The sequence below is a fragment of the Aeromonas sp. 603079 genome (genome assembly GCF_049172135.1).
Taxonomy (GTDB): Bacteria; Pseudomonadota; Gammaproteobacteria; order Enterobacterales; family Aeromonadaceae; genus Aeromonas; species Aeromonas veronii.
Genome location: NZ_JAAKPX010000023.1, coordinates 1 through 55,869, shown reverse-complemented (window position 1 = coordinate 55,869; position 55,869 = coordinate 1). Strand labels below are relative to the sequence as shown.

Annotated in this window: 54 protein-coding genes, 4 tRNA genes and 1 riboswitch; of the genes, 37 read left to right on the top strand and 21 right to left on the bottom strand. The window is 57.5% G+C overall.

Annotated elements, in window-relative coordinates:
- Positions 1–17 precede the first annotated feature (17 nt).
- Entirely contained in the window at positions 18–956 is a 939-nt protein-coding gene (locus G5287_RS16735; RefSeq protein WP_216978986.1) for a LysR family transcriptional regulator, read from the bottom strand.
- Between the two features lie 833 nt (positions 957–1,789).
- On the opposite strand from G5287_RS16735, the gene G5287_RS16730 reads away from it, so the two are divergent.
- The 5 genes from G5287_RS16730 to G5287_RS16710 all read left to right on the top strand — a co-directional run bounded on the left by G5287_RS16730 (position 1,790) and on the right by G5287_RS16710 (position 7,753).
- Positions 1,790–3,742 carry a putative bifunctional diguanylate cyclase/phosphodiesterase gene (locus tag G5287_RS16730; RefSeq protein ID WP_216978985.1) on the top strand — a complete coding sequence of 651 codons (1,953 nt, stop codon included), beginning with the start codon at positions 1,790–1,792 and terminating at the stop codon, positions 3,740–3,742.
- 143 nt (positions 3,743–3,885) lie between these two features.
- Positions 3,886–5,451, top strand: a complete 1,566-nt coding sequence (locus G5287_RS16725; protein ID WP_216978984.1) for an AbgT family transporter — start codon at positions 3,886–3,888, stop codon at positions 5,449–5,451.
- Between the two features lie 71 nt (positions 5,452–5,522).
- A complete protein-coding gene (nfsA, locus tag G5287_RS16720; protein WP_216978983.1) occupies positions 5,523–6,248 on the top strand; it encodes an oxygen-insensitive NADPH nitroreductase in 726 nt (241 codons plus the stop codon).
- A gap of 192 nt (positions 6,249–6,440) precedes the next feature.
- On the top strand, positions 6,441–7,205 hold the full coding sequence (locus G5287_RS16715) for a DNA repair protein (RefSeq protein ID WP_216953387.1): 765 nt from the start codon (positions 6,441–6,443) through the stop codon (positions 7,203–7,205).
- Positions 7,199–7,753 carry a VOC family protein gene (locus G5287_RS16710; RefSeq protein ID WP_031227877.1) on the top strand — a complete coding sequence of 185 codons (555 nt, stop codon included), beginning with the start codon at positions 7,199–7,201 and terminating at the stop codon, positions 7,751–7,753. Before G5287_RS16715 ends, G5287_RS16710 begins: the two co-directional genes overlap by 7 nt.
- Positions 7,754–7,898: 145 nt before the next feature.
- On the opposite strand, the gene G5287_RS16705 is transcribed toward G5287_RS16710, so the two are convergent.
- The gene (locus G5287_RS16705; RefSeq protein WP_021231402.1) at positions 7,899–9,122 is read right to left on the bottom strand and encodes an MFS transporter; all 1,224 of its coding nucleotides are present in this window, start codon (positions 9,120–9,122) and stop codon (positions 7,899–7,901) included.
- Positions 9,123–9,217: 95 nt separating this feature from the next.
- On the opposite strand from G5287_RS16705, the gene G5287_RS16700 reads away from it, so the two are divergent.
- Positions 9,218–10,093, top strand: coding sequence for a LysR family transcriptional regulator (locus G5287_RS16700; protein WP_216978982.1), 876 nt, complete (start codon positions 9,218–9,220; stop codon positions 10,091–10,093).
- Positions 10,094–10,156: 63 nt separating this feature from the next.
- Entirely contained in the window at positions 10,157–11,113 is a 957-nt protein-coding gene (locus G5287_RS16695; RefSeq protein ID WP_421231577.1) for a LysR substrate-binding domain-containing protein, read from the top strand.
- 81 nt (positions 11,114–11,194) lie between these two features.
- Here G5287_RS16695 and ribA read toward each other — a convergent pair whose 3' ends face one another.
- Complete coding sequence (ribA, locus tag G5287_RS16690) at positions 11,195–11,788, bottom strand: GTP cyclohydrolase II (protein WP_005337152.1); 594 nt, start codon at positions 11,786–11,788, stop codon at positions 11,195–11,197.
- A gap of 247 nt (positions 11,789–12,035) precedes the next feature.
- Here ribA and cmk point away from each other — a divergent pair, with 247 nt between their 5' ends.
- The 6 genes from cmk to pyrF all read left to right on the top strand — a co-directional run bounded on the left by cmk (position 12,036) and on the right by pyrF (position 17,209).
- A complete protein-coding gene (gene cmk, locus G5287_RS16685) occupies positions 12,036–12,728 on the top strand; it encodes a (d)CMP kinase (RefSeq protein WP_019444698.1) in 693 nt (230 codons plus the stop codon).
- Positions 12,729–12,822: 94 nt separating this feature from the next.
- Positions 12,823–14,493: a 30S ribosomal protein S1 gene (gene rpsA, locus G5287_RS16680; protein ID WP_005337148.1), complete on the top strand. Its 1,671-nt coding sequence runs from the start codon at positions 12,823–12,825 to the stop codon at positions 14,491–14,493.
- Positions 14,494–14,585: 92 nt separating this feature from the next.
- A complete protein-coding gene (gene ihfB, locus G5287_RS16675; RefSeq protein ID WP_005299934.1) occupies positions 14,586–14,870 on the top strand; it encodes an integration host factor subunit beta in 285 nt (94 codons plus the stop codon).
- 158 nt (positions 14,871–15,028) lie between these two features.
- Positions 15,029–15,313, top strand: coding sequence for a LapA family protein (locus tag G5287_RS16670; RefSeq protein ID WP_005337143.1), 285 nt, complete (start codon positions 15,029–15,031; stop codon positions 15,311–15,313).
- 9 nt (positions 15,314–15,322) lie between these two features.
- Positions 15,323–16,489 carry a lipopolysaccharide assembly protein LapB gene (gene lapB / locus G5287_RS16665; protein WP_047438342.1) on the top strand — a complete coding sequence of 389 codons (1,167 nt, stop codon included), beginning with the start codon at positions 15,323–15,325 and terminating at the stop codon, positions 16,487–16,489.
- Positions 16,490–16,507: 18 nt separating this feature from the next.
- The gene (pyrF, locus tag G5287_RS16660) at positions 16,508–17,209 is read left to right on the top strand and encodes an orotidine-5'-phosphate decarboxylase (RefSeq protein WP_042083286.1); all 702 of its coding nucleotides are present in this window, start codon (positions 16,508–16,510) and stop codon (positions 17,207–17,209) included.
- Here pyrF and rrtA read toward each other — a convergent pair.
- A complete protein-coding gene (rrtA, locus tag G5287_RS16655) occupies positions 17,184–17,777 on the bottom strand; it encodes a rhombosortase (protein ID WP_074042643.1) in 594 nt (197 codons plus the stop codon). The genes pyrF and rrtA overlap by 26 nt on opposite strands.
- Here rrtA and G5287_RS16650 point away from each other — a divergent pair.
- The 5 genes from G5287_RS16650 to G5287_RS16630 all read left to right on the top strand — a co-directional run bounded on the left by G5287_RS16650 (position 17,776) and on the right by G5287_RS16630 (position 20,664).
- Positions 17,776–18,399 carry a tRNA-uridine aminocarboxypropyltransferase gene (locus tag G5287_RS16650; RefSeq protein ID WP_421231576.1) on the top strand — a complete coding sequence of 208 codons (624 nt, stop codon included), beginning with the start codon at positions 17,776–17,778 and terminating at the stop codon, positions 18,397–18,399. The genes rrtA and G5287_RS16650 overlap by 2 nt on opposite strands.
- 20 nt (positions 18,400–18,419) lie before the next feature.
- Entirely contained in the window at positions 18,420–19,127 is a 708-nt protein-coding gene (queC, locus tag G5287_RS16645) for a 7-cyano-7-deazaguanine synthase QueC (protein ID WP_421231575.1), read from the top strand.
- Between the two features lie 61 nt (positions 19,128–19,188).
- The gene (queE, locus tag G5287_RS16640) at positions 19,189–19,860 is read left to right on the top strand and encodes a 7-carboxy-7-deazaguanine synthase QueE (protein ID WP_421231574.1); all 672 of its coding nucleotides are present in this window, start codon (positions 19,189–19,191) and stop codon (positions 19,858–19,860) included.
- A gap of 1 nt (position 19,861) precedes the next feature.
- Positions 19,862–20,092, top strand: a complete 231-nt coding sequence (locus G5287_RS16635) for a DUF3820 family protein (RefSeq protein WP_005337126.1) — start codon at positions 19,862–19,864, stop codon at positions 20,090–20,092.
- Positions 20,089–20,664 (top strand): cob(I)yrinic acid a,c-diamide adenosyltransferase, encoded by a 576-nt coding sequence (locus G5287_RS16630; RefSeq protein WP_100646101.1) that lies wholly within the window; start codon positions 20,089–20,091, stop codon positions 20,662–20,664. The genes G5287_RS16635 and G5287_RS16630 overlap by 4 nt, the downstream gene beginning before the upstream one ends.
- Positions 20,665–20,733: 69 nt before the next feature.
- On the opposite strand, the gene G5287_RS16625 is transcribed toward G5287_RS16630, so the two are convergent.
- Positions 20,734–21,138 carry an H-NS family nucleoid-associated regulatory protein gene (locus G5287_RS16625; RefSeq protein WP_075115902.1) on the bottom strand — a complete coding sequence of 135 codons (405 nt, stop codon included), beginning with the start codon at positions 21,136–21,138 and terminating at the stop codon, positions 20,734–20,736.
- 302 nt (positions 21,139–21,440) lie between these two features.
- A riboswitch (Lysine riboswitch) is annotated at positions 21,441–21,612 on the top strand.
- 88 nt (positions 21,613–21,700) lie between these two features.
- Here G5287_RS16625 and G5287_RS16620 point away from each other — a divergent pair.
- Positions 21,701–23,281, top strand: a complete 1,581-nt coding sequence (locus G5287_RS16620) for a Na+/H+ antiporter NhaC family protein (RefSeq protein ID WP_005351177.1) — start codon at positions 21,701–21,703, stop codon at positions 23,279–23,281.
- 91 nt (positions 23,282–23,372) lie between these two features.
- Complete coding sequence (locus G5287_RS16615; protein ID WP_005351181.1) at positions 23,373–23,954, top strand: thymidine kinase; 582 nt, start codon at positions 23,373–23,375, stop codon at positions 23,952–23,954.
- Positions 23,955–24,032: 78 nt separating this feature from the next.
- On the opposite strand, the gene G5287_RS16610 is transcribed toward G5287_RS16615, so the two are convergent.
- Entirely contained in the window at positions 24,033–25,370 is a 1,338-nt protein-coding gene (locus tag G5287_RS16610) for a flavohemoglobin expression-modulating QEGLA motif protein (RefSeq protein ID WP_216953395.1), read from the bottom strand.
- Between the two features lie 158 nt (positions 25,371–25,528).
- Here G5287_RS16610 and G5287_RS16605 point away from each other — a divergent pair, with 158 nt between their 5' ends.
- Positions 25,529–25,984 carry a YbjN domain-containing protein gene (locus G5287_RS16605; RefSeq protein ID WP_421231573.1) on the top strand — a complete coding sequence of 152 codons (456 nt, stop codon included), beginning with the start codon at positions 25,529–25,531 and terminating at the stop codon, positions 25,982–25,984.
- A 134-nt stretch (positions 25,985–26,118) separates the two neighbouring features.
- Positions 26,119–26,206 (top strand) — tRNA-Ser (locus G5287_RS16600).
- A gap of 294 nt (positions 26,207–26,500) precedes the next feature.
- Here G5287_RS16600 and G5287_RS16595 read toward each other — a convergent pair.
- The 8 genes from G5287_RS16595 to G5287_RS16560 all read right to left on the bottom strand — a co-directional run bounded on the left by G5287_RS16595 (position 26,501) and on the right by G5287_RS16560 (position 32,868).
- Entirely contained in the window at positions 26,501–27,223 is a 723-nt protein-coding gene (locus tag G5287_RS16595; RefSeq protein ID WP_421231572.1) for an AcvB/VirJ family lysyl-phosphatidylglycerol hydrolase, read from the bottom strand.
- An 11-nt stretch (positions 27,224–27,234) separates the two neighbouring features.
- Entirely contained in the window at positions 27,235–29,784 is a 2,550-nt protein-coding gene (mprF, locus tag G5287_RS16590; RefSeq protein WP_421231571.1) for a bifunctional lysylphosphatidylglycerol flippase/synthetase MprF, read from the bottom strand.
- A gap of 153 nt (positions 29,785–29,937) precedes the next feature.
- Complete coding sequence (locus G5287_RS16585; protein WP_042055686.1) at positions 29,938–30,120, bottom strand: hypothetical protein; 183 nt, start codon at positions 30,118–30,120, stop codon at positions 29,938–29,940.
- Between the two features lie 54 nt (positions 30,121–30,174).
- The gene (gene rstB / locus G5287_RS16580) at positions 30,175–31,500 is read right to left on the bottom strand and encodes a two-component system sensor histidine kinase RstB (RefSeq protein WP_421231570.1); all 1,326 of its coding nucleotides are present in this window, start codon (positions 31,498–31,500) and stop codon (positions 30,175–30,177) included.
- A 21-nt stretch (positions 31,501–31,521) separates the two neighbouring features.
- Positions 31,522–32,232 carry a two-component system response regulator RstA gene (gene rstA / locus G5287_RS16575; RefSeq protein WP_236371530.1) on the bottom strand — a complete coding sequence of 237 codons (711 nt, stop codon included), beginning with the start codon at positions 32,230–32,232 and terminating at the stop codon, positions 31,522–31,524.
- Positions 32,233–32,549: 317 nt separating this feature from the next.
- A tRNA-His gene (locus tag G5287_RS16570) sits at positions 32,550–32,625 on the bottom strand.
- 52 nt (positions 32,626–32,677) lie between these two features.
- Positions 32,678–32,754: transfer RNA gene (locus G5287_RS16565), tRNA-Arg, on the bottom strand.
- A gap of 37 nt (positions 32,755–32,791) precedes the next feature.
- Positions 32,792–32,868 (bottom strand) — tRNA-Pro (locus G5287_RS16560).
- 213 nt (positions 32,869–33,081) lie between these two features.
- On the opposite strand from G5287_RS16560, the gene folD reads away from it, so the two are divergent.
- Positions 33,082–33,936, top strand: a complete 855-nt coding sequence (gene folD / locus G5287_RS16555) for a bifunctional methylenetetrahydrofolate dehydrogenase/methenyltetrahydrofolate cyclohydrolase FolD (RefSeq protein ID WP_005337113.1) — start codon at positions 33,082–33,084, stop codon at positions 33,934–33,936.
- A 117-nt stretch (positions 33,937–34,053) separates the two neighbouring features.
- On the opposite strand, the gene cspD is transcribed toward folD, so the two are convergent.
- Positions 34,054–34,272 carry a cold shock-like protein CspD gene (cspD, locus tag G5287_RS16550; RefSeq protein ID WP_005300025.1) on the bottom strand — a complete coding sequence of 73 codons (219 nt, stop codon included), beginning with the start codon at positions 34,270–34,272 and terminating at the stop codon, positions 34,054–34,056.
- A 229-nt stretch (positions 34,273–34,501) separates the two neighbouring features.
- Between cspD and clpS the strand changes: the two genes are divergently transcribed.
- Both clpS and clpA read left to right on the top strand, forming a co-directional pair.
- Positions 34,502–34,819 carry an ATP-dependent Clp protease adapter ClpS gene (clpS, locus tag G5287_RS16545; RefSeq protein ID WP_005337111.1) on the top strand — a complete coding sequence of 106 codons (318 nt, stop codon included), beginning with the start codon at positions 34,502–34,504 and terminating at the stop codon, positions 34,817–34,819.
- A 59-nt stretch (positions 34,820–34,878) separates the two neighbouring features.
- Positions 34,879–37,134: an ATP-dependent Clp protease ATP-binding subunit ClpA gene (gene clpA / locus G5287_RS16540; protein ID WP_100653551.1), complete on the top strand. Its 2,256-nt coding sequence runs from the start codon at positions 34,879–34,881 to the stop codon at positions 37,132–37,134.
- A 68-nt stretch (positions 37,135–37,202) separates the two neighbouring features.
- Here clpA and infA read toward each other — a convergent pair whose 3' ends face one another.
- The 3 genes from infA to aat all read right to left on the bottom strand — a co-directional run bounded on the left by infA (position 37,203) and on the right by aat (position 38,910).
- Positions 37,203–37,421 carry a translation initiation factor IF-1 gene (gene infA / locus G5287_RS16535; RefSeq protein WP_005300033.1) on the bottom strand — a complete coding sequence of 73 codons (219 nt, stop codon included), beginning with the start codon at positions 37,419–37,421 and terminating at the stop codon, positions 37,203–37,205.
- Positions 37,422–37,489: 68 nt separating this feature from the next.
- Complete coding sequence (locus tag G5287_RS16530; protein WP_227342588.1) at positions 37,490–38,206, bottom strand: arginyltransferase; 717 nt, start codon at positions 38,204–38,206, stop codon at positions 37,490–37,492.
- On the bottom strand, positions 38,203–38,910 hold the full coding sequence (aat, locus tag G5287_RS16525; RefSeq protein WP_042080501.1) for a leucyl/phenylalanyl-tRNA--protein transferase: 708 nt from the start codon (positions 38,908–38,910) through the stop codon (positions 38,203–38,205). The genes G5287_RS16530 and aat overlap by 4 nt, the downstream gene beginning before the upstream one ends.
- Before the next feature lie 19 nt (positions 38,911–38,929).
- On the opposite strand from aat, the gene G5287_RS16520 reads away from it, so the two are divergent.
- Entirely contained in the window at positions 38,930–39,400 is a 471-nt protein-coding gene (locus G5287_RS16520; protein WP_227342589.1) for a glycine zipper 2TM domain-containing protein, read from the top strand.
- A 108-nt stretch (positions 39,401–39,508) separates the two neighbouring features.
- Here G5287_RS16520 and G5287_RS16515 read toward each other — a convergent pair whose 3' ends face one another.
- The 3 genes from G5287_RS16515 to ald form a co-directional block, all read right to left on the bottom strand.
- Entirely contained in the window at positions 39,509–40,756 is a 1,248-nt protein-coding gene (locus G5287_RS16515) for a diguanylate cyclase (protein ID WP_193860409.1), read from the bottom strand.
- Between the two features lie 62 nt (positions 40,757–40,818).
- A complete protein-coding gene (gene trxB / locus G5287_RS16510) occupies positions 40,819–41,769 on the bottom strand; it encodes a thioredoxin-disulfide reductase (RefSeq protein ID WP_019445530.1) in 951 nt (316 codons plus the stop codon).
- 185 nt (positions 41,770–41,954) lie between these two features.
- On the bottom strand, positions 41,955–43,070 hold the full coding sequence (gene ald, locus G5287_RS16505) for an alanine dehydrogenase (RefSeq protein ID WP_005337098.1): 1,116 nt from the start codon (positions 43,068–43,070) through the stop codon (positions 41,955–41,957).
- A 150-nt stretch (positions 43,071–43,220) separates the two neighbouring features.
- On the opposite strand from ald, the gene lrp reads away from it, so the two are divergent.
- The 11 genes from lrp (at position 43,221) to G5287_RS16450 (ending at position 55,739) form a co-directional block, all read left to right on the top strand.
- Positions 43,221–43,712 (top strand): leucine-responsive transcriptional regulator Lrp, encoded by a 492-nt coding sequence (gene lrp / locus G5287_RS16500; protein ID WP_005300047.1) that lies wholly within the window; start codon positions 43,221–43,223, stop codon positions 43,710–43,712.
- Positions 43,713–43,914: 202 nt separating this feature from the next.
- The gene (locus G5287_RS16495) at positions 43,915–46,425 is read left to right on the top strand and encodes a DNA translocase FtsK (protein ID WP_321537288.1); all 2,511 of its coding nucleotides are present in this window, start codon (positions 43,915–43,917) and stop codon (positions 46,423–46,425) included.
- A gap of 80 nt (positions 46,426–46,505) precedes the next feature.
- Entirely contained in the window at positions 46,506–47,114 is a 609-nt protein-coding gene (gene lolA / locus G5287_RS16490; protein ID WP_041202312.1) for an outer membrane lipoprotein chaperone LolA, read from the top strand.
- A 76-nt stretch (positions 47,115–47,190) separates the two neighbouring features.
- Complete coding sequence (locus G5287_RS16485) at positions 47,191–48,528, top strand: replication-associated recombination protein A (RefSeq protein ID WP_421231569.1); 1,338 nt, start codon at positions 47,191–47,193, stop codon at positions 48,526–48,528.
- Between the two features lie 287 nt (positions 48,529–48,815).
- Positions 48,816–50,111 carry a serine--tRNA ligase gene (serS, locus tag G5287_RS16480; RefSeq protein WP_216978961.1) on the top strand — a complete coding sequence of 432 codons (1,296 nt, stop codon included), beginning with the start codon at positions 48,816–48,818 and terminating at the stop codon, positions 50,109–50,111.
- A 187-nt stretch (positions 50,112–50,298) separates the two neighbouring features.
- Entirely contained in the window at positions 50,299–50,787 is a 489-nt protein-coding gene (locus G5287_RS16475) for a CvpA family protein (RefSeq protein ID WP_033115174.1), read from the top strand.
- A gap of 21 nt (positions 50,788–50,808) precedes the next feature.
- Positions 50,809–52,329, top strand: coding sequence for an amidophosphoribosyltransferase (gene purF, locus G5287_RS16470; protein ID WP_005351229.1), 1,521 nt, complete (start codon positions 50,809–50,811; stop codon positions 52,327–52,329).
- Between the two features lie 205 nt (positions 52,330–52,534).
- Positions 52,535–53,293, top strand: coding sequence for a tRNA isopentenyl-2-thiomethyl-A-37 hydroxylase MiaE (gene miaE, locus G5287_RS16465; protein ID WP_227342596.1), 759 nt, complete (start codon positions 52,535–52,537; stop codon positions 53,291–53,293).
- A gap of 303 nt (positions 53,294–53,596) precedes the next feature.
- Entirely contained in the window at positions 53,597–54,241 is a 645-nt protein-coding gene (gene adk, locus G5287_RS16460; RefSeq protein ID WP_421231568.1) for an adenylate kinase, read from the top strand.
- A 96-nt stretch (positions 54,242–54,337) separates the two neighbouring features.
- Complete coding sequence (gene hemH, locus G5287_RS16455) at positions 54,338–55,312, top strand: ferrochelatase (protein WP_076494673.1); 975 nt, start codon at positions 54,338–54,340, stop codon at positions 55,310–55,312.
- Positions 55,313–55,346: 34 nt separating this feature from the next.
- A complete protein-coding gene (locus G5287_RS16450; protein WP_421172590.1) occupies positions 55,347–55,739 on the top strand; it encodes an MAPEG family protein in 393 nt (130 codons plus the stop codon).
- Positions 55,740–55,869 lie beyond the last annotated feature (130 nt).

Below are 55,869 nucleotides of genomic sequence, written 5' to 3'. Positions count from 1 at the left end.
GTGTGGCCCGCTAACAGTCAGATGCAATGTGGGAGGTTGTCACCCTGTGAAAATTGGTTATCCCATTGCCGGTTACGATAGCGTGCGGAGTATTTCTCAACAAATTCAGCGAACATCTTAACACGCAACGGGGCGAATTGGTGCTGGCAACACAACATGTAGAAGGGGCGATTGCCGGTCTGCCAGTCGGTCAGTACCGGTACCAGCTGCTCGTCATGGAGGAAGCTGCTCAGATAGTGCAGCGGGGCGTTGACTATCCCCAGATGACGCCGGGCTGCGCGCACGGCGGCCTGAGTCTGGTTGACGGTCAGTTTGGCGCTGCGTTTGATGCAGATGTTTTGGCCATCCTTGTCGGTCAGTTGCCAGTGCTGGTGTGGCCAGCAGTAGATGAGATCATGTTCTTCCAGCTGGCTGGGGTGGGAGGGGGTTCCCTTCTTGGTCAGATAGAGTGGCGAGGCAAACAGGCCGTACTCGATATGACCGAGACAGATCGCATTGGGCAGCGACTGGGGCAGCTCACCGTTGAAGAACACCAGATCCCGATCATTGTCGAACAGGTGCTGGTGATCATTGGTCTGGGTGATATCGAACTGTACCTCGGGATAGTGCAGCCCGAATTCGGCCAGCATATCGATGAGGATGGTGTTGGAGAGCGCGATCGGCGCGGCTATCCGGATAAGCCCGGTGATGTCTGCTTCTTTACCCCGGATCTCGCTGGTGGCCTGCTCGATTTGTGCAAGCGGTGTGCAGAGACGCTCGTAGTATCTGAGCCCTTCATCGGTAAGACGGAGTTTACGGGTAGAGCGATGTAGCAGGGAGCAACCCAGTTGCTCTTCCAGCTGGGAAATGCGTCGACTGATGGTGCCTGTTGGCATGCCCAGTGCGGCTGCAGCATGGGAGAATCCTCCCTCTTGCACCACCTTGACGAACAGGTAGAACTCTTCGATGTGCTTCATAAACGCTGTTCTGGGTGTAACAAGGGGGCAACCATAAAAAGAGCCTTATCGCTTGGCAAGGGTAATTCAGCGTTTAATTGATCTGGATTCGATTTCTACTGATACCAGTTTAAATTTTCAATTGTTCTCGAATGAGGATTATTTTCTGCGCCACAGTCATTGTTGCGAGATGTCACCCGTTAGCTCAAGAGAGAGAGGCGACATGGTATGACTACAATACGACCCATCCTCAGGAAAAAAGAGGATCGCGCTGGTCAAGAGCAGTTCTTTTTTTCGGCGATGTGAATGTGATGACAGTCGCATATTCATCATGCCGGTCTGGTGAAGGTAGATATTCGGTTTTGAGGTATTTAAGTTCCTTGTTAAGTCGCTATTTGGGGCCGGTTTTGCTCTTTTTTGTCTGTTTATTCAACGCGCTGGTTAATAAATGAAAGTTTTACGAGGGAAATGCCGGCACTTTTTTTAGTTGACTTTTTTGTCAGTAAATAAGTGTTTGTTGTGAATCGTAAAAATGTTTTTTGAAGTATCCAGAGTGCAATTCTTAGTGCTTGTTTTTGCTGGGAAAAAAAGTTAAAAACGAACGAGGGATTTGTTCTGATTGACAGGAGTATTGGCTGAGTCCTTTTTTCTGTGGCTGGATTGGCTCTCCTGTTGTTGATTTCTGAAATCAGTTATCTGCTTTTGGCCATCGCGAGAAATAGTGGCCGAGAGGTGTTGTCACCTTGCATTCTGCATACGGCGGTTTGCCCATTTGTTTTCCGGTTCACCAGTGACCATCCAGCATGAATGATTTTGACCAGATGAATACGCTTGACGAACGGTTACTGAAGACAATGGATGTTCTGCATACCCCTATCTGGGTATATGACATCGAACATCACCATATTTTCTGGGCAAACCGCGCAGCACTTCCTCTCTGGGAGGCCACCTCCCTTGACGAGCTCTGTTCCAGGGATTTTTCGGCTGATATGGCCACAGCCATAGCGCTGTTGTTGCAACGCTACCTCGGTGATTTTCAGCAGGGGCGAAGTTACAACGAGTGGTGGACTATCTCCCCAAAGGGGGTCAAGAAGCAGATCTATCTACGCCTCTCCGGCATTCAGCTGGCTGGCCGTCTGATGATGATGACCGAGGCGGTGCTCGACTCCGATACCCTCTATCAGGAGTCCTCGCTGGCAACCGGTGATACCCTGGCCTGCCTGTTCGATAGCAATGGCGCGTTCGAAAGCGGCAACTATCACTTCGAGATGTGTTTCGGTCACCGGATCGCCACGCTCTCCCAGGTTTTTTCCGGTAGTGACGACAGTTTTTACCAGAAGCTCTCCCGACTCGATGAAGTAGTGACCGAAGGGGAGTGCCGAACCCTCAAGGGGATGCGCTGGTTCCAGTATCAGTTCCGCTATATCCAGCAAGGAGCACGGATCCTGCTCACCATGCGCGATATTACCGATCGCAAACTCGAGGAGCTGGAGCATCGCCACCTCGCCTGGCATGACTCCCTGACCGGCCTGCTCAACCGTTATGGCTTGATGAAATCTCTCGAGGCCTATTGCGGGCTGGGGGAGCGTTTCGCGCTGGTATTCATGGATCTGGACAACTTCAAGCTGGTCAACGACAACTACGGCCATAAGGCGGGAGACCGCTTGCTGGAGCGGGTTGCCGGTCGCCTCAAACAGATTTGCCCCCGCGATGTTGAGCTGGCCCGTCTTGGCGGGGACGAGTTTACCGCGTTGGTTCCCTTGGGAAACCAGAGTGAACGAGCCCAGGATGTGGCCGATCAGATGCTCTCCCAGATGACCAAGCCGCTGCAACTGAGCGGTCTGCCGGAGGTAACCATCGGCGGCAGTATCGGCATTGCCATCTATCCCGATGATGCGGACGATGGTGATAACCTCATCACCCGCGCCGATATGGCCATGTATCAGGCCAAGCAGATGGGGCGGCTGCGCTGGCAGCGTTTTACCCCCAGCATGCAGCAGACCCTGCAGCGCAAGCTCAATCTTAAGCAGTTTCTGGCCAAGGCTATCGGTCGTCAGGAGCTGAGCCTCTGTTACCAGCCACAGGTCGATGTCGCCAAACGGCGTCTGATCGGTTACGAGGCGCTGCTGCGTTGGTATAACCCGGTGCTTGGCCATGTCTCGCCAGTGGAATTTATCCCATTGGCCGAAGAGATGGGGCTGATCCGCGAGATCGGCAGCTGGGTGCTCTCTACCGCACTTGCCCAGATGGCCAGTTGGAAGAAGCGCCTCCATCACCGGGTGCCAGTCTCCGTCAACCTCTCCGGTTTCCAGCTCTCGTCGGCACTGCCCGGGCAAGTGCGCCAGCAGCTGGCTCTGCACGGAGTGGATGCTTCCCTGTTGACGCTGGAACTGACCGAAACCGTGCTTATGCTGGATATGAAGGGGTGCCTCGATATTCTCGATGACTTGAGTGAACTGGGGATCAAGATTGCCATCGACGATTTTGGTACCGGCTACTCATCCCTTGCCTATCTCAATCGCCTGCCCATCGATACGATCAAGCTGGATCGCTCTTTCGTGGTCGGCCTCAACCTGCCGGTGATCCGGGCGACCGCCGCCATGGCCACCAATCTGGGGTTGGGGATCATGGCGGAAGGGGTGGAGGAGCCTCACGAACTGGCCGCACTGCAGACCCAGGGGTGCCATGTGTTCCAGGGATATCTGTTCAGCAAGCCGCTGACGGTGGCACAAGTCGAGGCAAGCGGTTTCGTGGTGGAGTGTCAGGTTGGGCGTTATCCACTGTTAGATGCCGTGATGGCAGAGTAACAAGTGTGCGTTAGGCCACAACTTGGAATTTTATTCCGCAATATTTAATCAAAATTAATCATTCTTTTGCGATCGGTCATGAGACGGATTGGCTGGAATTGCTAGCATGCGACCTCGTTTCTAGGGAAAGGAGTATCGCAATAATGAGTCATGCTGCTGTCAATGACCGTCCGGCCAGCCCTCCCAAAGGTTGGCTGAACCGTTTCCTCAATGGCGTCGAGAAAGCCGGGAACAAATTACCCGACCCCGCCATGCTGTTCCTCTACGCCTTGCTGATCGTCTGGGTCGGCTCCTGGGTGTTGTCACAATTCCAGTTTGATCTGGTCAACCCCCGTACCGGGGAGGCGGTAGTGGTCAACAACCTGCTGACCGGTGCCGGTCTGGCCGAGTTTCTCTCCACCATGGTGACCACTTTCACCGGCTTTGCCCCGCTGGGCATCGTGCTGGTGGCCATGCTGGGGGTCGGGGTGGCCGAGCAGTCCGGTTTTATCAATACCGGTCTGAAAAAGTTGCTCAAAGTGACGCCTGCCCGTTTTCTCACTCCCATGCTGATCCTGGTAGCGATCGTCAGCCACACCGCTGCAGATGCGGGCTATGTGCTGGTGATCCCCATCGGTGGCATCATCTTCCACGCTGCCGGACGCCATCCGCTGGCGGGGATCGCCGCCGCCTTTGCCGGTGTCTCCGGCGGTTTTGCCGCCAACTTCCTGCCCTCCGGCGGGGATGCGTTGCTGCAGGGCTTTACCCAGTCCGCCGCTCAGTTGCTCGATCCTGACTACATGGTCAACACCCTTTGCAACATCATCTTTACCGGAGCCTCTTCGCTGCTGATCATCTGCGTCGGCTGGTTCATTACCGAAAAGGTGGTGGAGCCGCGCCTCAAGCATGTGGCGCTTAACGAGGATCTGGAGAGTGCCGACGAGATGGGGCGCTACAGCGCGCAAGAGAGCCGAGCCTTCAACTGGGCCGGGTTTGCCATGCTGGCGGCTATCGTGCTGCTGGCGCTGGCGCTCTCCCCGAACGATTCCCCGCTGCGTGCTGCCGATGGCTCCCTGACCACCTTCGCTGCCCCCGTGATGAAGTCCATAGTGCCGCTCATCTTCCTGCTCTTTATCCTGCCCGGGATTGTCTACGGCTTTGTCGCAGGCAGCTTCAAGAGCGGCAAGGATGTGATCGATGCCATGTCGGCCACCATGAACAAGATGGGCTCCTACATGGTGATGGCTTTCTTCTGCGCGCTCTTCATCAAGGCGTTTGGTGACTCCAATCTGGGCACCCTGCTGGCCCTTTCCGGTGCCGAAGTGCTCCATGCGCTGGCGCTGCCCGGTGAGGTGACTATCGTCGGGATGATCCTGCTCACAGCCAGCGTCAATCTGGTAGTCGGCTCGGCCTCCGCCAAGTGGGCGCTGATCAGCCCGATCCTGGTACCCATGTTGATGGCGGTGGGGATCTCCCCCGAGCTGACCCAGGCGGCCTATCGGGTCGGGGATTCTGCTTCCAATATCATCACCCCGCTGATGGTCTTCTTCCCGCTGGTGGTGGTCTATTGCCAGCAGTATGTGAAGAGCACCGGGATTGGCACTCTGGTCTCCATGATGCTGCCCTACTCGCTGGCCTTCCTGGTGAGCTGGACGATTTTCCTGCTGCTCTACTGGGCGCTCGGCTTCCCGCTCGGGTTGCAAGCCCCTTACGTCTATCCGGCCCCTTAAGCTGGGTGTGCGAGGGAGCCTTGGGCTCCCTCGTTTTTTTCGCTATGGTGTTACCTCATTTTGGAGGTGCCATGAATCAGACCATCGATCTTATCCTTTCCCATCGCTCCATTCGTCAGTTCACTGCCGAGCCGATCGCCCCGCAGCAGCTGGATGTCATTCTCGCCGCCGCCCAGTCCGCCTCGACCTCGAGCTTTTTGCAGGTGACCAGTATTGTGCGAGTCAGTGAACCCGAGGCGCGTCAGCAGCTGGCCATGCTGGCGGGCAATCAACCCTATGTGGTGCAGGCGGCCGAGTTTCTGGTGTTCTGCGCCGATTACCATCGTCACAGCCAGATCGTGCCCGAGGCCCAGACCGGTTATGCGGAGCAGTTGTTGATCGGTGCCATTGACGGCGCCCTGATGGCGCAAAATGCCCTGCTGGCGGCGCAGTCGTTGGGACTGGGCGGGGTCTATATCGGCGGCATTCGCAACCATCCTGCCGAGGTGAGCGAGCTACTGGGCTTGCCCCATCAGGTGATCCCGCTGTTTGGCCTCTGCCTTGGCCACCCTGCTCAGCAGCCGGAGCAGAAACCCCGCCTGCCCAGGGGATTGGTGGTGCATCAGGAGCGCTACCAGCACGAGCTGGATCGCGACCTGCTGGCCCGGTACGATCAGCAGATCGCGGACTACTATCAGGCCCGCAGCAGCAACAACAAACAGCAGACCTGGAGTAGCCAGATCCGCGCCATTCTGGGCAAGGAGTCCCGCCCTTTCATGCTGGGATTCCTGCAATCGCAGGGCTTTAACCTCAAGTAATGGCGCTGATGGGCGATACTATGGGAGTGATGACCACCATGGTCATTTTCCCGTGATCCTGAAATCTTTCCCTGAGACCGGGTATACAGCTTGGCGACAAATCGTGGGCAAGGGGGGATCTACAGGCTACCTTAAGTAGATAAGCTGTTGTAGGATCACGCAATTGGATTGGGACAGGGGTTTGGACATCCTATGATTTTAACTTTGGTATTGCTGTCTATCGGCGCGCTCCTGTTTTTGGTTATCGCCTATAACGTGGTACAGCAATATAAGCAGAAGGCGGAGGCTGAAAAGCGTCACGCCGTTGCCAGACACAAGACGGTAGCCGACGAGACCGAAGAGGTACTGCTGAACGTCAATCTGGTGCCTTTCTCCAAAAACATGGTGTTGCTGTTGCAGCACCGGATCCTTGATGCCTATCGCGCCATCGCCCAGGTGATGCCCAACAACCAGATCAAGCAGCGCATCGCCGATGTGCAGATCCAGATCAAGAACGTGCAGGAAAATTACAGTGCGCAGGATGAGGGGCACTTCAAAACCCCCGAGTCTGATCGTCAGGCGATCCAGATGTTGCAGCTGGTAAAAAAGCTACGTGCCGTACTGCGTGTCGAGCACAACAAGGGCAAAATTGATCCGCAGGGGTTTGCTCAGGAAGATCGTCGTCTCGAGCTGATGCAGCTCAAAATCAACATCTCGAATCTGGTCAAGCGGGCGATGGATGCCCGCATTCAGGGCCAATATGGTACTTGCCGCCAGCTCTATACCAAGGGGTTGTCGGCAATGGCCAGCATTGGCGACAAGGATCCCTATCTGTTGGCTCGTGAAGAGGATATGCGTCAGGGGCTCAAGGAGCTTGAAGAGCTGCAGCAGCAAAACAGCGCGCAGGATCTGCAAAACATCAAGGACAAGGAAGCCGACGAGCTCGATGTCCTGTTTCAACCCAAGAAGAAATGGTAAGCATGTCCCACCCACTCGATTCCACACTGGGGCCAATGGCCCCATTTGTTTCTCAGCTGTTGACCGAACTGGCCGCTGCTGGCGTCACATTTTCCCAGCCAACGGTCGATCACCTCTGTTATCGGGCGGCGACCTTGCAGGAGTACCGCGCGCTGTGTGCTGTATTGGCTGAAGCGGGCTCCTTGCTGGTGGAGGGGATGATCGGCGGTCGCCCGATTGCCACTTATCAGTTGCATCAGCCACTGCTGGCTGGTGAGGTGCAGGTACCCTGTATCGAGCTGGCGGCGCCGAAACCGGGGCGCATCCATCAGGCAGGACTGGAACATATCGAGCTGGTGGTTACTTCACTGCAGGATCTGGTAGCGCGCTATCCCGAGCAGCCATTCAAAACCGGCAATATGCAGGATACCCGCAACCCCGATATCGGCCTGATGTTGCCCTCCGGTCAGATCAAGTTTCACTTACGCTCGCTGGCTGAGGTGATCGCCGAAGAGGTGGCGACCGGTGCTGTGGTCGCGGTGCCTGCGGATTATTTCGATCAGGAGTGATCCTGCGCTCTATGCGGTGCGAGCCTGACAGGCTCTTGAATAACGCAGCAAAAGGGGTCACCGGTGTGACCCCTTTTGCTATCTGGCGGTGCTGGGTTGCGAGAGCGCTATCTGCTCGTGGGTGACCCTGTTTGCGCTGAGCCTGTTACCCGTGTCGGTGGGGTTGCTGGGCGGGCAGTGGCGATTGGCTTCGCTGCTTGAGACGGCCGAGCCAGAGGCTCAAGCCGGCCGTCAAGATGAGGACCAGTTCAATACCCATGACCAGACCGCCCAGCTCGCCCTGCTCCCAGAAGGGGTGTAGGTAAAGTCCCCCCAGACTGGCTCCCAGATAGTAGGCTACCAGATAGAGAGAGGAGGCGAGGGCGCGGTTGTGTTCGACATGATGACCAACCCAGGCACTAGCGCAGGCGTGTGCCAGGAAAAAGCCGAAGCTGGAGATCAGCAAGCCACTCAGGATCCCGAGCAGGCTAGCTTGCAGTAGCCATAGACTGCCGAGGGCCATCAGGGCGATCCCGACCAGCAGCATGCGTTGTGCCCCCCAGCGGTTGGCAAAGCGGCCGCTCAGTGAGGAGGCCACCGTCCCCGAGAGATAGGTGAGAAACAGCATGCCGAGCCACTGGGTGGGCAAGGAGAATGGGGGCTTTGCCAGCAGGAAGGTGAGATAACTGAACTGGTTCAGAAACACCATAAAGTTGAGTCCCCCGATAAGGTAAGCCCCTACCAGCAAGGGATTGGTCAGGTGCTGCTGCAAGGCGCGAGCAAATTGGCCGCGAACGGGGGCGCTCGCCACAAAGCGGGTCTGATGGGGCAGCAGCCAGAAGACCAGCGGCAGCAGTGACAGGCTGATCACACCGATCCCCAGAAAGGTATGTTGCCAGTCGCCAAACCAGCCCGCCAGCAGGCCGCCGACCACCCGACCGGCAATGCCACCGAGGGAGTTGGCGGCAATATAGACCCCCACCGCCGAGAGCAGCGCCCGTTTACTGAACTCTTCCCCCATATAGGCAATCGCAGTGGCTGGTAACCCGGCCAGCAGCGCACCCTGCAGGATGCGTAGCAACAGCAGTGAACCAAACTGCTCAACCAGGGGGATCAACAGTGAGAGCAGGATCGCCAGGGTGAGTGTACCCAGCATGACCTGCCGACGGCCATGGCGATCCGCCAGTCTGGCGCAGATCAGCAAGGAGGCGGCAAGGCCTGCTGTGCATCCTGCCAAGGTCCAGCTGGCCGAGAGGGAGTTGACCGAGAAGACCTCGGCAATCAGGGGTAACAGGGGGTGGGTCTGGTAGAGGTTCAGAAACACCAGAAAAGAGCCCAGGCTGAGGGCCAGGGTTGCACGTATCCACTCGCGACTTCCGACTTCAATCATTGCGTATTGTCCTGACTGCTTTTGGTCAGGGTAGAGTCCTTGCAGTTATAAATATAATATATTTAAGTTATCCATCTCATAAGATGAATTGATACATGGATCTGAAACAGCTCACCTATCTGCTGGCGGTCAGGGATGCCAGCTCATTTACCAAGGCAGCCAACAGTCTGCATGTGGCACAGCCGGCCATCAGCATGGCCATTGCCAAACTGGAGCAGCAGCTCGAGCTGCGGCTGTTTGATCGACAGGACCGGGCGGTACGGCTCACCCCTGAGGGAGAGGTGCTCTGTCGCCATGCCGAGCGTCTGTTGCTGCAGATGCATCAGGCCGAGGCCGAGATGGCAGAGCTCAAGGGGTTGGAGCGGGGGGAGGTACGGATCGGGATCCCCTATATGATGGGCTCCTACTATTTCCCCCCTCGTCTGATGGCCTTCAAGCACCGCTACCCCGGCCTCAAGATCCGGGTCGAAGAGGCCGGTACCCGCGAGCTGCTCAGCCGGATGGTGGATGGCTCCCTCGATCTGGCCATTCTCATCACCAGTGATCTGCCGCCCGCCATCGAGGGGGCACATCTGTTGAGTGAAGAGATGTTGATGGTGGTGGGGGATGATCACCCCTTGCGCGGCGAACCGGCCGTCACCCTCTCACAGTTTTTCGCTCAGGAGCTGGCGTTGTTTCGCCGCGGTTTCTACCACCGCGAGCATATGGAGGCGCTGGCCCAGAGCCTCGGCGTCGAGCCCGATATCGCCTTCGAGAGCAATCTGATCCCTTTGCTCAAGGCGGTGGTGCGGCAAGGTTTTGCGGTAACCACCTTCTTGCGAATGGTGCTGGAAGAGGAGCCGGATCTGAGTGGCGTGCCCTTCGACCCGCCCATCTACCTCGACCTCTGTGTGGCGTGGCGGCGTGGCGATCCGCTCTCCATGGCCAATCGTGCCTTGCGTGATTTTCTACTCAAGGAGCGCCCGGCCTGATGGCGGCGGGTCATTGCTGAAAGTTTGTTACTATTAACGGTGGGTTCGCTTGAGGGCTACACCATGAAATTGCAGCAATTGCGCTATATCGTCGAGGTGGCGAACCACAGGCTGAATCTGTCGGCCACCGCCGAGAGCCTCTTTACCTCCCAGCCCGGGATCAGCAAACAAGTGCGGATGCTGGAGGATGAGCTGGGGATCCAGATCTTCGAGCGCAGCGGCAAACACTTGACCCAGATCACCCCCATAGGTCGGGATGTGATCAAAGTAGCCGCCGAGGTGCTCGACAAGGTCGCCACCATCAAAGTGATGGCCAGGCAGCATGTGCATCCGGAGCAGGGAACCCTCACCATTGCCGCTACTCATCTGCAGGCCCGTTATATTCTGCCTGCCATCCTCAAGGGTTTCATGGCCCGCTTTCCCAAAGTGGCCGTAACGGTGATGCAGGGGAGTGCGGCGCAGTGCCGAGCAGCCGTGCATGATGGCGCTGCCGATCTGCTGCTGGCGGATGAACAGGAGGATGGGAGCGATCTGCTTGTGCTCCCCTCTTTTCAGTGGCAACGGGGCTTGGTGCTGCCCAAGGAGCATCCATTGGCCAGAGCAACATCGCTGACCCCGGCCGAGCTGGTGGAATTTGCATTGGTGACCGATGGAAGGGCTCTCTCCACAACTCATGGCTCTGATTGCGCTCATGCCGAGAGCCGGATCGCCTGCTGTGCGAGCGACAGCGATGTGCTCAAGACCTATGTCAGACAAGGGATGGGCATCGGAGTGATGGCAACTTTTGCCTGGGAGCCCCAGCGCGATGGTGATCTGCTGCTCAAACAGGTGCCTTGGCTACCTAGTGGCGTTGCCGCTATCGGGTTGCGCAGAGGGGCGTTTTTGTGCGGCTATCTGTATGACCTGATTGGACGTCTCGCGCCGCAATTGACCCGGGAGCGGGTTGAACAATACTGTGCTGCCCGCACTGGCGAAGAGCTTGAAGCTATGCTGGCCAATTTGACCGTGCCACTTAGATAGCTTGGGTTGATGTGTGGTCATCCCAAGAAAAACGCCTCCCAATGGGAGGCGTTTGACAATCTGACATTCGTCAATTCAGGCTCACTTCTTCAGCATATGATCCAGCTTGTTGGCCTTGGTCGACAGATAGAACTCGTTGTGGGGATTGCGCCCTTCCTGCAACGGTACCCGTTCGGCCACCGGAATACCGAAGGATTCCATCGCTTTCATCTTGCGCGGGTTGTTGGTCATCAGTTTGAGAGACTTGACCTCAAGCTGCTTGAGCATATCGGCGCAGATGGTGTAGTCGCGCATATCGGCGGCGAAACCAAGGGCCACGTTGGCTTCCACGGTATCGGCTCCCTGATCCTGCAGGTGATAGGCGCGGATCTTGTTGAGCAAGCCGATGCCTCGGCCCTCTTGACGCACATACAGCAACACGCCACGACCGGCTTTGGCGATATTCTCCATGGCCGCCTGCAACTGGAAACCGCAGTCACAACGCAGGCTGAACAGGGCGTCGCCGGTCAGGCACTCTGAGTGGATCCGGCCCAGCACGGGCTCTTCACCGGTAATGTCGCCCATCACCAGTGCGGCATGATCTTTGCCTGTGCCGGTTTCCTGAAAACCTACCAGCGTGAAGGTGCCCCAAGGGGTGGGCAATTTGGATTTGGCCACGAGGGTAACGCTGCTCATAGGTTGCTCCTTACTACTAACGGCTCAAAAAAGGGGGCCAGTTTAGCGCGCCTTGTCAGGAACGACCATAAGAACAAGTCCCTGCATTGCTTAATGAAATCTCCAAATGAGATACAAGCACAGTCGCCTGCCGGGGTTTTGGCCCTTTGTGCGGATTGATGACTGCCAGGCTCACCACATTCGGGTATAATCGGCGCCCATTAACCCACCCTTCGGGATGGGAGCAACACAGAGCAGGAGAGAAGTTATGCCTCAGATGGCCCCCGTAATGACAATTGATGGCCCCAGTGGTGCAGGTAAAGGCACCTTGTGTCAGCTGCTTGCTGAGAAGCTGGGTTGGCACTTGCTGGACTCGGGCGCCATCTATCGGGTGTTGTCCCTGGCCGCCCTGCATCACGATGTAGAGCTGGACAGTGAAGCCTCACTGGTGCCGCTGGCCGCCAATCTGGATGTGCAATTTCAGGTTGAGGGCGATCTGGTCAAGGTGATCCTGGAAGGGGAAGATGTCTCCCGTACCATCCGCACCGAAGAAGTGGGTAATGCTGCCAGTAAAATCGCCGCCTTCCCCCGTGTGCGCGAAGCCTTGCTGCGCCGTCAGCGGGCATTTCGTCAGGCCCCGGGTCTGATTGCGGACGGTCGTGACATGGGCACAGTTGTTTTCCCCGAGGCCGAGGTGAAGATTTTCCTCGACGCCAGTGCCGAAGAACGGGCCCAGCGTCGCTATAAGCAGTTGCAAGATAAGGGCTTTGATGTTAACTTTGAGCGTCTTTTAACCGAGATTCGGGAACGTGACGATCGCGACAGAAATCGCGCTACTGCACCCCTGAAACCGGCAGAAGATGCTCTGGTGGTAGACTCTACCGCTATGACCATAGATGAAGTGCTGGCAACAGTACTCGCCTATGCAGAGCAACAACTTGGTGATGCCAGCGCAAGCTGACATCCGGTCGTCTGCACCAAGGATGGCGCAGATTATTTAAAACAGCCCCGCTTGTGCCGGATTGCAAGTGGATGTTTCATTTGTGACATAAACAATGATCGAATCTTTTGCTCAACTCTTTGAAGAGTCCCTGAACGCCGTTGAAACCCGTCAAGGTTCCATCGTCAAGGGTACTGTCGTTGCTATCGAGAACGGTTTTGTACTGGTTGACGCCGGTCTGAAATCCGAGTCCGCTATCCCGGCTGAAGAATTCAAGAACGCCATGGGCGAGCTGGAAATCAACGTCGGCGACACCGTTGATGTGGCTCTGGACTCTATCGAAGATGGTTTCGGCGAAACCAAGCTGTCCCGCGAAAAAGCCAAGCGCCACGAAGCCTGGCTGCAGCTTGAGAAGGCTTACGAAGAGCAAGCTACCGTTATCGGTATCATCAACGGCAAGGTCAAGGGTGGTTTCACCGTTGAACTGAACGGCATCCGTGCCTTCCTGCCGGGTTCTCTGGTTGACGTGCGTCCGATCCGTGACACCGCTCACCTGGAAAACAAAGAACTCGAGTTCAAAGTCATCAAGCTGGACCAGAAGCGCAACAACGTTGTTGTTTCCCGTCGTGCCGTGATCGAGACCGAGAACACCTCCGAGCGCGAAAGCCTGCTGGCTAACCTGCAAGAAGGTCAAGAAGTTAAGGGTATCGTCAAGAACCTGACCGACTACGGTGCATTCGTAGATCTGGGCGGTGTTGACGGCCTGCTGCACATCACCGACATGGCGTGGAAGCGCGTTAAGCATCCTTCCGAAATCGTCAACGTTGGCGACGAGATCGCTGTCAAGGTTCTGAAGTTCGACCGCGAGCGTACCCGCGTATCCCTGGGTCTGAAGCAGCTGGGCGAAGATCCCTGGGTTGCTATCGCCAAGCGTTACCCGGAGACCACCCGTCTGTCTGGCCGCGTGACCAACCTGACCGACTACGGCTGCTTCGTTGAAATCGAAGAAGGCGTTGAAGGCCTGGTACACGTATCCGAGATGGATTGGACCAACAAGAACATCCACCCGTCCAAAGTTGTTAACGTTGGCGACGTGGTTGACGTGATGGTTCTGGACATCGACGAAGAGCGTCGTCGTATCTCCCTGGGTCTGAAGCAGTGCAAATCCAACCCGTGGCAGCTGTTTGCCGAAACTCACGCCAAAGGCGACCGTGTTTCCGGCAAGATCAAGTCCATCACTGACTTCGGTATCTTCATCGGTCTGGATGGCGGCATCGACGGCCTGGTTCACCTGTCTGACATCTCCTGGAACAACCAGGGCGAAGAAGCCGTGCGTGAATTCAAGAAAGGCGACGAGATCGAAGCCGTTGTTCTGCAAGTGGATCCGGAGCGTGAGCGCATCTCCCTGGGTGTCAAGCAGATCGAAGAAGACCCGTTCAACAAGTACCTGGCTGACAACAAGAAAGGTGCTATCGTGAAGGGTAAGGTTACCGAGGTTGATGCCAAAGGTGCCGTTATCGAACTGGCTGATGGCGTAGAAGGCTACCTGCGTGCCTCCGACGCTGCTCGTGACCGTGTAGAAGACGCCACTCTGGTGCTGTCTGTTGGTGACGAAGTTGAAGCTAAATTCATGGGCGTTGATCGTAAGAACCGCACCGTAAGCCTGTCTGTCCGTGCTAAGGACGAGGCTGATGAGCGTGTTGCTATCGATAACCTGAACCAACAAGAAGAAGTTGTGTTCAGCAATGCTATGATGGAAGCGTTCAAAGCCGCCAAGGGTGAGTAATCCTTGATGCAAGAAAAGGGCGGCATTGCGCCGCCCTTTTTTATCCTGGCAAAATGAATATTGCATGTGATCGGGGAAGGAGATTTAACGTTATGACCAAATCAGATCTCATCGAACAACTGGCAGCCAGCCGCATGCATATGCCGGCCAAGGATGTCGAAGCCGCCATCAAGGAGATCCTTGAGCAGATGGCGTCGACCTTGCAAAACGGCGACCGGATTGAAATCCGCGGATTTGGCAGTTTTTCACTGCACTATCGTGCGCCCCGTGTGGGCCGCAACCCCAAGACTGGGGACAAGGTTGAACTGACCGGGAAATATGTCCCGCACTTCAAACCAGGCAAAGAGTTGCGCGAGCGCGTCAACATCATTGAATAATGCAGAAATCGGCATACCTCGGGTATGCCTTTTTTCTTTTTGGCACCGATTCCTGTGCCAATCGTCTTGTTTCTTAAACTCTTTTCCCATTCACTCTAGAGTCTGCCTGCGATTTTAAGGATAATCAGCCTCTCATTAGATACTGACAGGGAGCTCTTATGAAGCGTATTTTGGCCCTCATTCCGCTGGTGCTGGTGTTTGTTCTGACCCTGGCGCTGGGCTCACAAAATGGCCAGCTGGTTCAGTTCAATTACCTGATCGCTCAGGGTGAGTTTTCGCTTGCCATGCTGTTGGGCTTCTTCTTCGCTGGCGGTTTTTTGCTGGGCTGGCTGGTATTCGGCCTGCTGTTCCTGCGCTTGAAAATGCAAAACCGCACCCTCAACCGCACCATGCGTCGTCAATCCCGCGAGTTGGAGCTGGCCCGGTCACCGGGTAAGGAATAATGTTCCTCAATGCTTGAACTGCTTTTCCTGCTGTTACCCATCGCCGCCGGTTATGGCTGGTACATGGGTCGCAGGAGTGTTCGCCAGGACACCCAAAAACAGAGTAACCAGTTTTCCCGCCAGTATGTGGCGGGCCTCAACTATTTGCTGTCCGATGAATCCGACAAGGCGGTGGATCTCTTTATCCAGCTGCTTGAGGTGGACAGTGAAACCATCGAAACACACCTCTCCCTCGGCAACCTGTTTCGCCAGCGTGGGGAGGTCGATCGTGCCATCAAGATCCACCAGAACCTGGTAACCCGCCAACTGACCCGGGAGCAGCGTCAGCTTGCCCTGCAGGAGCTTGCGCGCGACTTTTTGGCTGCTGGTCTGCTGGACCGAGCGGAAGCGCTCTGGAATGAGCTGTGTGATGACAGCGACTATGAAGAGACGGCGCTGGCACAGCTGTTGATCATCCATCAGCAGTTGCGGGACTGGGATAAGGCCATCGATGTCGCGGTTCGTCTGCAAAAATTCCAGGGCAAGAAGCTGGCCGACCCCATCTCCCATTTCTATTGCGAGCAAGCCGAGACCGCGCTGCGTGAGGGCAATAAAGGGGAGGGGCTGGCCAAGCTCAAACGGGCGCTCAGTATCAATCCGGCATGTGCCCGGGCCAGTTTGCGCCTCGCTGAGCTCGCCATGGCAGAGGGGGAGTATGAGCAGGCCAGCAAGGAGCTGCTGCGGGTGTTCGAGCAGGATATCGACTTTGCCTCCGAGGCAATGCCCAAATTGCTCGAGTGCTATCAGCAGTTGGGGCGTACGCCTGCGTTGATCCCGCTGCTTGAGAAGGCAGTGGAAGATCACGCCGGTGTCAGCGTGACCCTGGCCCTTGCCAAGCTGGTTGAAGAGCGTGATGGCCTGAGCCAGGCCCGTTCGCTGGTGTTGCGTCAGCTGCGTCGTCATCCGTCGATGAAAGGTTTTTACCAGCTGGTGGGTTTTCAGCTGGCCAGTGCGGAAGAGGGGCCTGCCAAGGAGAGCCTCGAACTGCTGCAACAGCTGGTCGGCGAGCAGATCAAAATCAAGTCAACCCACAAGTGTCGGCAGTGCGGCTTTGCCACTCACTCGCTGTTCTGGCAGTGCCCGTCTTGTCGCCAGTGGGGTTCCATCAAGCCGATCCGTGGTCTGGACGGTGAATAACAAGCAATAGGATGTGAGATGCAAGATCCCAAAGTACTGGTAGCGCTGGATTATCAGCACGAGGCAGATGCCTTAGCGTTCGTTGAACGTATCTCTCCGGCCCAGTGCCGTCTCAAGGTAGGCAAGGAGATGTTTACCCTGTTTGGCCCGCAGTTTGTACGCCAGCTGGTGGCCAAGGGATTCGATGTCTTTCTGGATCTGAAATTTCACGATATTCCCAATACCGTTGCCAAAGCCGTGGCAGCCAGTGCCGAGCTCGGTGTCTGGATGGTCAACGTGCATGCCAGTGGTGGTGAGCGGATGATGCGTGCCGCCAAAGAGGCGCTGCTGCCTTATGGCGACAAGGCGCCATTGTTGATCGGGGTGACCGTACTGACCAGCATGGAGCAGTCCGACATGATCCCTCTTGGTCTGGATGTGAGCCCTGCCGAGCAGGTGATCCGGCTGGCTACCTTGACCAAGACATCCGGCTTGGATGGGGTTGTCTGCTCTGCCAACGAGGCCCATGAGCTTAAAGCCTTGCTGGGCGAAGATTTCAAGCTGGTGACCCCGGGTATTCGCCCGACCGGTTCAGCGGCCGGGGATCAGCGCCGGGTGATGACACCGAAAGCGGCGGTCGAGGCGGGGTCCGATTATCTGGTTATCGGTCGCCCCATTACGCAGGCTGCCGATCCGGCCGCCATGCTGGCCAGCATCAATGCCGAGCTGGCTGGTGCGTAACAGGCTCACTCAGTGATACGCGGTGCAGGCCGAGCAACAGGCCTGCACCGGCCCCGATAAGATGAGAGCCGATGTGTACCCTGGCATTGATCAGGGTGGATATCGGGCTCTCTCCTGCGTTGTAGAAGTCCATCGCCAGCTTGAGTCCCATCCCTGCCAACAGTAGCCAGCCCGATGTGCGGCGTCCGTGGCGAATATCCTGCATTGCCCCCCAGACAAACAGGCCATGCAGCGAGCCGGATAGCCCCATGTACCATTGGGTCTGCGGGCACCACCACCAGATCCCCAAGCCCACTGCCAACCAGAGCAGCAACATCAGCAGCGGCAGGCGAGCCCCACCCAGATAGTCGCGAAACAGGCTATAGAGGATGGCGAGGCCGCCCAGATTGAGCAGCAGGTGCCACAGATTGGTATGAGCCAGATTGCCTGTTATGATCCGCCACCCTTCGCCCCCGGCGATCAAGGGCCGATCGAAGGAGAGCTGAAGATTGGGAACGGTAAAGAAGAGTAGCAAGCTGGTGAGAGAGAGCGTGATAACCCAGAGCAATCCAGATTTGTCTGACAACATGAAACAGTCCAACGACAAGAACAGTCGATACTGTACACGTTGCACCCGAGCCCTCAAAGCCTGCCTGTGCAATTATATTGTGCCGGTTGACAATCACACGCCCCTCTACATCTTGCAGCACCCCAACGAGGTGGCACATCCCAAGGGGACTGCCGCGCTGCTGGCGGCCTCTTTGCAACAGTGCGAGATCCATGTGGGGGAGGACTTTTCCCGCGATGAGTGGCTCAATGTGCTGCTGGCTGACCAATCCCGTCGTTATTATTTGCTCTGGCCGGATGAGGATGCCATTTCGCTGACCGATCTTCGCCAACAGTGGGAGAGTGAATCCTCTGGCTCTGCATCCGTCGCCTTTATCTTGCTTGACGGCACCTGGCGCAAAGCCTATCGCATGTTGCAGAGCAACCCGGCACTGGCCCGCTTGCCCCGCATCGGCATTGGTGCCATTGCCGGTCAATATGCCATTCGAAAGAAACCCTTTCCCGATGCCCTCTCTACCATAGAGGCGGGCTATCACCTCTTGTCCCGGTGGGAGGGGAGGCCGGAGCACTATGCGCCCTTGCTGACCCTGTTTAACCGGTTGAATACCCAGTGGCAGGACTTTGCCGAAGGCCGCCGCTCGTGACAATTCAAGGAGTTATCAAGATGAAAAAAGTAGTCGTGGTTTTCAGTGGCGGTCAGGACAGCACCACCTGTCTGGTACAGGCATTGGCCCGGTATGATGAAGTGCACGCCATCACCTTCGACTATGGCCAGCGCCATCGGGAAGAGATCGACACCGCGCGTCGTCTGGGCAGTGCTCTGGGGATCGCCGCCCACAAGGTGATGGATGTGACGCTGCTCAATGAGCTGGCGGTCTCTGCCCTGACCCGTGACGACATCCCGGTCAGCTGCGAGCTGCAGGATAATGGCCTACCCAACACCTTCGTGCCGGGTCGCAATATCCTGTTCCTGACCCTGGCTTCCATCTATGCCTATCAGGTGGGCGCCGAAGCGGTGATCACCGGTGTCTGCGAGACCGACTTCTCCGGCTATCCCGATTGCCGTGACGAGTTTGTCAAGGCCCTCAATCAGGCGGTGTCGCTGGGGCTGGATCGCGGCATCCGTTTTGAAACTCCCTTGATGTGGCTCGACAAGGCCGAAACCTGGGCACTGGCGGATCACTATGGTCACCTCGACACGGTGCGCCAGCAGACCCTGACCTGCTACAACGGCATTGCCGGTGACGGTTGCGGCACGTGTCCTGCGTGTGAACTGCGCAGTCGCGGTCTGAACAACTATCTGGCCGACAAGGCGGGTATCATGGCCAGACTGTTTGAGAAAACCGGGCTGGGCGAGAAAAGCGCAGAGTGAGCCTGCGTCTTGCCGTGGCTTGGGGTATAATCCGCGACTTTTGCAACAAGCCGTGATCGAGATGCACTACCCAATCAACGAGATTTTCCAGACCATCCAGGGGGAGGGCATCTTTACCGGCCTGCCCGCCATCTTTGTTCGCCTGCAGGGTTGCCCGGTGGGCTGCTCCTGGTGCGATACCCGTCATACCTGGGTTGTTGATCCGGCTCGTGAAGTGGGTAAGGCGGCGGTACTGGATGGTTCCAACGAATCCGATTGCTGGAGCCAACTCAGCACCGCGCAGATTATCAAGAGCTTTGGCGATCTGGGTTATCAGGCACGCCATGTGGTGATCACCGGTGGCGAGCCCTGCCTCTACGATCTGCACGAACTCTCGTCAGCATTACTGGCGGCGGGTTATCAGGTGCAAATTGAAACCAGTGGCACCAGCGAGATCAATACTCATGAGCAGACCTGGGTAACAGTCTCCCCCAAGATCGGTATGAAAGGGGGGCTGCCTGTGCTGGTCTCGGCGCTGGAGCGGGCCAACGAGATCAAGCATCCGGTGGCCACCGAGCACCATATTGAAGAGCTGGATGTGCTGCTGGCGACCGCAACTCTGCGCCCGGACGTGGTCATTGCCTTGCAGCCGATCAGCCAGAAACCACGGGCCACCCAATTGGCGATGGATACCTGTATCGCGCGTAACTGGCGACTCTCAATCCAGACTCATAAATATCTGGATATTGATTAATATGGATTGGCTATCCGACGAACAGGTACTGCTGACTCTGACTAACAAGATGCCTTACGGTAAATATCAGGGGCGGCGTATCATCGATATTCCCGAGCCCTATCTGGTGTGGATGGCGCGCAGCGGTTTTCCGGCGGGTAAATTGGGCCAGACGCTGGCGTTGGCTTACGAAATCAAACTCAATGGACTCGAGTCCATGATTATTCCCATTATTAACAGGATGTCGGTATGAGAATATATACGAGGCAGGGCGACAAGGGCATGACCCGGCTGGCCGATGGTATCCCATTGCCCAAGGATCATTTGCGGGTCGAGACCTACGGTTATATCGATGAGCTCAACTCCCATATTGGCTTGCTGATTTGTGACGTGCCATCGCAAGAGGTCGGCTTATTGGCTGATTTACAGCTGTTGCAACAGGAGTTGTTTGATCTGGGGGGCGAGTTGGCATTCTCCAGCGACGCCCAGAATGAATCAATTTGGCAAGTTAATGCTGCCTGGACCACTCGCCTTGAACAGCAGATAGATCGTTATAGCGAGCCATTGCCACCGCTGCGCCAATTTATATTGCCGGGTGGTTCCCGTGCCGCGGCGCAAGCGCATGTGGTGCGTACTCTGGTGCGTCATTGCGAGCGCTTGCTGCTGACCTTGAGCCGGGAAGAGCGGGTCAATCCCGAGGTGCTGCCCTATCTGAACCGGATGAGTGACTGGTTCTTTACCGTTGCCCGCTATCTCATCTGCGTGGCAGGGGATCGTGAAGTGCTGTGGGTCAAGGCAGCAGATCGTCCGCAATCGGCTATCTGATATTTCACGTTTAAGCGGCAATAAAAAACCTCGCCTTGGCGAGGTTTTTTATTAGCAACGCAAGCGCTGTCAGATAGCAAAATCTTCCAGTGATTTGCCTGCTGCCACTGCGCTGGCAATGACTGAAGGCATACGGCCCTGGCCGGTCCAGGTTTTCTCTACGCCATTATCCTGATAGCGATATTTGGCAGGACGTGGCGCCCGCTTGGCTTTTTCTGATTTGCCGGGGTTGGTAGCGACAGCGCTTACCAATTCTGCCGGGTCAATACCGGCGGCTTTCAGCATTTCGCTATATTCGTTAATTTTCCGCAGATGCTCTTCACGGGCCTGACGCTCGGCAGCTTCATCCTGCTGACGTTCAGCAACGATAGTAGAGAGTTTTTCCAGTGCCTCTTCCAGTTGTTCCAGAGAAAGCTCGCGGCAGGTCGCACGCAGACTGCGGATATTAAGCAGTACCTTTAAAAATTCATTCATAGGAGTTACCACGTCGAGTCAGAGAAAAATATTATGTTCCAGCTGATTCTTGCTTGGTGATTTAAATAAGTCAAGCCGGGTTAAATATAATATCCGTGGGGAACATCAATATAGATATTTAATATGGCCAGCAATAGGCTTGGTGATTGGATGCCAATGAAGCCGTAGTAGGTGAAAATAGCGCCAAAGCTGGCGTTGTTGCATCATTTGACTACCATTTTTCGACCTTGATATGTTTATCGTGACTATTTAATCAAAAAACTTGCTATAAGCTGCCATCTCGATAAAATGTGCGGCGAATACCTTTAAGTAGAGGCGCGCTGCCTATGAGTATTTGTGCGGAGGGTGATGCCTGTGATGCACAAGGAAAGGAGTCAGCGCCGAAGTGGCCAGGCCATCATACCGGGCTGCTGGTTCTGCATCTAATAGGTGCAGGACTGCCATAGTCATCCACTATGGAGCGCTACCTGAAGGGGCTGAGGAGTATGACCTCCCCATAGGTTTTGTTTCTTTAGATCCTCTCGGTAGATCTCCACCTGTAATCTTTAGGTGCAAAGAGATCATGGACATTAGTCATTTCGCCGACTCCGGTTGGTCCGTTCTTCCCCCCCTGTTGGCTGTCGCGCTGGCGATCATGACCCGCCGCGTGCTGCTGTCCCTTGGTGTGGGCATCGTCACCGGCAGTTTGCTGCTCAATCAGTTTTCACCCCTCGAATCCCTGCATTACATGTTGAATACCGTGCTCAAGATCTTCTGGGTCGATGGCGCGCTCAATCGTGACAATGTCAACATGATCCTGTTTATGCTGCTGCTGGGTGGCCTCATCAGCCTGATGAGCGTCTCCGGGGCGACCCGTGCCTTTGCCGAGTGGGCCGAGCGTCGTGCCAAGACCCGCAAGGGCGCCAAAGCCCTGACTGGGATGATGGTGTTTGCCTTCTTTATTGATGACTTCTTCCACAGCCTGTCGGTGGGTGCCATCTGCCGTCCGGTCACCGACCGCTTCCAGATCTCCCGTGCCAAATTGGCCTATCTGCTGGACTCCACCGCGGCGCCGGTCTGCGTGCTGATGCCCATCTCCTCCTGGGGGGCTTATATCATCGCCCTGGTTGGCGGCATCATGGCGGCCCACGGTCTGACCGAGCAGAGCCCCATCGCTGCGTTTGTCGAGATGATCCCGATGAACCTCTACGCCGTCTTCACCCTGATCATGGTGCTGGTGGTGATCGCCTGTCAGCTGGATATCGGCCCGATGCGTCAACACGAAGCGTGGGCGCTGGAAGGCAAGCTGTGGGATGAGTCCAAGGGCCGCCCCATCGGTCTGGATATGGAGAGCCCGGAGGAGAGCAACGGCGGCATGATCGACATGGTACTGCCGATCCTGACTCTGACCGCCGCCACCATCTATTTCATGATTGATTCCGGTGCTGCGGTGCTGAGCGAGAAAGGGCTGCCATTCAGCGTGCTCGGCTCGTTCGAAAATACCAACGTCGGCTCTTCGCTGGTCTACGGTGCCCTGTGCAGTCTGGTGGTCTCCATCGGTCTGGCGATGCGCCTGAAGCTGGGAGCCAAGAACTGGATCAAGGCCGCGCCGCAAGGCGTCATGGCCATGCTGCCAGCCATCAACATCCTGCTGTTTGCCTGGACCATAGGTGCCGTGGTGCGCGACGTGGAGACCGGCAAGTACCTGGCTTCGCTGGCTAACGGCAACCTGCCGATCGAAGTGCTGCCTGCCGTGGTCTTTATCCTCTCCTGTGCCATGGCGTTTGCTACCGGTACCAGCTGGGGTACCTTCGGCATCATGCTGCCGCTGGCCGGTGACATGGCCGCCGCCAGCGACATCAGCCTGATGCTGCCGATGCTGGCTGCGGTACTGGCTGGCTCGGTGTTCGGGGATCACAGCTCACCCATCTCCAGCACCAGCATCCTCTCTGCCACCGGTGCCGGTTGCCATCACATCGATCACGTGATGACCCAGCTGCCCTATGCACTGGCCATCGCCTTCGGCGCGGCCATCGGTTACCTGGCGATGGGCTTGATGCACTCCAGCCTGGCCGGTTTCAGTGTCAGTGCCCTCTGGTTCGTGCTCTTTACCGGCTATCACCTGAAAAAGGCCAAAGCGCGGCCAGTGCTGGCCACCGCGTAACATTTATAGAGCAAGGGGCCCGCGGGCCCCTTGGTTTTGTCAGGGGCTTTGGTTAGCATGCGCCCCATAAATTCAGTTTCGGAACAGTATCATGGCTTCACTGCACTACAAATTTGCCACCATGAATTCAGGCAAATCCACCCAGCTCATTCAGGCGCACTTCAACTATCTGGAGCGGGGCATGCATCCTCTGGCGATGACGCCAGCCATCGATGACCGTTTCGGGGTCGGGGTGATCAGTGCCCGGGTTGGCCTTGAACTGAAGGTGGACGTGTTCAGCGACAGCTGTGATCTGTTTGAAATGGTGAAAGCGCGCCATGCGAAGAAACATATCGATGTTTTCATCGTGGACGAGGCCCAGTTCCTGACCCGTGAGCAGGTCTACCAGCTGGCCCGCATCGTCGATGAGCAGGATATTCCGGTGATGGCCTATGGCCTCAAGACCGATTTTCGCGGTGAGCTGTTCCCCGGTTCCTACCATCTGCTCTGTCTGGCCGACAAGTTTGAAGAGCTGAAGAGCATCTGCTGGTGTGGCAACAAGGCTCACATGAACTCCCGGGTCAACGAAGCGGGGCAGGTGATGCGTGATGGCGAACAGGTGGAGATCGGCGGCAACGATCGCTATGTATCGCTTTGTCGCAAACACTATCTCGAAGGTCGGGCCTACAAGTAAGTCGGCTGCGATATTTGAATCGTCGAGCAGGGCGCCAATCTGGCGCCCTTTTTATTTTCCTGCTTGCTTCTCTGCGGTTCAGTCGATCTCGATATCCACCGGCGCAATGATGGGGTCGGCCACCGGCAGGCGTTGAAATAGCTGGCGAAAATGGTGCTGTACCCGGCCGATATCCACCAGCGACATGCCGGAGGCAAAACCGAACCAGACATAGAGGCCGGTGAGATCGCGAAACATCGGCGGCAAATAGCGGGGGGCGGCGATCAGCCCCTCCAGATAGTGTTGATAGAGTACCGGAATATCATCAAGCGTCACCTTGCCGACAAACAGCATTGGCAGGATCTCGGGCACCCCTTCCAGCACGGCGCTGCGGATAAAGTTGACCGTCTCCACATAGCCACGCACGTAGGAGAGATCCTTGGTAAAACAGGCGCCGCCGCCCACCATGCCGCCACGAAAGACCCGCTGGGTGATCTTGTAGGCGTCGTGCTCGCTGGTGCCCTGCTGTACGAAGTGCTTAAACACCTCGATAAAATCGGCGCCGCGCTCGGCCATGTCGATGGCCATCACCCGATCGGAGATGCGCTTGGCCCGATCCGGAAAGGAGCTGAAGGTGAGGGTCTCTATCAGGACAGCCAGCCCCTCCTGACAGGCGGTGATCCGCGGTGAACCGGCGCTCAGCCAAGTGGCATAGGGCTGCTGGCGACCGTTGAGGGTGGTGCCGACATGGACCCACCCCTCGTGCACCTCCAGCACCTGCAAGTCCAGCTCGGAGAAACGGGCGTGGGAGTTGAGCTTGATGTAGTCGCCACCGGCAGCGGCATCGGAGACAATCCCATCGCTCAGCTTCACCTGCACAGTGCCGTCACTGAAGTAGCTCGACAGCTTGCCCTGCAGTTTGGCGACCGCGGCCTCTCCTTCGAACTCCTTGGGGTAGGGGCGCACCAGATGGCGGGCGCCGGGCAGGGAGAAGATATCGCACAGGCGGGCGCCCAGCTCCTTGAGAGTCTTGCGATCCCCGCGCAGGTGATCGCTGGCAGAGCCATAAAGCAGCTGGCTGTAACGCTGAAAATCGGGTTGGCCGCGCTGGCGCAGCATCTCGATCACCACCATGTACTGATCGACCGTCTCTTGCAGGATCCGGCCAAGATCGTCCTGTGGCCCCAGTTTTCTGCGGATCCTGTCCCGCAGCTCCTTGAGTTCCAGATACTTGTTGCGCGGATCGAAGCCGAGGGGGAGGGCATCATAGAAGTGCCTGTCGATAGCGGGCAGCTCCCTGCCACCGCTTGCCAGAAAGCGATCCTGCAGATGGCGTGGCCATTTGATGGCATCCAGAATGCGGATGGGTTTTTGCAGGGTGAGCAGCTCATCCGAGAGTGATTTCAGATGAAGGCGATACTTTTCTTGGATAGTCATGGGGCCCCCTGTGGGGCAAGCGTCGTCGTGGATTTGGCTGAGTATATGCATAGCTCTTGCCAAAAAGAAGCGAGCCGCAGGGTTATTGGGTTGGCGTGCTTTTTGTTGATAGCAAATTGGTTTAGACTGCGCCCCTTGATCCCAATCTTGTCGTGGAAATGATGAATATCCCCAGCTCCGAAATGATAATGCGTTGGTTGCAACAGGCTCGTATCGAGCACTATGTCTGCGACCAGTGTCACGGTATCCACATTGTCTCTTTGCAGTCGGTCGATGGTATTCAGGAGAGCCGGATCTTCGTGGAAGAGGAAGGCCTGCTGTTCTCCTCCGAGCTGGAAGTGCGCCCCTCCGCAATGCTGCCGCTGGTTGCCGAACTGGGCCGACTCAATATGCAGTACCCCTCCCTCAAGGTGTTCCTCGATATCATCGATGACAACCTGCCGCGGCTGGTGGTCGGGCACACCGTCTTTACCAAGGCCGGACTCAGCGTCGAGCAGTTCCTGCTGTTCGTGCAAAGCACCATCGCTGCCACCCACGAACTGGTTGCCGAATGCGAACGTTCCGGCTTCTTCAACCTGCCGGAAATCCAGGTTGCACCGGAATCTGTGCATTAAGTGTTCGAACGGTTCGCCAGGTGAAAAAAGCCGTTGACGCGGGCGGGGCTTTCCCCTAAATTACGCCCCGTTCCAGCGCAACAGCGCAGCGAACACCGTGTTGGCTGAACACGTTAAACCACAGACCAAAATTTGGTGAGGTGTCCGAGTGGCTGAAGGAGCACGCCTGGAAAGTGTGTATACGGCAACGTATCGAGGGTTCGAATCCCTCCCTCACCGCCACATTGCAAAGCCCTGATGGAAACATCAGGGCTTTTTGCTTTCTGGCGCAATCCCCGCGTGGTTGCTGGCATAGGAATGCAAATCCTCATTGTTGATAGCCCAGCATCTGGCTGAACCTCTTGGGCAATCGTAGTGAAAAGCCTCGGTGACTTTGACGCCACGGCCAACCCATTGGTCGATCCTTTTAAAGTTTCCGCCCAATTCAGTACAAGGGCCTCTCGCAAGAGAGGCCCTTTTCATTGCTCGCTGATTTGCCCTGCTCGGTACTTAAAAGGCATTCCGTGGTGATACCGATTAATGCTCCACAGTCAGCGGATCCGGGGGCAGGTTCAGATGCTTGGTGATGGCCTGATAGAGCTGGGGGTAGTTATCGTCAAAATGGTGTCCTCCCGGCAGGGTGACGCTGATGACGTTAGGTTGGTTGAGACGGGGGCAGAGGCGGTCGCCGTCATCGTCATCGGCTCCTTGCAGGCAGAGCATCGGTAGATCGCGGATGGTCTTCACCTGCGGTTCGGTCGGATAGCTCCGCGCCTTGTGGGTCAGCATGTCGCTGACGTGGATCTCGAAATCCGAGCTGGTGGAGGGGGAGAGCATCACGGCCCCGACCAGCCCCTGACGATAGTGCTCCGGCAACCGGTTGATGACGAAGGGGACAATCTCGGCACCAAACGAGAAACCGACCAGCAGCCAGCGGGGGCGCTGCCAGCGAGTCTGGTAATCATCGAGGATCCGCTCCAGATCGGCGGTCACCTGCTCCGGGGTTTTCTTCTTCCAGTAGTAGGTGAGGGAGCTCCAGCCCACGACCGGCATGCCGTTCAGCTGAAACTGGGCGCTCAGCCCCTTGTCGAGGGCCGCCCAGCCACCATCGCCGCTGAGAAAGATCACCATGGGGGTGTCGGATGACTGCTTGACCGGCAGCTCAATCAGGCTCAGGTCATCCTTGACCGGGGCGGCGTGCGCCGCAAAAGATGAAACGGGCAGTACGAGACTGAGTAACAGCAAAATCAAGGCTCTCATTGGCCATGCTCCTATTTCTTGAGCAGCCCCAGCGGGCCGCGGCTAATCAGGGTGATCAGGTGAGTCAGGGTTCTGGGCAGTACCAGCTTGCTGCTGCAGAGCAGGTAGCGGGGTTCCCAGCGGGGCGAAAATTTCTCCTTGTAGCGTCTGAGCCCCTGGAAGTTGTAAAAGCGGCTGCCACGGACGAACAGGGTATTGCCAAGGCGGGCCCAGTAGCTGCCGAGCGGGTGATCGTTGAACCCAGACATGGGGGCCATCCCCAGATTGAAGCTGGCGTACCCCTGCGCCTTGCCCCACAACAGCAGTTCGACAAAGAGAAAATCCATGATGGGGGCGGTGCCGGTATCCAGGCTGTAGCGCATCAGATCGATGGAGAGCGTCTCCTTGTTGTCGCTCACCCAGAGGTTGGCAAAGCCGACGATCTGCCCCTCGTGCCACACCAGCGCAGCCGGGCTCAAGGTCAGGTAGTCAGGCTCGAAGCGGCCGACCGAGAAGCCCTTCTCCTTGCCCATCTTGCTCTGCAGCCAGGTATCGGAGACGGTCTGCAATCTGGGCAGCAGGGGGGCCACGGCACTGGCCTCGACCACCTCGAAGGTCAACCCTTCCCGTTTGCCCTTGGCGTGGCTCTGGCGCAGGTTGCGCAGGCGGCTGCCCGCCAGATCGAAGGTAGCCAGATCGACCATCGCCTCTTCACCGAGCTTGAAGGGGATCAGCCCCAGCTCTAGATAGAGCGGAAGATAGCGGGCCGACACCTGATAAAAGACCGGATTGGCGTCGTGCTCGTCGCACCGCTCGCGAAATTGCCAGAGCAGCTCTTCGATCTGCTCGGGGTGGCCGATCGGATCCCCCATCACAATCCAGCTGTTGCCCTCGATGCCATACATCAGGAAGGCGTCGCCGGCGGGATGGAACAGCAGGGACTTGTCCTGCAACTGGGCCAGATAGCCGTGGATCCCCCCTTCGCGCACCACCAGCTCGTGAGCGCGCGCCAGCGTCTCCTTGTCCGGCTTTTCACCGACCACGCGCAGCGGTGCAAGCAGCTGGGCAACCCCGGCCACGGCCAGCACGGCCACCACGCTCCCCATGGCGCGCAGGCCGCGGGCAGCCCCGCCGTGGGGCGAGAAGTGGAACCAGAGGGCGTGGTCATACTCCACCTGACGGTAGGAGAAGAGCAGCAGCCACAGGGCTCCCAGCAGCACGGCGCCGACCGAGATGAGCCAGCCCGGGGTGTACTGGGGATAGAGCAGCGACCCCTTGCGATAGAAGAGAGAGCGGCAGGGGGTCATGATGAGCAGGAAGCTGCCGAGCAGCAGGGCTGACTCCCAGTCTCCCCCCTTGAGCAGGGAGAAGGCGATACCCAGAGCCAGCAGCAGCTGGGTGATGCGAAACGCGGCGTCGTGACGGCGATAGAGGCTGCGAGCCAGCAGGATCAGGAGGATACCGCTCACGCTGCCGAGCACGTGGGAGAGCTCCAGCAGATGGAGCGGCAGCACTTGCAGCCACACCTCGATGTGGCTGCGCATGGTCGGGATCATGCCCGAGCAGAGCAGCAGGCTGCCGGCGGCGAAGGTGCCCATGCTGATAAGGGCAGGCAGAAATTCGCGCACCGCGCTCATCAGCCCCTGTAGCCGCTGCCAGCGCGCTTTTTGTTGCAACATCTCCTGACTCGCAAAGAGCAGCAGGGCACAGAGAAAGGGAAGCAGATAATAGATGCAGCGGTAGAGCAGCAGCGAGGCGAGCAGCTTGTCGGTTGGCAGGTAGTTAGCCAGCAGCAGGCTCATGCTCGCTTCGAACACGCCGATCCCGCCCGGCACGTGGGCCAGTACTCCGAGGAAGCTGGCCAGCACGAAGGCACTGAGCAGCACAGGGTAGGGGACGCTATATGCGGGCAGCAGCACAAACAGTACGGCGGCGGCGGCCATCCAGTCAGCCAGCGCGACCAGCAGCTGCGACAGACGAACCTTGAAACCGGGCAGGGTCAGGGTGTGTTCGCGCCAGGAGAGACGGTGTGTGGGCCAGCAGAGGTAGCAGGCCACCAACAGCAGAGCCATCATGCCCGCCAGCCTGAGCAGGGTATCTGCCCACTGCGGCCAGTCAGGCAGCAGCTGTGATACATCGCAGGTCAGTAGGGCGCCACCTCCCCACGCCAGCAGGCCGAGGAAAAAGGTGATGGAGCAGAATAGCACCACGCGGGCCACTTCTCCGGTGGCGAGCCCCAGTGCGGAGTAGAGGCGATAGCGTACCGAGGTACCGGTCAGCAGGGCAAATCCCAGGGTGTTGGAGAAGGTGTAGGCGATAAAGGAGGTGATGCTGACCTGTTGCCAGGGAAGGCGCTTGCCCAGCGCATGGAGCGCCAGCATGTCATAGCTACAGAGACAACCATAACTGAGCAGGGTCAGCAACAGGGCGCCCGCCAGTCGCGGCAGGGGTTGGGACCAGATAGCCACACGAATATCGTGCCAGTGCCATGCCTGAGTCAGGTGATACAGCACGGTCAGTGCGGTGCCGAGCAGCAACAAGCTGCACAAGGGGCCTAGCCATTTAAGCAGATGACGCCACATGCCATGTTCCTGTGGTCATTGACCGTTTCCCGCAAAGGGGGAGCCGGGTCGTGGATCCGGTTTGGACGAGGGAGGTGCTCGTCAGGAAAATTTCGGGAAGAGATGGAAAGGGAGGCGTCAGCCTCCCTCTGTGCTATCCAGTGACCGGTTGGATCACTTGGTTTTCGGTGCGACTTTGACGGCAGGGGTCTTGGCGTGGGTGGCTTTATGGTGTTTTTTCACCACCTTGGTCTGGGTCGCCTGCGGCGCGGCTGTCTTGGTCGGGGTGGCCGCCATGGTGAAACCGGAGGTGAGGGCGAAGACGGCAGCCAGGGTCAGGGGAATGATCTTTTTCATGTTCAATTTCCTTATTCGGGTTGATGTTATGGAGCGTTCTCCATGACAGTCATCCTATGACGGTTGCAGCGGCCCTTCAGTGAGCGGTTGGTGACGGTTTGTATCCAAATGTACAGGCAGGGTGAGGCAGAAGCGGGCGCCGTGGTCACTGGCCAGCAACGCCACATCCCCCCCGTGATGACGGGCAATGCTGCGCACGATGGCCAGCCCCAACCCGGTGCCGCCGGTGCGACGATCCCGGCTCTGATCAAGGCGTACGAACGGCTCGAAGATCTGGGGCGCCAGCGCCGGATCGATCCCCGGCCCATTGTCGCTCACCTCCAGCAGATAGTTCTCCTGCAGCCGCGAGATGGAGAGGGTAACCTCGCTCTCGGCGTAGCGCAGGGCGTTGCTGATGAGGTTCTCCACCGCGCGCGTCAGCAGACGCTGATCGCCGCACCAGGGCATGTGGCGTGGCGGCAGATCGAGGGTGAGCCTCTTCTCGGGTGCCAGCGCCTGCCAGTCGCCAAGATGCGCTTGTGCCCAGTGGCTGAGTTCAAGCTCGTCGCGCTGCAACGGCAACTCGGGTCTATCCAGCCTGGCGTAGGTGAGCATCTCTTCGATCAGGGCGTCCAGCGCGCCCAGATCTCGCTCCAGCGCCTGCTGCTCCTGCTCGGCAGGGGCTGGAGCGAGCATGGCAAGCCGATAGCGCAACCGGACCAGCGGGGTGCGCAACTCGTGGGCGATGGCATCGGTCAGTTGCTTGCGGCTGGCAATCATGGCCTGCAATTGGGTCGCCATTTGATCGAAGGTGCGTCCCACCCGGGCCAGACTGCTGCCCGGTGGCAGATTGGTTCGGCAGGAGAGATCCCCATCGCCCACGCGACGTGCGGTTTGCTCCAACTGTTGCAAGCCGCGCCAGTGGGGACGCAGCCACAGAAGGATGGGCAGGCCGAGAGAGAGGCCGATCACCAGCAGCAGCCCCACATCGACCCAGTGCAGCTCATGCAGGTAGGAGAGGTAGGGTACAGGGCCGACAATCAGCACCCGGTCGGTATCGGGGATGCGCTGCAGGAAGGTGTCATCCTCCTCGACGATGACAATGTTGCCGGCAGCCAGAAAGGCCTGATCCTCGCTGGCCAGCGGCTGGCGCACCAGCTCGCCGATCTTGAGGGGGAGGGTAAACTGACTGCTCTGCTCGGCCAGTCGATCGGACCAGCGCTCTGGCGGGGTTCTTGCCAACTCGCCGGTCAACAGGCCAAGAGAGCCCTGCATCATGCGTTCGAGATAGCGATCACCCGCCCGTTCGGCGGTCACCTGATAGACCACTCCCACCAGCAGGATGGCCAAGGTGAAGCAGCCGATCAGCAACAGATAGAACTGGATAAAGAGACGGCGCATGGCGGTGCTCCCGAAAGAGGGTTATTCCCAGGCGTGGGGGACGAAGAGGTAGCCTTTCTGGCGCACCGTCTTGATCCGGGTCGGGTTGTCGGGGTTATCACCCAGTTTGCGGCGCAGGCGGGAGATGGCCACATCCATGCTGCGATCCTGACCGTCGTACTCCCGGCCGCGCAAGCTGCGAAAAAGGGCTTCCCGACTCAAGATTTGGCCCGCGTGGCAGGCGAGCTCCCACAGCAGATCAAAGTCGGCGGTCGAGAGAGCAATGCTCTCGCCATCGAGGCGCACATCTCGCCCCGGACCATCCACCCGCAGCAGACCAAATTGCAGTTGCTGGGGAACGCTGCTGGTGGCGGCCGGTTGGGTTGATGCTTGCTGGTGCTGGCGAAACTGCACCCGAAGTCGGGCCAGCAGCACCGGTGGTGGTGTCGTTTTGAGGATGTAGTCGTTGGCGCCCAGCTCCAGACTCAGGATCTGGTTCATGTCGCTATCCAGCGAGGTGAGCATTACGATGGGGCCGTCGAAGCGTGGCCGCAGATCCCGACAGAGGGACATGCCATCTTGCCCCGGCAACATGATATCGAGCAGCACCAGATCGGGCTGTTCGGCCTCGACCCGGGCCAGCGCCATGTCCCCTCTGGGCTCGAGGATCACGTCCATATCGTGGCGACCGAGCCAACTGCTGATGAGCTGGCCAATCTCGGGATCATCTTCGACAAAAAGAATGCGTTGCATAGAAAAGCTCCAACGGGAAGCAGGAGAGAAGAAGAGCGATCAGCATATCAATGGCGCCTGGGAAATACAGAAAAAGAACCAGACAGGCTGATGTGTGGGGGAGTGTGGCTGTGTGTATCGATGGGGAGGCGCACATCGTGACAAATGGGCAGAGCCGCGTTTATCGATCTAGAGGATGATGGCCTTGCAGACAAGGTAAGGCGCTGTCGAGCGCAAAAACAAAAAAACCGGCCAAGGCCGGTTTTTCGCGGAGCAGACCAGAAGGTCACTGCACCAAGTCAATGGACATCACCTTGCGGCGATTATCGACAGAATAATGGGGTGGCTGATGGGGCTCGAACCCACGACAACCGGAATCACAATCCGGGACTCTACCAACTGAGCTACAGCCACCACTGAAATTTTCATCAACGCTCGCCAATCCAGAAGGATTGGGGAACATCAATGGCGCGCCCTGCAGGATTCGAACCTGCGACCCACGGCTTAGAAGGCCGTTGCTCTATCCAACTGAGCTAAGGGCGCTTTGTATCAACACGTCTTGAGGACGAGTCGATGAACATGGTCGGTGATAAAGGATTCGAACCTTTGACCCTCTGGTCCCAAACCAGATGCGCTACCGGACTGCGCTAATCACCGAAAATCCCTGACCAGCATATCGACATGAGTCGTACTGGGCAACGGGCGGGCATCATAGCCAAGCGTAAGGGCCAGCGTCAACGACTTTTTCCCCCAGTAAATTCAAGTGCCTACTTATTGCCCGCTACAGGTATGGCGTGCGTCTGCCGCTAACATCCCGGCTAAAAAAATGCGACAATGCGCGGCAGTTGAACACATGGTGAGTGGAGAACGATGTCTGCCAAAATCATAGATGGAAAACAGGTTGCGCAAACGATTCGCAGCCAGGTCGCGGCGCAAGTCCAACAGCGGTTGGCGGCAGGGAAACGGGCTCCAGGGCTGGCAGTCATTCTGGTGGGGGCGGATCCCGCCTCTCAGGTCTATGTCGGCAGCAAGCGTCGGGCATGTGAGGAGGTGGGGTTTCTCTCCCGCTCCTATGATCTGAGTGCAACCGCCAGTCAGGAAGAGTTGCTGGCGCTGATCGACCAGTTGAATGCGGATAGCCACGTAGATGGCATTCTGGTTCAGCTGCCGTTGCCGGATCACTTTGATACCACTCAGGTGCTGGAGCGGATCCAGCCTGACAAGGATGTAGATGGATTTCACCCGTATAACGTCGGCCGTCTGGCCCAACGTATTCCGGCGCTGCGCCCCTGCACTCCGAAAGGGATCATGACGCTGATTGAAACCACCGGTGTCAAAACCCATGGTTTGCACGCCGTTGTGGTCGGTGCTTCCAACATCGTCGGGCGTCCCATGACCCTCGAATTGTTGCTGGCGGGCTGCACAACCACGACCTGTCACCGTTTTACGCGGGATCTGGAAGAGCAGGTACGCCGTGCCGATCTGCTGGTTGTTGCGGTCGGCAAGCCCAACTTCATACCTGGCGAGTGGATCAAACCGGGGGCATTGGTGATCGATGTGGGCATCAACCGCCTGGCTGATGGCTCGCTGGTCGGGGATGTAGAGTTTGAGACGGCGCGCAGCCATGCCTCCTTCATTACCCCGGTACCCGGTGGCGTGGGCCCGATGACGGTCGCCAGCCTGATGGAAAATACCCTGATCGCCTGCAGTGAATATCACGACTGATCATGGTTGGTGATAACCCTGTGATCCCGTGAGGAGGCAGGGTTGGCCAGAAATCTGACAATAAAAAACCGGTTGCTCAGAGAGGAACCGGTTTTTTATTTATCCAACGGGTGTTATTTACATATTTTGTGCTTCGTTTGGCACAATCACAGAAGCGTGATTTCCTTTCGGCCCCTGTTGCAGTTCAAAATTGACAGCCTGACCCGCTTTCAGGGTCTTGTAGCCCTCCATTTGAATCGTGGAGTAGTGAGCGAAGATATCCTCACCGCCCCCTTCCGGACAGATAAACCCAAATCCTTTTGCGTTGTTAAACCACTTAACTGTGCCGGTTGCCATACTTCTACATCCTTTTATTGATTACCCAGAAGTCGTTGAGTAACCTGCGCCAGCCCTTTATAACTAGGGACATGGGCCCATAGCAGACGGGCACAGATTAGCAAGTAACCAATCTAGTCTAACTTTTGAGCGAGTCAAGAAGTTGTTAACAGCTGATGTGATCTGGTTAACAAGTCTATTGACAACCTTGTGTTAGACGGTAGTAATCTAGAGGTACCAAAGCGCGATTATGAGCAAGCAGAAAGAACTCTTTGCTAATGAAGAGATTGCAGAAGCAGAGAAAACAAAGCTGCAGCCGCCACCCATGTATAAGGTTGTGTTGAACAACGATGACTACACGCCCATGGAGTTTGTGGTGGAGGTGCTGCAAAAGTTCTTTGGTATGGATTTGGACAAGGCGACTCAGGTCATGCTGAGTGTGCATTATAGTGGTAAGGGTGTCTGCGGCATGTTTACCGCAGAGATCGCCGAAACCAAGGTTGTCCAAGTCAACACCTATGCACGTAACAACGAACATCCACTGCTCTGTACTATGGAAAAGGCTTGAATCTGATGACTTGATGGCGAGTGTGACACCACATTGTAGCTGTACTAGGGGAGGTGCCTATGTTGAATAAAGATCTAGAAAAGACGCTGAACGAGGCTTTCAAACTGGCCCGTGACGAGCGCCACGAATTCATGACCGTCGAGCACCTGTTGTTAGCCCTTCTGGATAACAGTTCAGCCCATGAGGCGCTGAGCTCTTGTGGTGCCGATGTTGAGCAGATGCGCAAGGAGATCCGCGCATTCATCACCCAAACTACTCCGCTCATACCGCGCGACGATGAAGATCGGGAAACCCAGCCGACTTTGGGCTTCCAGCGCGTGTTGCAGCGTGCAGTCTTCCATGTGCAATCCTCCGGCAATACCGAAGTCAGTGGTGCCAACGTGCTGGTCGCTATCTTCAGTGAACAGGAGTCACAAGCTGCCTATTTCCTGAAAAAAGCCGAGATCAGCCGTCTCGACGTCGTCAATTTCCTCTCCCACGGGGTGCGCAAGGATAACAAGCCGGATCTCGGCAGCAATAACAATCCCGAGTCTGATGATGATGTTTCGGCCGCCCAGATCGAAAGCTTTGCCACCAACCTGAACCAGCTGGTGCTGGAAGGGCGCATCGATCCGCTGATTGGTCGTGATCAGGAGCTCAACCGTACCATTCAGGTGCTCTGCCGCCGTCGCAAGAACAACCCGCTGCTGGTGGGTGAAGCGGGCGTGGGTAAAACCGCCATTGCCGAAGGGTTGGCCTATCGCATCGTCAAGGGGGATGTCCCCGAGGTGATTGCGGGCAGTACCATCTATTCGCTGGATATGGGTTCTCTTCTGGCGGGCACCAAATACCGTGGTGATTTCGAGAAGCGCCTCAAGGTATTGCTCAAGCAGATTGAGCGTCAGGAAGGGGCCATCCTCTTTATCGACGAGATCCACACCATCATCGGTGCCGGTGCGGCATCCGGTGGTCAGCTGGATGCAGCCAACCTGATCAAGCCGCTGCTCTCCAATGGTTTGCTCCGCTGTGTGGGATCCACCACTTATCAGGAGTATGCCCAGATCTTCGAGAAAGACCGTGCGCTGGCCCGTCGCTTCCAGAAGATCGATATTGTCGAGCCGACTATCGATGACACCACTCGCATCCTGATGGGGCTCAAGAGTCGCTATGAAGCCCACCACGGCGTGCGCTATACCGCCAAGGCGATCCGTGCAGCTGCCGAGCTTTCTGCCAAGTACATCAATGATCGTCACTTGCCCGACAAGGCGATCGATGTGATCGATGAGGCGGGTGCCGGTCAACGGTTGCTGCCGGCGAGCAAGCGCAAGAAAGTGATCAATGTGCAGGAAATTGAGTCCATTGTTGCCAAGATCGCCCGCATTCCGGAAAAATCAGTCTCCTCTTCAGATAAAGAAGTACTGAAGAACTTGGAACGCAATCTGAAGATGGTGGTCTTTGGTCAGGATAAAGCCATCGAGGTGCTGACCGATGCGATTCGCCTCTCTCGTTCAGGTTTGGGTAACGAGCGTCGCCCGGTTGGTTGCTTCCTCTTTGCTGGTCCGACCGGGGTGGGTAAGACCGAGGTCACCCAGCAGCTTGGCAAGGCGCTGGGTGTCGAGATGCTGCGCTTTGATATGTCCGAGTACATGGAACGCCACACCGTATCTCGTCTGATTGGTGCGCCTCCCGGCTATGTTGGTTTTGAGCAGGGTGGTCTGCTGACTGATGCGGTGATCAAGCATCCTCATTCCGTTGTGTTGCTTGACGAAATTGAGAAAGCTCACCCGGACGTATTCAATCTGCTGTTGCAGGTGATGGACAACGGCACCCTGACCGATAACAACGGGCGCAAGGCGGATTTCCGTAACGTCATTTTGGTGATGACTACCAACGCCGGTGTGCAGGAGACCCAACGCAAATCGATTGGCTTCCAGCAACAGGATTTGAGCCACGATGCCATGGCGGTGATCAACAAGACCTTCAGTCCGGAGTTTCGTAACCGGCTTGATCACACCATCTGGTTCAACCATCTCGATATGACGGTGATCCATCAGGTGGTCGACAAGTTCATTGTCGAATTGCAGGTTCAACTGGATGCGAAGGGAGTTTCTCTCGAGGTGTCCGAGCGTGCCCGCCACTGGTTGGCAGAGAAGGGATATGACAGAGCCATGGGCGCCAGACCGATGGGGCGGGTGATCCAGGAGCACCTCAAGAAACCCCTGGCCAACGAGATCCTGTTCGGTTCACTGGTTGACGGGGGAATTGTGAAGGTTGAGTTGGTAAATGACAGCCTCAGCTTTGATTTTCAGGTCAATGTTGAAGCTGTTTCCCACTAAGCGTCAGTGATCAGAAAACGACAAAAAACCCCAACCGAAAGGTTGGGGTTTTTTGCTGAATTCCTGGCTTAGCGAGAGCGGAAAACAATACGTCCCTTGGAGAGATCGTAGGGAGTCAGTGCTACCGTTACTTTGTCTCCAGTCAGGATACGAATGTAGTTTTTGCGCATCTTGCCTGAAATATGAGCGATAACCACGTGACCATTCTCCAGTTCCACACGGAACATGGTATTGGGCAGGGTTTCGAGAATAGTGCCCTGCATCTCAATACTGTCTTCTTTAGCCATTGAATCCTCTTGATAAGCCACAACAAAAAACCGCTGGATCATGCCGGATTTAAGGCTATGTGTAAAGTTTACTCGGGCTTGGTGTCGATATTTTTCCATTCCCCCTGAATTAACAGCTCGTGAGGGAGGTAATTGCGTTTGTAATTCATCTTGCGACACGCCTCTACCAGATAGCCAAGATAGAGCCAGCTTCGCCCGGTTCTCCTGGCCAGATCGAGCTGGCAGAGGATGGCAAAGGTGCCCAGGGAGCGATCGGCATAATCCGGATCGAAGAAGGTGTACATGGCACTCAAGGAGTGGGGCAGCAGGTCTGTGGTGGCGACACCGATCAGGTGGCCATCTTTGCGCATCTCCAGGTAGAGCGGCGGCATCCAGTCACAATGGAGAAACCCGCGATACTGGCTGCGGTTGGGGGGATACATGCTGCCATCGTGATGGCGTTCGCGGATATAGCGTTCGTAGAGCAGGTAATACTCGGGCTTGTCATCGTAGCTCAGGACGATCTCGATATCCCTGTTGAGCTGGCGGATCCGCTTCTGGCCGCGGCTGGGACGAAAGCGTTCGCTGTGAATACGAAGGGACTGGCAGGCATGGCACGCCGGGCAGTGGGGGCGATAGATGTCGTTGCCACTGCGGCGAAAACCGGCAGTCAACAATCGCTCGTAACCGTTGGCGTTGAGCAGATTGTGATCCATGAGCACCAGCAACTGCTCCTGTTCATGATCCAGATAACTGCAGGGATGCTTGGGAGTCAGCCCTACTTTGAGGATCACTTCTTCAGTCATAAGCTGATCTCCCCCTCTTGCCAGCAGGAAGCCAACAGTGGTTGATGGCCAAGGCGCGCCAGCTCTGCCAGAAAACGGGCCCTTGGCCACTCCTCGATACCCAGGGTCGCCAGAAACGGGTTCTGCATCTGGCAATCGATGAGGGCGCCGTGATGGCGGGCGAAGTGGCGACAGAGTGCCACCATGGCAAGTTTGGCGCCGTTATCAATCCGGCTGAACATGGATTCACCGCAAAACAGTCGGCCGATAGAGAGGCCATACAGTCCCGCTTGCAGCTCTCCCTCCTGCCAGATCTCGATAGAGTGGGCATGACCCAGCCGGTGCAACTGCTGGTAGGCCTCGATCATGGGTTGGCTGATCCAGGTGCCATCGGCAGTGCGACGAGGGGCGGCGCAGGCGGTAATGACTTCATTAAAGGCGCGATTGACGGAAATATCGAATGGGGTACGGCGGATAATCTTCTGCAGTGTCCGTCCCACATGGAGTTGGTCTGGGCGGATCACTCCGCGGGGGTCCGGTGACCACCACAGGGTCGGCTGGTGGGGTTCATTCCACGGGAAGATCCCCTTGTGGTAAGCTGCCAGCAATCTGGCAGGGGAGAGATCTCCGCCGATCGCCAGCAAGCCGTTGGGCTCTTCCAGCGCATGGCTGGGGTCGGGAAACCAGCAAAGCTCATCATCCAGTTGGGTAAGATAGCGAGACATAAGGCAACGAGGTTCATAGATGAAGGCCATTATCCTGATAGTATCCAGCTTGCTCTGCTTTGTCACGGCGCCCGCCGGGGCGGAGGTCTACCAGCGCAATACCGCGCGGCCGGTCAATCTGGTGGTGTTTGGTCAGGTCGAAACGGTGCGCAATATTACCCAGCGCCAGATCCTGGAGTCAGAGCACTCTGGCTGGAAGACGCTGGGGGGGGCTGTGTTGGGCGGCCTGCTGGGGAACCAGTTTGGTGGCGGTCATGGCCGTGAAATCGCCACCGCCGTCGGCGCGCTCGCAGGTGCTGCGGCTGCGCAGCAATACCAGTCCGAGGGAACCGTGGTGGAAAACAAGTTGGTGGAGCTGCTGATCCGCAACGAGCAAAATGCCCTTATCAACGTGATCCAGGATTATGATCCCGCCATGGTCTTTGCCAATGGGGACAAGGTGCGCATTCTCTACTTCGATGATGGGGTGCGAGTCGACAAGACTTACTGACTTTCGATTGTCATGGTGATGGGGAGACTGTGGCAGGGAAGGAACCCGCAGACTCTCCTGTCGGAAAGTCTGTCGGGCGGTAATACACGGGACTGATGCCCTGAGGATTCAGATAGCTGTCTCTTGAGAGACTATCTTATCGCGACCGGTGTTCTTTGCCTGATAGAGCAGCCGATCCGCTACGCTCAGCGCCTCGTCCATGGATATCCGCCCGACGCTGATCACGCCGTAACTGGCGCGAACAAAGAGCGGGTTTTCCGGTGACAAGGGTTGCTGGCGCAGCTGCTGACGCAGCCCTTCAAGACGCTTGATCAACACGGGGACGGTACAGTGAGGCACCATCATGGCAAACTCCTCTCCGCCAAACCGGGCGATCATGGCATCGGGGAAGAACTGGGTCAGTAGCCGGGTCAGATGGCAGAGCAGTTGATCGCCGATGGCATGGCCCCAGTGATCGTTGACCTGCTTGAAGTGATCCACATCGAGCACACAGAGTGCAAGAGGCGTCTGTTGGCGCTGATGCTCTTCAAACCATTTTTGCCCTTCGTTGAACCAGTAGCGCCGGTTGTAGAGACCGGTCAGGTAATCACGATTGGCTGACTCCTGAATGCTGTTGAACTGCTCGAGCGCTTCCAGATTGTGGCTGACCCGACACTGCAGCTCTTCCGGCTCGAACGGCTGGTTGAGAAAGTCGTTGGCGCCTTGCTTGAGGTAGCGAGCAGAGAGACCGCGCTTGTCCGAGACCGAGATCCCGATAATCGCGAGCTGCTGCTTGCTGTAACGCTCTCTCAGCATCCGCACCAGACTGATGCCATCGATATCCGGCATATAGTAGTCGACCAGTGCCAGCCGGATGTCCGGGTGTTGCTCCAGCATCGCCATCGCTTCACGGGCATGACTGGCCTCATGCACCTGCAACAACTGCTTGCGCAACTGGGCCATGGTGCGGTGACGGGAGGTGCGTGAGTCGTCGACTACCAGCACTTCGATCGACTGGTTGAGATAGAGGCGGTGCACCAGACTGACTGCATATTGCAGCGAGTGGCGGGAATCCTTCATCACATAGTCCAACACGCCGGTTTCCAGCCAGGCGGCACGTTTATCCTCGCTGATGTCGGCAGTGAGGATCACCACCGGCAAACCTCGAGCCAGCAGCTCGTTGACCGCTTCGCCACGGGGCGCATCCGGCAAGGTTAAGTCCACCAGCGCGACCACATACTCCTCGCCCCGACAGTGACGGGCGCCTTCGAGGGTATCGAAGGCATCGATCTCGAGGCCTGTCTGCTGGGCAATGGCCTGAGTCAGCATACGGCGGATGGTCAGGCTATCTTCGACAATCAATATCTTCTGTTTCATTAGACTCCTTTAAATAAAAAAGGCATACCGACTGGTATGCCTTATATCACAACTGCGCTTGTTTATTGCGCGTCGAGGTAGCGTTCGGCATCGAGGGCTGCCATGCAGCCGGTACCGGCAGAGGTGATCGCCTGACGGTAGTTGTGATCGGCCACATCGCCAGCAGCGAAGACTCCTTCAATGCTGGTCTGGGTGGCAAAACCGTCGAGGCCGCCACGTACCTTCAGATAGCCGTTTTGCATCTCAAGCTGGCCATCGAAGATCTGGGTATTGGGCTGGTGGCCGATGGCGATGAAGACGCCCATCAGCGGTAGCTCGCTGGTGCTGTTGTCCTGAGTGTTGCGCAGGCGCACACCGGTGACCCCCATCTGATCACCCAGCACTTCGTCCAGGGTCTGGTGGGTGTGCAGCACGATGTTGCCGCTCGCAACCTTGTCGTGCAGACGCTTGATCAGGATCTTCTCGGCACGGAATTCGTCGCGGCGGTGGATCAGGTGCACCTTCTTGGCGATGTTGGCCAGATACAAGGCTTCTTCAACTGCGGTGTTGCCACCGCCGATCACCGCCACTTCCTGATTGCGGTAGAAGAAACCGTCACAGGTGGCACAGGCAGAGACGCCGCGCCCTTTGAAGGCCTCTTCGGAGGGCAGGCCCAGATACTTGGCGGAGGCGCCGGTCGCAATGATCAGGGCATCGCAGGTGTATTCGCCGTTGTCCCCTTTGAGGCGGAACGGGCGCTGAGTCAGTTCGACACTGTTGATGTGATCAAACAGGATGCGGGTATCGAACTTCTCCGCATGCTCTTTCATGCGTTCCATCAGGGCCGGGCCGGTCAGGCCTTCCGGATCACCTGGCCAGTTTTCCACTTCGGTGGTGGTGGTCAGCTGACCCCCTTGCTGCATGCCGGTGATGAGCAGGGGATTGAGGTTGGCGCGGGCGGCATAGACGGCCGCGGTGTAACCGGCCGGGCCTGACCCTAAGATCAGCAATTTGCTGTGAGTGACTTGGCTCATGATGTCATTTCCGGGATGTGATGAGTTTGCGCGATTGTAGGTAATTCGTGATCCGGGGTCAAAGGCTGGTGAGTCGATTGCACTAATCGTGTTCACAAGGGGTGACATGCAAAATAAAGGAATAAAAAAACCGCCCATCGCGGGCGGATTTTCACTCATCTCCAACTGGCGCAGGCCAGAGCAGATCAGTTCAGCAGGGTCAGGGGATCCGTGTAGGCAAGGCCATGTGCCACGGCCACTTCCTTGCAGGTGAGCTTGCCCTCCATCACGTTGAGCCCGTGCAACAGGTTGGGGTCGCTCAGCAGTGCCTGACGATACCCTTGCTGGGCCAGCTTGATAATAAAGGGGAGGGTGGCATTGTTGAGCGCCACGGTCGAGGTGCGGGCCACCGCCCCCGGCATGTTGGCGACACAGTAGTGCACCACCTCATCGACGATATAGGTCGGATCCTGGTGGGTGGTGGCGTGGGAGGTTTCCACACAGCCGCCCTGATCGATGGCCACATCGACGATGGCAGAACCCGGCTTCATGCGCGCAATGTGGTCACGGCGGACAAGTTTTGGCGCAGTGGCACCCGGTACCAGCACGCCGCCGATGACCAGATCGGCCGCCAGCAGATGGCGCTCCAGCGTCTCGCTGTTGGAGTAGACCACCTTGGCCGCTCCCTGGAACTCGTTATCGAGACGGCGCAGGGTATCGACGTTGTTGTCGAGGATGGTCACATCCGCGCGCAGGCCAATGGCCATGCGGGCCGCATTGGAGCCGACCACGCCGCCACCGATGATCACCACCTTGGCCGGTTCGACACCGGGTACGCCGCCAAGCAGAACACCGCTCCCACCGCGCGATTTTTCCAGCGCCTGGGCACCCGCCTGAATAGACATGCGTCCGGCCACTTCCGACATGGGGGCCAGCAGGGGCAGGCCCCCACGGCCGTCGGTGACGGTTTCATAGGCGATACAGATGGCGCCGCTTTTCAGCAGGGCTTCGGTCTGGGGCAAGTCTGGCGCCAGATGCAGATAGGTGAACAGGGTCTGACCCGGACGCAGCATGGCACATTCGACAGGCTGAGGTTCCTTGACCTTGACGATCATCTCGGCTTTGGCGAAAACCTCTGCTGCAGAGGCCAAAATTTCGGCTCCAACAGCGATATAATCTGCATCGCTGAAGCCAATGCCGTTTCCGGCACCGCTTTGGACGAAAACAGTATGGTTTCGTGCTGTCAGTTCACGTACACTGGCCGGAACCATGCCTACGCGGTATTCATGGTTTTTTATCTCTTTAGGTACACCGATAATCATGCTATCCCTCGTCTATAGATTGGTGTTTCATGTTGCCAAAATGTTAACCAACATTTGCGCCTAGTATATTCAGGTATTGACAGGATTTGTGACCATAATTATAAAATGACTGGTGATTCTTACCAAAAAATAGCCAAAGGATGGAATAAAATGATGGAAGCTAAGAGTCGGCTAAAGGATTTGGACAGGATTGACCGCAACATTCTTAATGAACTGCAAAAGGATGGCAGGATTTCGAATGTTGAGTTGTCCAAGCGAGTTGGCCTGAGTCCTACACCGTGTCTGGAACGGGTTCGTCGCCTCGAGCGACAAGGTTATATCGAAGGATATGCCGCTATTCTGAACCCTCATTATCTGGACGCATCTCTGCTGGTGTTTGTAGAGATAACCCTCAATCGCGGGGCGCCTGATGTGTTTGAACAGTTCAACAAGGCTGTTCAGGTGCTCGAAGAGATCCAGGAGTGTCATCTGGTTTCCGGTGACTTCGACTATCTGCTCAAGACCCGAGTCAGCGACATGTCGGCTTACCGCCGTCTGTTGGGGGAAACCCTGCTGCGTCTGCCCGGTGTCAATGACACCCGCACCTACGTGGTGATGGAAGAGGTCAAGCAGAGCAGTCGTCTGGTGATCAGCACCCGATAAAGCAGGTTATGCCGTGGTATCTTTTCCATATGAGACACCATGACAGTCAGAAACGAGCGGCCGGTCCGCTCGTTTCTTCTTGTAAAGATAATTGCAAATATGGCCCCGTCCCATCAGGCTCTGGCTGACAATCGATGGGCTTTTCGGGGATACTAGGCCCCCTTATTTCCTGCATTACATGTTTTCAGAAAGGAGCCGGAGTTTGGCCGATAAAAAGCTGTTTACTCCTTTATCAGGTACACAACGGATCTTCGAAGCCGTCTTGATCGCCATCACCCTGATGGCTGCTTATCTTCTGCTTGCCCTGTTGTCCTATCATCCCGCTGATCCCGGCTGGTCCCAGACCTCCTGGCAAGGGGAGGTGAAGAACCTCGCCGGTAGTGCCGGTGCCTGGCTCGCCGATATCACCATGTTTACCTTTGGTGCCTTCTCCTATCTGGTGCCGCCGCTGGTGGTGCTGCTGGGCTGGAGTCTGTTCTGGCGCCCGAGCCGTCTGCTCGATGTGGATTACCTCACCCTGGGGGTGCGGATCATCGGCTTTATCCTGACCGTGCTCGGCATGTCGGCCATTGCCAGCATGAACTTCAACGATATGCAAAACTTCTCCGCCGGTGGTCTGGTGGGGGATGTGATCGCTTCTGCAGTGGTGCCGCTGTTTGGCGGCGTCGGGGCCAACCTGATGCTGCTCTGCTTCGTGGCAACCGGCATCACCCTGTTTACCGGCTGGTCCTGGCTCACTATTGTCGAGCAGATCGGTGCGGCCTGTACCGGTTCGGTCAGTGCTGTTTACCACTTCCCGACCACCCTCGGCCGCTGGCTGACCGGTGGCTGGCGTCAACCCCGCAACGAGGGGCCGGATCCCTTGCTGGAAGGCGGGGTAGGGGCCATCGCGTTTGATGACGAGGAAGATGAGCCGCACACCAGCTGGACGCGCAAGCCCAAGGCCAAGAACCAGAAGGCTGCAGCCGAAGAGTGGCTGCCGGAACTCGACGACGATACCTTCGAGTTCGACCCACAGTTTGATGATGAAGATGATGAGCCGGCTCCGGCTGCCAAACCGAAACGTGCGGTGGCGGCTGCCAATGGGCGCCGCCAGCCGCTACTGGCTGTGGCCGATGACGAGGACGATCTGGATCTGCCCTGGGCCGAAGGGGACGACGAGGTCGCCGCGCCGGTAGCCGTCGCTCCGACCAAGCCCAAGCGTCGTCCGCAGTCAACAATGCCGCCGTTGCCGAGTATCGAGCTGCTGGACAGACCGCCAGCCAAGACCCAGATGATGAGCAAGGACGAGCTGGATCGCATGGGCCGTCTGGTGGAGGCCAAGCTTGCCGACTACAACGTGCAGGCCAAGGTGGTCGGTGTCTATCCGGGCCCGGTCATTACCCGTTTCGAGCTGGATCTGGCGCCGGGCATGAAGGCGAGCAAGATCACCAACCTCTCACGCGATCTGGCCCGCTCCTTGTCTGCCAGCAGTGTGCGGGTGGTTGAGGTGATCCCGGGTAAAACCTATGTCGGTATCGAGCTGCCCAACCGGGTGCGCCAGACCGTTTACCTGCGTGAAACCCTCGACTGCAATGCTTTCCGCGATAGCCGCAACCCGCTCACAATGGGCCTGGGTCAGGACATCGCCGGCGAGCCGGTGGTGGTGAACCTGGCCAAGATGCCGCACCTGCTGGTGGCCGGTACCACAGGTTCCGGTAAGTCGGTAGGGGTCAACACCATGATCATCTCGATGCTCTACAAGTCATCCCCAGATGATCTGCGCTTCATCATGATCGATCCCAAGATGCTGGAACTCTCTGTCTACGAAGGGATCCCGCATCTGCTGACCGAGGTGGTGACCGACATGAAGGATGCCGCCAACGCCCTGCGCTGGTGTGTGGGCGAGATGGAGCGTCGTTACAAGCTGATGTCGGCGGTCGGGGTGCGTAACCTCAAGGGTTACAACGACAAGGTGCTGGCCGCCATCGAGGAGGGGGAACCCCTGCTGGATCCGTTGTGGCGCCCGGGTGACTCCATGGATCAGATGCCGCCGGAGCTGGAGAAGCTGCCCCACATCGTGGTGGTGGTGGACGAATTTGCCGACATGATGATGATCGTCGGCAAGAAGGTGGAAGAGCTGATCGCCCGTATCGCCCAGAAGGCGCGGGCCGCCGGTATTCACCTCATTCTGGCGACCCAGCGTCCGTCAGTGGATGTGATTACCGGTCTTATCAAGGCCAACATCCCGACCCGTATTTCGTTCCAGGTATCGAGCAAGATCGACTCCCGTACCATTATCGATCAGGGCGGCGCCGAATCCCTGCTCGGTATGGGCGACATGCTCTACATGCCGGCTGGCACCTCCAACCCGACCCGGGTACACGGTGCGTTCGTCGATGATCACGAAGTGCACAAGGTGGTGGCGGACTGGAAACTGCGCGGCGAGCCGAACTACATCGAGGAGATCCTCTCCGGTGAGTCGGGTGGCGAAGGTGGCAGCGGCGAATATGGCGGTGGTGGCGATGAAGAGCTCGACCCCCTGTTCGACGAAGCGGTCGCTTTTGTGGTGGAGTCCCGCCGTGGCTCGACCTCCAGCGTCCAGCGCAAGTTCAAGATTGGTTACAACCGGGCAGCCCGTCTCATCGAGCAGATGGAGAATCAGGGCATCGTCAGCTCACCGGGTGGCAATGGTCAGCGCGACGTGCTGGCACCGCCGCCGGTGCGGGACTAAGCCTCACCGTTTCATACTATCCCTGGCCATGCCCTCCGCGGGCGTGGCCTTTTATCGAGAGCGTCTTTATGAAGAGCGTGATGAAAAAACAACTGTTGATGGGTACCGTGCTGCTGATGGCCAGCAGCCAGGTGTGGGCCGATGCGGCCAGCGATCTCAAACAGAAGCTGGCGGGGGTGAGCCTCTTCTCCGCCAAATTTGCCCAGACCGTCTATGACAGCAAGGGCAAGGAACTGCAAAAGGCCAGCGGCGATCTGCTGGTGCAGCGGCCAAACCGTTTCAACTGGCACACCACCTCGCCGGACGAGAGCCTGATAGTTGCCGATGGTCAGGATGTCTGGGTCTATGATCCCTTCGTCGAGCAGGTGACCGCCCTCAAGCTGAAAGATGCGGTGCTCAACACCCCCTTTATTCTGATCGCCGGCAATGACGACAAGTTCTGGAAGAACTATGACGTGACCCAGCAGGGGGATGTCTACACCGTCACCAGCCGTAACAAGGATGAGCTGATTGCCTCCTTCCGTGTCACCTTCGACAGACAAGACAACATCAGTCGTTTCGATGTGAAAGAGGCGCAAGGGCAGTGGAGTGAATTCACCCTGAGCAGCTTCAACCGCAAGCCGGTGCTCAAGGGCAACGAATTTGTTTTCAAGATCCCGAAGGGGGTCGAACTGGACGACCAGCGCTAATGAGCAAGCGGTCGTTGGATTGCTTGCCACTGCGCCAGTCAAAGGCGAGTGGCGTGACGCTGGGTGGTCAATACAGATGAGCAACTTGTCGCTGGATTTCTCATCGGACTTTCGTCCGCTGGCGGCCCGGATGCGGCCGCAAAACCTCGACCAGTATATCGGTCAGCAACATATCCTGGGGGCTGACAAGCCCCTGCGCAAAGCGATCCTGGCGGGTCACTGCCACTCCATGATCCTGTGGGGGCCACCCGGTACCGGTAAAACCACGCTGGCGGAGCTGGTGGCTCACTACTGTCAGGCGGAAGTGGAGCGACTCTCGGCAGTGACCTCAGGCATCAAGGAGATCCGCGCCGCCATCGACAAGGCCAAAGAGAACAGCTGGCGCGGGGTGCGCACCATCCTCTTCGTGGATGAAGTGCACCGCTTCAACAAGAGTCAGCAGGATGTGTTCCTGCCTCATATCGAAGATGGCACCATCACCTTTATCGGTGCCACCACCGAAAACCCCTCGTTCGAACTCAACAACGCGCTGCTCTCCCGTGCTCGGGTCTATCTGCTCAAGCGACTTGAGGAGAGCGACATCCTCGCCATGCTCGATCAGGCGATGACCGATCCCCGTGGTCTCAATGATCCGGTGCTCACCTTTGCCCCCGGGGTGAAGGAGGCGCTGGCCAAGGCGGTGGATGGGGACGGGCGTAAATCCCTCAACTATTTGGAGCTGTTGGCCGACATGGCCGAAACCGACAGCACAGGGGCGAGGGTGATCGACAGCGCGCTGCTTGCCGCCGTAGCGGGGGAACATGTGGCCCGCTTCGACAAGGGGGGGGATCACTTCTACGACCTCATCTCGGCGGTGCATAAATCTATCCGCGGCTCGGCACCGGATGCGGCACTCTACTGGTATGCCCGCATGGTGAGTGCCGGCTGCGATCCCCTCTACATTGCCCGCCGCTTGCTGGCCATCGCCTCGGAAGATGTGGGCAATGCCGATCCCCGTGCCATGCAGGTGGCGCTATCTGCCTGGGATTGTTTCCACCGCATCGGGCCGGCGGAAGGGGAGCGGGCCATCGCCCAGGCGATCGTCTATCTCGCCTGCGCCCCGAAAAGCAATGCGGTCTATACCGCCTGGAAGGCGGCGCTTCATGATGCCAAAAACCTCCCTGACTTCGAGGTGCCGGTGCACCTGCGCAATGCGCCGACCCGGCTGATGAGCGATCTGGGCTATGGCGCCGAGTATCGCTATGCCCATGACGAGCCGGGCGCCTATGCCGCGGGGGAGGAGTATTTTCCCCCCGAGCTTGCCGGCAAGCAGTACTATCAGCCTACCGATCGTGGCCTTGAAAAGCAGATCGGCCAGAAGCTCGATTATCTCCACGAGCTGGATCGACAGAGCTCGCAAAAACGGGGCCGATAGCCCCGCTTGTTTGTCAGCAGAATGAAAATTGGTCAAGTACCGGAATAATTGGGGTGTTTGACCGCACAAGTCGGCAAAAACGACCCAAATAGTCCCTGTTCGGGCAGGGGGGCGGTCTGCTACACTGCCCCTCTGACCCCGTTGGTTTCGGCCTGATACCATCTTCTTGATTTCGAAGGCCTGACTCTCAAGGCGACGGGGGCCAACCGATGTTAACTTCCGGATCTGTTTTTTAGCCCGTCATGATGACTCAGGCCCAGATCCCTTATTAAAAAAGTAGGTAACCCATGCTGGATCCCAAATATCTGCGCAGCGACATCGATGAAGCTGCCGCTCGTCTGGCGACACGTGGCTACGTTCTGGACGTAGCGGCTGTCAATGCTCTGGAAGAGAAGCGCAAGGATCTGCAGTCCCGTACCCAGGAGCTGCAGGCCGAGCGCAACGCCCGCTCCAAGTCCATCGGTGAGGCTGCCCGTCGCGGTGAAGATGTTGCCCCGCTCAAGGCTGAAGTGACCAAGATCAACGACGAGCTGGAGACCAGCAAGGTTGAGCTGGATGCCCTGCTGGCCCAGCTGAAAACCATTGCCGATGCCATCCCCAACCTGCCGAGCGAAACTACCCCTGTTGGTCGTGACGAAAACGACAACGTGGAAGTGCGTCGCTGGGGTACCCCGCGTCACTTCGACTTCCCGGTACGGGATCATATCGATCTGGGTGAAGCGGCCAAGGGCGTCGATTTCAAGAACGGCGTCAAGCTCTCCGGTTCCCGTTTCGTGGTGATGAAGGGCCAGATTGCCCGTCTGCACCGCGCCCTGGCCCAGTTCATGCTGGATCTGCACACCCTGCAACACGGTTACACCGAGTGCTACGTACCTTATCTGGTCAACCCGGACAGCCTGTACGGTACCGGCCAGCTGCCGAAGTTTTCCCAGGATCTGTTCAATACCGGTATTGACGGCGAAGGGGAAGAAGAGGGCAAGGTGCGCAAGTTCTCCCTGATCCCGACTTCCGAAGTACCGCTTACCAACATGGCGCGCGACGAGATCTTCGACGAGCAGGAGCTGCCGATCAAGATGACCGCTCACAGCCCCTGCTTCCGTTCCGAAGCGGGCTCTTACGGTCGCGATACCCGTGGCCTCATCCGTATGCACCAGTTCGACAAGGTCGAAATGGTGCAGCTGGTTCACCCGGAGAAATCCTGGGAAGCGCTTGAAGAGATGGTGGGTCACGCCGAGAAGGTGCTGCAACTGCTGGAGCTGCCATATCGCGTGATGGCGCTCTCTACCGGTGACATGGGCTTCTGCGCGGCCAAGACTTACGATCTGGAAGTGTGGCTGCCGGCCCAGAACACTTACCGCGAGATCTCTTCCGTCTCCAACTGCACCGACTTCCAGGCGCGCCGCATGCAGGCTCGCGTGCGTGTCGATGGCAAGCCGCAGCTCATTCACACCCTGAATGGCTCCGGTCTGGCTGTAGGCCGTACTCTGGTCGCCGTGATCGAGAACTACCAGCAGGCAGATGGCCGTATCGCCATCCCGGCTGCGCTGCAATCCTACATGGGCGGCCTGACCCACATCGGGTAAGCGCTCGTTGCAGACGACAACGCCATGGCCATGCCATGGCGTTGTGCATTCTGGCGCCGCTCAACCGTTTTTATCGTGAATAAATCTGCGTTTCCGGCGCCTCTTTGAACATGTAACACAATTTTATCAAGCATTGCGCAATCGTTTTTGTTAGACTGCGCCGCAATTTCGCAGGACATCTTTTTCTATGGTCTGGATTGATTACGCCATCATCGGCATCGTCGGTTTTTCTGCACTCATCAGCCTGGTGCGCGGCTTCGTCAAAGAGGCCATGTCTCTCGTCACCTGGTTCGTTGCCTTCTTTATTGCCAGCCACTTCTATCCTGATCTCGCCGCCTATTTTACCTCTTTCTCCGATGCGCTGGTGCGCAACGGTCTGGCCATCGCGGCCCTGTTCGTGGCAACCCTGATCCTGGGCAGCGTGGTGAACTACGTGGTGGGTCTGCTGGTGGACAAGACGGGGCTCTCCGGTACCGATCGGGTGCTTGGAGTCTGCTTCGGCGCAATTCGCGGGGTACTGATCGTCAGTGCCCTGCTTTTTTTCATGGATACCTTCACCAGCCTCTCCCAGAGCGACTGGTGGGCGGCATCCAAGCTGGTGCCGGAGTTCAAGCCGGTGATCCAGTGGTTTTTCGGGTTCATGCTGAACTCATCCAGTTTTCTTAAACAGGTATAGTGACTTCGAGGTAGCAAAGACATGTGTGGTATTGTCGGTATAGTTGGCACCACCCCCGTCAATCAGGCCCTCTACGACGCCTTGACGGTGTTGCAGCACAGGGGACAGGATGCCGCCGGGATCGTGACCATTGATAGTGGAAACTTCCGGCAACGCAAGGCCAATGGCCTGGTGAAGGACGTGTTTGAAGTGCGCCACATGCAGCGTTTGCAAGGGAACATCGGCATAGGTCATGTCAGATATCCCACCGCAGGTAGCTCAAGTGCCGCTGAAGCCCAACCTTTTTATGTGAACTCGCCCTACGGCATGGTGCTGGCCCATAACGGCAACCTCACCAACGCCAAGGAGCTCAAGGAGCAGCAGTTCAAGGTCGCCCGTCGTCACATCAACACCACCTCCGATTCGGAAGTGTTGCTGAACGTGCTGGCCCACGAGCTGGATCGTTGTGACAAGATGGCCCTGCGCCCCGAAGATATCTTCGCCGCGGTGCGCAGAACCCATCAGCAGATCCGCGGCGCTTATGCGGTGGTTTCACTAGTGATTGGTCATGGTCTCATCGGTTTTCGCGATCCCAACGGCATTCGCCCGCTGATCCTCGGTCGTCGTCAGGACGAGCAGGGCCAGGTGGAGTACATGCTTGCCTCCGAGAGCGTGGCACTCGACGCCATCGGTTTCGAGACGGTGCGGGATATTGCGCCGGGTGAAGCCATCTACATCACCGAGCAGGGCCAGCTCTTCTCCGAGCAGTGTGCGGAAAACCCGCAGATGAGCTCCTGCATCTTCGAATACGTCTATTTCGCCCGTCCCGATTCGTGCATCGACAAGGTCTCGGTCTACGCCGCCCGCCTCAACATGGGTCGCAAGCTGGGTCAGAAGATTGCCCGCGAGTGGGAAGATCTCGACGTCGATGTGGTTATCCCTATCCCCGAGACCTCCTGTGACGTGGCGCTGGAGATCGCCCACACCCTGGATCTGCCATACCGTCAGGGCTTCGTGAAGAACCGCTACATCGGCCGTACCTTTATCATGCCAGGCCAGACCCAGCGCAAGAAGTCGGTGCGTCGCAAACTCAACGCCATCAGCTCCGAATTCAAGGGCAAAAAGGTGTTGCTGGTGGATGACAGCATAGTGCGCGGTACCACGTCCGAGCAGATCATCCAGATGGCCCGTGAAGCAGGGGCTGCCAAGGTCTACTTCGCCTCGGCGGCGCCGGAAATTCGTTTCCCCAACGTCTACGGCATCGACATGCCCACCGCCAACGAGCTGATCGCCCATGGCCGCGAAGTGGAAGAGGTGTGCAAGCTGATTGGCGCTGACGGCCTGATTTTCCAGGATCTGGAAGATCTGGAAGCCGCCGTGCGGGAGATCAACCCGGATCTGCGTCACTTCGAGACCTCAGTCTTCAATGGTCACTACGTCACCTCCGACGTGGACCAGTCCTATCTGGATCACCTCAACGCCCTGCGCAACGATGACACCAAAGCGGTGCGTGAGTGGCAGGAAGGCACCAGCAATCTGGAAATTTTTAACGAAGGCAGTTAAACGTTTGCGGTTTTGCCGGATGGGATAGCGAGATGGGGGCCAGTGGCCCCCATTGTCGTTTCTACCTCGCACCGCCAGAAGGGGTAGGGTGTATCTGTTTGAAAAACATCCGTTTATCTTGCCGGATATGGGCATGGCCAGCGGGATCCGCTAGCATAGGCGGCAACATATATGATCGATACGCTTTTAAGAGACGAGAGTTCAGATGGATGATCTGCTAGCCCCAGTGCGCCAGTTTTTGCAGTGCGAGACCCCGGATGAGTGGGTAGAGATGGCGCGGGATCCGGCCCGTTTACCGACCCTGCTCATCGATCACGCCAACTGCGAGACCAAGGCCGCACTCACTGCCCACAGTCTGGTGCGTCGCTACTGCCTGCCCAAGGGCAAGCGCCATCTGCTGCCCAAGCTGGAGTTCTATCGCGAGCTGGATGCCATTCCGGAGAAGGCCGAGATCCTGGGCAAACGCAGCATGGGGGAGTCTGATCGCACCGTCTTTTCCGAGCTGGAACGCAATCCGCTGCTGTTTCCCATGGTGCGGCTCATACAGGAGGAGCTGCATCACTTCGAGCAGGTGCTGGAGATCATGCAGGCCCGCGGCATCGAATACGGGCCGGTGACGGCCTCCCGCTATGCCCGCCAGTTGATGCAGCATGTGCGCACCCATGAACCGGCCACCATAGTCGACAAGATGATCATCGGCGCCTATATCGAGGCCCGCTCCTGCGAGCGGTTTGCCAAGCTGGCGCCCCATCTGGACGAAGAGCTGAGCCGCTTCTACGTCTCTTTGCTGCGCTCCGAAGCGCGTCACTATCAGGATTACCTGAGCCTGGCCGAACAGTACGCAGGGGAGGATATCAGCGAGCGGGTGGCCTTCTTTGGCAAGCAGGAAGCCGAGCTAATCTGCTCGCCGGATCCCCAGTTCCGGTTTCATAGCGGCCTGCCTGTCACATCTGACAGTTGTTGACGCACAGGGGGCAAACTACTATTGCCCTGTTCCTACTACGAGCGACAAGTAGTTACTTTTGAGCGCAATTCCCGGCCCTGAGCCGGGATCTTTTTTTCTGTCGTACCTCCTTCCTGCTTTTGGCGCTCTATGCTGAATCCCTGGCTATTTTTGCGTCTTCCCCTTGCGATGAAATCCTGTTCGAACAGCCGGTTATTGTGGTGATAAAGTGCTCATTCAGGTGGCTCACCCTTGTAGAAACGGGCGAAACCGTGTACTTTTTTGCCTTCGCAAGATTTGAATAACCAATCAATAGGAGCGTGTATGCGCATTGTTCTGTTGGGGGCTCCGGGCGCCGGCAAAGGTACCCAGGCTCAGTTCATCATGGAAAAACACGGTATTCCCCAGATCTCCACCGGCGACATGCTGCGTGCGGCGATCAAAGCGGGCACCGAGCTCGGTCTGAAAGCCAAAGCTGTGATGGACGCAGGTCAGCTGGTCTCTGACGACATCATCATCGGTCTGGTGAAAGAGCGCATCGCTCAGCCGGACTGCGCCAAAGGCTTCCTGTTGGACGGTTTCCCGCGCACCATTCCCCAGGCGCAAGCCATGAAGGACGCCGGTGTCGTGGTTGATTTCGTGCTGGAGTTCGATGTGCCGGACGAAGAGATCGTCAAGCGCATGAGCGGCCGTCGCGTTCACTCCGGCTCCGGCCGTACCTACCACGTGGTGTTCAACCCGCCGAAAGTGGAAGGCAAGGATGACGTGACCGGTGAAGATCTGGTGATCCGCGCCGACGACGAAGAGACCACAGTACGCAAGCGTCTGGATGTATATCATCAGCAGACCGCGCCGCTGATCGGTTTCTACGGCAAAGAGGCGGAAGCGGGCCACACCCGTTACGTCAAGGTCGACGGCACTCAGCCGGTTGATCTGGTCAGCAAGCAGCTTGCCACCATTCTGGGCTGATCTTTGCTGCCGGCACTGTTTCCCGTGCCATCAGATAAATAGAGAAGGGCCCTGTCGGGCCCTTTTTGCATAATGACAGATAGACAGGAAGCCAACGTGACCACGAAAACCGGAATATTGCTGGTCAATCTGGGTACCCCAGCCGCACCGACCACCGCTGCCGTCAAAGCGTTCCTCAGCCAGTTCCTGCACGATCCCCGTGTGGTGGACCTGCCCCGTTACCTCTGGTGTCCGCTGCTCCACTTCATCATCTTGCCGACGCGCTCGCCCAAAGTGGCCAAGCTCTATCAGCAGGTGTGGACCGAGCAGGGCTCGCCGCTGATGGTGATAAGCAAGCAGCAGCGTGCTGCGCTGGAGCAGGAGCTCAAGCGGGAGGGGGTTGAGGTGCCGGTGGAGCTGGCGATGACCTATGGTTCCCCGTCAGTGAATGATGGCTGGCAGGCGCTCAAGGCCAAAGGGGTCAACCGGGTGATCCTGTTGCCGCTCTATCCGCAATATTCGGTCAGTACCACCGCCTCGGTCTTCGATGCCTGGGGCAAGGCGATGAAGAGAGAACGCAATCTGCCGGTGGTGCGGCTCATTCGTGATTATCACGCCCATCCCGAATACATTCAGGCGCTGGCCATGAGTGTGCGCCGTCACTGGGAGCAGCACGGTCAGGGTGATCACCTGCTGATGTCGTTCCACGGTATTCCCGAGCGCTACGAGAACGAAGGGGACCCCTATGGTCACCAGTGTCGCCATACCGCCAGCTTGCTGGCCGAGGCGCTCGGGCTGGAGGCCGGGCAGTGGACGGCCAGCTTCCAGTCCCGCTTTGGCAAGGAGGAGTGGCTCAAGCCCTACACAGACGTGACCATTGCTGGCCTGCCGGCCGCCGGAGTCAAGCGGCTCGATGTAATTTGCCCCGCCTTTGCCGCCGACTGCCTCGAAACCCTTGAGGAAATTCAGGTACAGAACCGGGAGATCTTCATGGAGGCCGGTGGCGAGCGGTTTGAATATATTCCGGCCCTCAACAGCGATCAGGCCCACATCAGGATGATGGTCTCGCTCATCTGCCGCGAATTGGCATGAGTGACCGGCAGTCAGTCAAACAAGGAGTCGAGTCATGGTACATATCACGCTGATCTACGCAGGCCTGCTTGGGCTGCTGTTTCTAGGGCTCTCCTTCTGGGTGGTCAAACGCCGCGCCCAGTTCGGGGTGATGATAGGACAGGGGGAGGCCCCCGAGCTGCTGGCGGCGATCCGGGCCCACGGTAATTTTGCCGAGTATGTGCCGCTGACCCTGCTGCTGATGGCGCTGTGCGAGCTCTCCGGTGCCGGTGCGCTCTGGCTGCATGCCGGTGGCGCCATGCTACTGGTTGGCCGCCTCCTGCATGCCATCGGCATCCAGATCCCCAAAGCCCCCAATGTGCCCCGTTTTCTGGGCACCTTGCTGTTCTGGCTCGCCCTCGGCCTCTTCTCGCTGCAGGCTCTGTTGCAGGGCATGGCGGCCACCTGAAAACCGACGCTTTTGCATGCTATGGAACCACCCCGGGCAGGGTGGTTTTTTTATGGCTATGTCCCAATTACGTGTTGCATGGGGCGCCCCAGGGCCTCATACAAACACACTTTGATATTTACGCCTTTTC

Coding starts and splice junctions, on each gene's coding strand:
- adk (WP_421231568.1), top strand. CDS start 53,597: ATGCGCATTGTTCTGTTGGGGGCTCCGGGCGCCGGCAAAGGTACCCAG.
- lolA (WP_041202312.1), top strand. CDS start 46,506: ATGAAAAAACAACTGTTGATGGGTACCGTGCTGCTGATGGCCAGCAGC.
- G5287_RS16630 (WP_100646101.1), top strand. CDS start 20,089: ATGAGAATATATACGAGGCAGGGCGACAAGGGCATGACCCGGCTGGCC.
- G5287_RS16520 (WP_227342589.1), top strand. CDS start 38,930: ATGAAGGCCATTATCCTGATAGTATCCAGCTTGCTCTGCTTTGTCACG.
- aat (WP_042080501.1), bottom strand. CDS start 38,910: ATGTCTCGCTATCTTACCCAACTGGATGATGAGCTTTGCTGGTTTCCC.
- lrp (WP_005300047.1), top strand. CDS start 43,221: ATGATGGAAGCTAAGAGTCGGCTAAAGGATTTGGACAGGATTGACCGC.
- ribA (WP_005337152.1), bottom strand. CDS start 11,788: ATGAGCAGCGTTACCCTCGTGGCCAAATCCAAATTGCCCACCCCTTGG.
- G5287_RS16735 (WP_216978986.1), bottom strand. CDS start 956: ATGAAGCACATCGAAGAGTTCTACCTGTTCGTCAAGGTGGTGCAAGAG.
- G5287_RS16670 (WP_005337143.1), top strand. CDS start 15,029: ATGAAGCGTATTTTGGCCCTCATTCCGCTGGTGCTGGTGTTTGTTCTG.
- rpsA (WP_005337148.1), top strand. CDS start 12,823: ATGATCGAATCTTTTGCTCAACTCTTTGAAGAGTCCCTGAACGCCGTT.
- G5287_RS16715 (WP_216953387.1), top strand. CDS start 6,441: ATGATTTTAACTTTGGTATTGCTGTCTATCGGCGCGCTCCTGTTTTTG.
- miaE (WP_227342596.1), top strand. CDS start 52,535: ATGGATGATCTGCTAGCCCCAGTGCGCCAGTTTTTGCAGTGCGAGACC.
- G5287_RS16635 (WP_005337126.1), top strand. CDS start 19,862: ATGGATTGGCTATCCGACGAACAGGTACTGCTGACTCTGACTAACAAG.
- rstA (WP_236371530.1), bottom strand. CDS start 32,232: ATGCAACGCATTCTTTTTGTCGAAGATGATCCCGAGATTGGCCAGCTC.
- G5287_RS16725 (WP_216978984.1), top strand. CDS start 3,886: ATGAGTCATGCTGCTGTCAATGACCGTCCGGCCAGCCCTCCCAAAGGT.
- G5287_RS16650 (WP_421231576.1), top strand. CDS start 17,776: ATGAAACAGTCCAACGACAAGAACAGTCGATACTGTACACGTTGCACC.
- nfsA (WP_216978983.1), top strand. CDS start 5,523: ATGAATCAGACCATCGATCTTATCCTTTCCCATCGCTCCATTCGTCAG.
- clpS (WP_005337111.1), top strand. CDS start 34,502: ATGAGCAAGCAGAAAGAACTCTTTGCTAATGAAGAGATTGCAGAAGCA.
- infA (WP_005300033.1), bottom strand. CDS start 37,421: ATGGCTAAAGAAGACAGTATTGAGATGCAGGGCACTATTCTCGAAACC.
- cmk (WP_019444698.1), top strand. CDS start 12,036: ATGCCTCAGATGGCCCCCGTAATGACAATTGATGGCCCCAGTGGTGCA.
- ihfB (WP_005299934.1), top strand. CDS start 14,586: ATGACCAAATCAGATCTCATCGAACAACTGGCAGCCAGCCGCATGCAT.
- G5287_RS16695 (WP_421231577.1), top strand. CDS start 10,157: ATGAAATTGCAGCAATTGCGCTATATCGTCGAGGTGGCGAACCACAGG.
- G5287_RS16730 (WP_216978985.1), top strand. CDS start 1,790: ATGGATGTTCTGCATACCCCTATCTGGGTATATGACATCGAACATCAC.
- G5287_RS16615 (WP_005351181.1), top strand. CDS start 23,373: ATGGCTTCACTGCACTACAAATTTGCCACCATGAATTCAGGCAAATCC.
- G5287_RS16475 (WP_033115174.1), top strand. CDS start 50,299: ATGGTCTGGATTGATTACGCCATCATCGGCATCGTCGGTTTTTCTGCA.
- G5287_RS16620 (WP_005351177.1), top strand. CDS start 21,701: ATGGACATTAGTCATTTCGCCGACTCCGGTTGGTCCGTTCTTCCCCCC.
- G5287_RS16595 (WP_421231572.1), bottom strand. CDS start 27,223: ATGAGAGCCTTGATTTTGCTGTTACTCAGTCTCGTACTGCCCGTTTCA.
- queE (WP_421231574.1), top strand. CDS start 19,189: ATGCACTACCCAATCAACGAGATTTTCCAGACCATCCAGGGGGAGGGC.
- folD (WP_005337113.1), top strand. CDS start 33,082: ATGTCTGCCAAAATCATAGATGGAAAACAGGTTGCGCAAACGATTCGC.
- cspD (WP_005300025.1), bottom strand. CDS start 34,272: ATGGCAACCGGCACAGTTAAGTGGTTTAACAACGCAAAAGGATTTGGG.
- G5287_RS16515 (WP_193860409.1), bottom strand. CDS start 40,756: ATGAAACAGAAGATATTGATTGTCGAAGATAGCCTGACCATCCGCCGT.
- queC (WP_421231575.1), top strand. CDS start 18,420: ATGAAAAAAGTAGTCGTGGTTTTCAGTGGCGGTCAGGACAGCACCACC.
- trxB (WP_019445530.1), bottom strand. CDS start 41,769: ATGAGCCAAGTCACTCACAGCAAATTGCTGATCTTAGGGTCAGGCCCG.
- lapB (WP_047438342.1), top strand. CDS start 15,323: ATGCTTGAACTGCTTTTCCTGCTGTTACCCATCGCCGCCGGTTATGGC.
- G5287_RS16705 (WP_021231402.1), bottom strand. CDS start 9,122: ATGATTGAAGTCGGAAGTCGCGAGTGGATACGTGCAACCCTGGCCCTC.
- G5287_RS16585 (WP_042055686.1), bottom strand. CDS start 30,120: ATGAAAAAGATCATTCCCCTGACCCTGGCTGCCGTCTTCGCCCTCACC.
- G5287_RS16530 (WP_227342588.1), bottom strand. CDS start 38,206: ATGACTGAAGAAGTGATCCTCAAAGTAGGGCTGACTCCCAAGCATCCC.
- ald (WP_005337098.1), bottom strand. CDS start 43,070: ATGATTATCGGTGTACCTAAAGAGATAAAAAACCATGAATACCGCGTA.
- rstB (WP_421231570.1), bottom strand. CDS start 31,500: ATGCGCCGTCTCTTTATCCAGTTCTATCTGTTGCTGATCGGCTGCTTC.
- purF (WP_005351229.1), top strand. CDS start 50,809: ATGTGTGGTATTGTCGGTATAGTTGGCACCACCCCCGTCAATCAGGCC.
- G5287_RS16710 (WP_031227877.1), top strand. CDS start 7,199: ATGGTAAGCATGTCCCACCCACTCGATTCCACACTGGGGCCAATGGCC.
- rrtA (WP_074042643.1), bottom strand. CDS start 17,777: ATGTTGTCAGACAAATCTGGATTGCTCTGGGTTATCACGCTCTCTCTC.
- G5287_RS16625 (WP_075115902.1), bottom strand. CDS start 21,138: ATGAATGAATTTTTAAAGGTACTGCTTAATATCCGCAGTCTGCGTGCG.
- pyrF (WP_042083286.1), top strand. CDS start 16,508: ATGCAAGATCCCAAAGTACTGGTAGCGCTGGATTATCAGCACGAGGCA.
- serS (WP_216978961.1), top strand. CDS start 48,816: ATGCTGGATCCCAAATATCTGCGCAGCGACATCGATGAAGCTGCCGCT.
- G5287_RS16605 (WP_421231573.1), top strand. CDS start 25,529: ATGATGAATATCCCCAGCTCCGAAATGATAATGCGTTGGTTGCAACAG.
- clpA (WP_100653551.1), top strand. CDS start 34,879: ATGTTGAATAAAGATCTAGAAAAGACGCTGAACGAGGCTTTCAAACTG.
- G5287_RS16485 (WP_421231569.1), top strand. CDS start 47,191: ATGAGCAACTTGTCGCTGGATTTCTCATCGGACTTTCGTCCGCTGGCG.
- G5287_RS16700 (WP_216978982.1), top strand. CDS start 9,218: ATGGATCTGAAACAGCTCACCTATCTGCTGGCGGTCAGGGATGCCAGC.
- G5287_RS16610 (WP_216953395.1), bottom strand. CDS start 25,370: ATGACTATCCAAGAAAAGTATCGCCTTCATCTGAAATCACTCTCGGAT.
- G5287_RS16450 (WP_421172590.1), top strand. CDS start 55,347: ATGGTACATATCACGCTGATCTACGCAGGCCTGCTTGGGCTGCTGTTT.
- mprF (WP_421231571.1), bottom strand. CDS start 29,784: ATGTGGCGTCATCTGCTTAAATGGCTAGGCCCCTTGTGCAGCTTGTTG.